Raw genomic sequence first — 43,006 nt, forward strand, 5'->3', positions numbered from 1 at the left:
GGGCTTCGGGGCGCCGGGCGCCACCGGGCGGACGGGGGCGGTGGTGCCGCGCACGCCGACCTCGATGCGGCCGACCTCCTCGACCTCGGCCTTAAAGGTGTTCAGCACCCGGTCGAGGTAGTGCGACTCGATCCAGCTCTTCAGGAACCGGGTCGGCACGGTGAGGCGGGCGGTGCCGCCGACGACGCAATCCAGCTCCAGGCGGGCGAACCAGCTCGCGAACACGTCCTCGCCGAGCTCGGCCCGCAGGCGGCGCTTCACCCGTCCCCAGGCTGCGGCGGCCTCCGTGGACCCGTTTCCTCCGCCGCTTCCGCCGCCGCCCGACACGCTCTCGTCGACATGCATCACTGACACTCTCCTCGCACCGAGGACGGGAGACCCGCCGACGGGGCGTACGCACGCACACTGGAACACCCCGTGAACACGGGCGGGGCGCAAAAATCGGAGGGAGTCAACCCGTCCGACGACGCTACTGGTCGATTTGAAGAGCCTATCAACAATTGCCTACGGTAGTTTTAACAGTGGGACTTGCGGGGAAAGCCTTGACCGCCACTTCGGCGAGTCGAGCGGAGTCGAAGCGACGCACGATACGGCTTTGATTCGACGCATGATTCGGCTTGGTGGCGGAGATGCTGTGGGTTTGCTGGGGCGTGGTGAGGTTTTGTTAAGCTACACCCGCCCCGAAGACTCCGCAACGAAATGGATTTTTGAAAATGGGTTAACGCTTCGTCACGCGCCAAGCGCGGACAAGGCGCGAACATCGACCGCGCCCTCAGGCGCTCCCGGAGCGCGTCTCGACGGCGGTGTCGCGGGCAACGATCGGTCCGCATCGCCCAGGCTGGCGCCCGGATCTCCGCGTTGCTCGACCCCGCGACGGCGACTGAACGACGGCGTCGTGCCGGCGCGGCGCCGGTGCCCTCTCCCGTTCGGCAGGGGGACAGGGTCAAGGGGGCAGGGTGAGGGGACAGGGTGAGGGGACAGGTCCTTCCGGGCAGGTCTCACCCCGACCCCGACCCTCTCCCGGACGGGGGAGGGGGCCGTGCGGGCCTTCGAAGGCTCACCGGCTGCCATCATGCGCAAGATGCAGCAGCCCGCCTCAGGGGAGGGCGATCGCGGAGGGTACGCGCCTCGCGTCGAGCGCGCTCGCCGTCCCGAAGAATGAGGACATGGCCGCGATGGCTCGGGCACACGAAAAAGCCCGGCGCGAAGGCCGGGCTTTTTCGTATCGGGACCTGATGGCGCGTGGGCGGTGCCGACGGCGGCCGCGCTCAGGCGGCGGCGGCCAGGGCCTTCACGCGGGCGGCGAGGCGCGAAACCTTGCGAGAGGCATTGTTCTTATGAACGATGCCGCTCTGGGCGGCCCGCATGATCTCCGGCTCGGCGGCGCGGAGCGCGCTGAGGGCGTCGGACTGCACCCCCGCGGCGATGGCCTCCTCGACCTTGCGGACGAAGGTACGCATCCGGGAGCGGCGCGAGCGGTTGATCGCCGTGCGCTTGGCGATCTTGCGGGTCATTTTCTTGGCCGACACGGTGTTGGCCATGGGCATCCTCGTATCAAAGGGCGGGGACCTTCGAGCTCGGGGAGCCTCGGATCGGTCTGCGCTGGGTGTGGCGAATGGCGAAGCCGACGACGCGTGCAACCGCACGGGCCCTCGGCAGAGCCGGCTCTATAGCCACGGGACGCCGCGTCGTCAACGCGGATCGGCGCATCCGGCTTGATCGCGCCGGGCCGGCCCGGGATGATACCGGTCGATCCGGGGAGGGACCAGCGTGGTGCACAGGGTGAGCGAGGCGGATGCGGCTCGCATCGCGGCGTTCCGTCCGGCCTCCGGCATGGAGACGCCGCGCTTTGCCGGCGTGGCGAGCTTCATGCGGCTGCCCTGCCGCGATCCGCGAGGCGCCGAGGGCGTCGAGATTGGCCTCGTCGGCATCCCGTTCGACGGGGCGACCACGAACCGGCCGGGCACCCGCCTCGGCCCGCGCGGCGTGCGCGAGGCCTCGACCGGCACGCGGGCGATCAACCATGCCAGCGGGCTCGCGCCCTACGCGCTGGCGGCCTGCGCCGACCTCGGCGACGTGCCGGTGAACCCGATCGACGCCGGCGAGACCTGCCGGCGGATCGAGGCGTTCATGGGCGGACTCAGAGCGGCCGGCATCGTGCCGCTCGGCGTCGGCGGCGACCACCTGATCAGCTATCCGATCCTCCGGGCGCTCGGGCGCGACCGGCCGCTCGGCCTCGTGCACATCGACGCCCACAGCGACACCGACGACGCGCAGTACGGCGGCACCCGGCTCACCCACGGAACCCCGTTCCGCCGCGCGGTGGAGGACGGCGTGCTCGATCCGCGGCGCTGCGTGCAGATCGGCATCCGCGGCAGCATGGATGCGGCGGACGAGCGCGACTGGGCCTGCGCCCGGGGCATCCGCGTCATCACCATGGAGGAGGCCGCCGGCCGCGGCATGCCGGAGGTCGCGGCCGAGGCCCGCGCCATCGCCGGCCGCGGCCCGACCTATCTCAGCTTCGACATTGACAGCCTCGACCCGGCCTATGCGCCCGGCACCGGCACGCCGGAGATCGGCGGGCTGACCACCCGCGAGGCACTGGCCCTGCTGCGCAGCCTGCGCGGCCTCGATCTCGTCGGCGCCGACCTCGTGGAGGTGGCGCCGCCCCTCGACCCGTCGGGGCTCACCGCGCTCACCGGCGGCCAGCTCGCCTTCGAGATCCTGTGCCTGCTCGCCGACGCGGTCGCCGCACGCCGGGCGGCGCGGGCGGACGCCGATCAGGCGAGCGAGAGCCGGTAGGTCGTCGCCGACGCGAAAGGCTCGCCGGGCCGCAGCACCGCCGGCGGGAAGCCGGGGTGGTTCGGGGCGTCGGGGAAGGCCTGCGTCTCGAAGCAGACCGCGTCGCCCGAGCGGTAGATCCGGCCGCTCGGGCCGATCAGCGTCCCGTCGAGGTTGTTGCCGGTGTAGAGCTGCAGGCCCGGCAGCGTCGTCGCCACGTCGAGGCGGCGCCCGCTCCCCGGCTCGATGCAGGTCGCCGCCGGCCGCAGCCGTCCGTCCGCATCGCGAAGGACGAAGCAGTGGTCGTAGCCCTTGGCGAACGCGAGCTGCGGATTGCCGTCGCGGATGCGCCGGCCGAGCGCCATGCCGGTGCGGAAGTCGAACGCCGTGCCGGCCACCGGCCGCAGCGTGCCGGTGGGCACCTGCGTCGCGTCGGTCTCCAGCACCGCGTCGGCCGGGATCGTGACGACGTGACCCATGACGTCGCCGGCGCCTTCGCCCGCCAGGTTGAAGTAGCCGTGGTTCGTCAGGTTGAGCACGGTCGGGCGATCGGTATGCGCGCGGTAGTCGATCCGCAGCGTCCCGTCCTCGGGCAGGCCGTAGGTCACCGCGACGTCGAGGTTGCCCGGAAATCCCTCCTCGCCGTCGGGCGAGCGGCGCGCGAGCGTCAGGTGCGCGTCATCGACCGACTCGACGCGCCACATCCGCCGGTCGAAGCCGCGCGGCCCGCCATGCATCGCGTTCGGCGGCTCGTTGATCGGCAGGGCGTAGGCGTGGCCGTCGACCGTGAAGCGCCCCTTGGCGATGCGGTTGGCGAAGCGCCCGATCAGGCCGCCGAAATGCGGGCTTTTGGTCTCGTAGCCCGCCACCGTATCGAGGCCGAGCACGACGCTGCCGACGCGCCCCCCGCGATCCGGCGTCTCGATCGCGGTGACGATCCCGCCGTAATCGAGCACCTGCACGCGCAGCGGCCCGCGCACCAGGGTGAAGCGCGTCACCGTCTCCCCGTCCGCCGTCCGTCCGAAGGTCTCGCCCGTCATCGCCCGTTCCCGTCCCGTGACGCGGGGATTACGCGCGAGACCCGATTCGGCTCACGACACCGGCGCCGGTGCCGGGTCGTCCGAAAGCTGCATCCGGTGCAGGCGGGCATAGGCGCCGCCCTGGGCGATCAGGGCTTCGTGCCGCCCGGTCTCGACGACGCGGCCGGCCTCCATCACCACGATCAGGTCGGCCTCGCGCACGGTCGAGAGCCGGTGGGCGATGACCAGGGTGGTGCGGCCCTTCATCAGCCGGGTCAGCGCGTCCTGCACCAGGCGCTCGGATTCCGAGTCGAGGGCCGAGGTCGCCTCGTCGAGGAGCAGGATCGGCGCGTCCTTGAGGAAGGCGCGGGCGAGCGAGATGCGCTGGCGCTCGCCGCCCGAGAGCCGCCCGCCGGCGGGCCCGACGCGGAAGTCGTAGCCCTCGGGCAGCCGCGCGACGAAGCCGTGGGCGGCGGCGGCCTCCGCGGCGGCGACGATTTCGGGCATCGTGGCGCCGGGCCGGCCGAAGCCGATATTGGCGGCGATGGTGTCGTCGAACAGCACCACCTCCTGCGACACCACCGCGACGGCCGCGCGCAGCGACGCCAGCGTCACCCCGCGCACGTCCTGCCCGTCGATGGCCACCGTTCCGGCGGTGGCGTCGTAGAGGCGGGGCACGAGGTTCAGCAGCGAGGACTTGCCCGAGCCCGAGCGGCCGACCAGCGCCGTGGTCGAGCCGGCCGGCACGACGAGGTCGATGCCCTCCAGCGCCGGCGCGTCCGGCCGGTAGCGGAAGTGCAGGTTCCGGTAGGCGATCTCGCCCGGTCCCCGCCTCAGCGCGACGGCGGCGGGCGCCTCCCGGATCGTCGGCGCCTCGTCCATCAGCGCGAAGTAGCGGGTCAGCGCGGCGGCCGCCTCCTGCAGGATCGCGTTGAGGGTGCCGAGCGCGCGGGCCGGCTGGGCGGCGAGCAGGAGCGCGGCGACGTAGCCGGTGAAGTCGCCCACCGTGCGCTCGCCCGCCATCACCCGCTGGCCGACCAGCATCAGCACCGCCGCCACGGCGAACCCGCCGCCGACCTCGAGCAGCGGGTCGAGGCGCCCGCGGGCGTTGGCGGCCTTCATCTTCAGGCGCCGGACCGAGTCGAGCGCGTCGGCCGCGCGGCCCTTGAGGTAGCCCTCCATCGCGTAGGTTTTTGCGATGCGCACCCCCTGGAGGCTCTCGGAAATCAGGCTGGCGGTGGCACCCATCTGCTCCTGGGTGGTGGTGGAGACGCGCCTGAGCTTCTTGCCGATCCGCCCGATCGGCCCGGCGACGAAGGGCACGGTGACCGCGGCCACCAGCGTCAGCACCGGATCCATCCAGATCAGCGCCGCGACGAGGCCGACGAGCATGGCGACGTCGCGCAGCAGCACGGTCGAGATCCGGGTCAGCGCCTCCTTGATGAAGGCGAAGTCGGTGGTGAAGCGCTGTGTGAAGGCGGCCGGGCTCTCGCGCCCGAGCTGCGCCAGGTCGGCGTCGATCAGGTGCCCGTAGAGCGCGGCCTGCATGTCGGCCTCGACCCGGGTCACGACACGGTTGGTCAGCACCGTCTGGCCGAACAGCGCGAAACCGCGCACCGAGGTGACGACGATGACGATCAGCGGGCCGTAGGCCAGCGCGCCGGCATCCTTGCGGTCGAAGGCGTCGAAAGCGCCCTTGATCAGCGCCGGGTACAGGCCGGTCGAGGCGCCGACCAGGGCGATGAGCACCAGCACCACGGCCAGCGTGCCCCGGTGCGGCGACAGCCACTCGCGCCAGAGCCGGCGGAGCAGGGGGATCGTGTCGCCCTTCAGGCGCGCCATCGCGGGTTCCGAGATCGTCCGGGCGAAGGGCGCCGGCCCACCGTCGCCCGAGGCGGCGGTGGCGCGGGTGTGCCGCCCCGGCCGCCGCGGATCAAGCGCCGCCTGCGTCAGCGCCCGTCGCGGGGGCCTTGCTCGTCCTCGCCACGGCCGCCGTGGCGGTGCCGATGCCCGCCCATCGGCCCGGCCAGGATCATCGCCCGGCGCTTCTGGTCGGGGTCGAGGGTGGCGTAGAGCGGCCCCGAGGCGTCGGCGAGCTTGCCCAAAGCCGCGCCGCGGGCGGTGGCGGCATCCGCCATGGCGCGCAACGCCGCCGGCGCGTCCTCGTCCATGCGCTTGCGATCGCGCATCGCGGCCATGCGCTCGCGGCGCTGGCGGGCGAGGTCGCGCATCGCCGTCTCGACCGGCGGCCACAGCTTCTCCTGGTCGGCGTTGAGGCGCAGGCCCGCATGGAGCGCCGCGATGCGGGCGTCGGCGAAGGCCGCGCGATCCTCGGGGGAGAGCCGGCTCCAATGGCCGCCCCAGCGGCGGGGCGGGCCGTCCTCGCCGTCGCGCGCCGCGACCGCGCCGGCCAGGGCAAGGCCGGCGAGGCCGGCGACGAGGGCACCCTTGATCACACGTCCGACCATCTCGGTCTCCCTTCCTTCCGCGGCGAGCCCGGATCGGGTGCCGCCGGATCCGCAGCGCGGCCGAGCCGACCGGTTGGCCCGCTGCCGCACCGATCACACCGCATCCGTGTTTCGGCGGTATGTCGCCGCGCGCGGCTTGGCGATGTAACACTATTACACTATCAGCACGCCGGACGGCTGCGAGGAGTGCTCGACGATGGCGACCCGGACCACGACGCGACTCGGCCTCCTCCGAGCGACGGCCCTGGCGCTGTGCCTGCACGCCGCATCGCTTCCGGCCTTCGCGGCGGACCGCGTGCGGGCGGTGGCGACCTTCTCGATCCTCGGCGACCTCGTGCGGCAGGTCGGCGGCGACGCCGTCGCGGTGACCACCCTCGTCGGGCCCGATGCGGATGCCCACGGCTACAGCCCGGCGCCCGGCGATTCGCGGACGCTGGCCGCCGCCGACATCGTGTTCGTCAACGGCCTGGGCTTCGAGGGCTGGCTCGACCGGCTGATCCGCGCCTCCGGCTCGAATGCGCCCGTCGTCGTCGCCTCGGCCGGGGTCGCGACGATTCCCGGCCGGCACGACCATCACCAGGGCGGCGCGGGCGGCCACGACCCGGCGTCGAGCCCCGACCCGCATGCCTGGCAGAGCATCCCGAACGCCAAGGTCTACGTCGCCAACATCCGCGATGGCCTCGCGAGGGTCGATCCAGGCCATGCCGCCGACTACGCCCGCAACGCCGAGGCGTATCTGGCCCGGCTCGACGCGGTCGACGCCGAGATCCGCGCGACGCTCGCCAGGATTCCCCCCGAGCACCGCAAGGTCATCACCACGCACGACGCCTTCGGCTACTTCAGCGCCGCCTACGGCCTGACCTTCCTGGCGCCGCAGGGGGTCTCGACCGACAGCGAGGCGAGCCCGCAGGACGTCGCCCGGATCATCCGGCAGGTCCGCCAGGACAAGGTGCCGGCGGTGTTCATCGAGACCATCGCCGACCCGCGCCTGATGCAGCAGGTCTCGCGCGAGAGCGGCGCGCGGATCGGCGACAAGGTCTATTCCGACGCGCTGTCCGGGGCGGCCGGCCCGGCATCGACCTATCTCGACATGATGCGGAGCAACCTGCGCGCGTTCGGCGCGGCGCTGGGGCCGTCGTGACGCTCAGAGCAGGCCGAGCTGACCGCCGCCGTCACCGGAGTTGCGGCGCTTCGGGCCGCGCCCGACCAGCACGCCGGCGCCCGACACCATCGCCTTGAAGGCGGCGACGTCGGCATAGGCCTGGACCTGGGTCCGGAACCGGACGGGCGAGCACACCACCGGTCCGTTGCGGTCGTCGACCAGCGTCCACAGCCAAAGGCCGCTCGGATCCTCGGTGATATCGAACCGCATCGACGCTGCCCCCCGGCAGGTGCTGGATGCTTCTTCGATACATCGGAAAAAAGCTCGGCGGGTAAACGGCTTAGGGCGTTCAAGGCTTTGCCGGCAACGAACCGTCGAATCGGCCCGATCGTCCCCGCTTTCATCGGTTTCCACAGGAACGGCGGCCGGCGCCAAGCCGCGTCGTCCCGCGACCCGTCTCGTCGTGCAGTCTAGTCGTGCGCTCGCCGCGTCAGCCAAAACGCCCAGAGGCCGAGCATCAATCCGCAAATCGGAAAGGCGAACATCAACAGAACGTGCGGATCGCTCATCGGAGGGTCCTGAGAATTCTGCGTCCGAGCCAATGTAGGGCCGCACTCGTCATCGCGCAAAGAAGAAGGTTGGCGCCCAGGAGCGCAGCTCCGAAGTCGATGCCGGCGAGCCGCCCGGAGAAGACAGGGGCAAGGCCGCCCACGGCCAGGATCGCGATGGCGACGCCGTTCACGTAGGTCGCGGTGAGCTTGGCGCTCTCGTTGGCGACGAGCTTGGCACGATCGCCCGCGTCTTGCGGAGCCTTGGATTCAGAGACCATCAGGCAGCATGCCGGGCGACCCGGCACGGGGAAACGGTCGGCCGACGCCGCGGCACCCGTCACCTCCAGCAATGACAGATCGTAAACCGATGGTTAAGACGCCCGCTCTAGCTTGATCGTGAGAGTGACCGGCGCCGATCTCCGCGCACCGGCCTTCAGGGGAACCGCGTGCGTTGGGGGGCTGATCGCTGGCGCTTGTATCGGCTGGTCGGACGCGAGGTCGCCCGGACCGCACGCGCCGCCTCGGCCCGCTTCACCGCGCCGCCGGACATCCTCGCCCGCGTCCGCGTCACCGGCCTCGTGATCGCGCCGCACGACCTGCGCACCTCCGACGCCACCTTCGCCGACGACATCTATGCCGGGCTCTTCGTCTTCGCCGGGCGCTCGCTCGCGGTGAGCGGCAGCTCGCCGTTCGACTACACGCCGCCCTCGCCGGAATGGGCCGACGTGCTCTACGGCTTCGGCTGGCTCAGGCACCTGCGCGCCGCCGACACCGCGCTCGCCCGCGCCAACGCCCGCGCCTTCGTGGCCGATTTCGTGGCCGGGCGCGGCGACCCGACGCTGGCGCGCCAGACGCCGGTGGCCGCCCGCCGTCTGATCTCGTTCCTGAGCCAGTCGCCGCTGGTGCTGGAAGGGGCCGACCACAACTTCTACCAGACCTTCCTCAGGGCGCTGGCCCGCGGGGCGCAGCAGCTCGAGCGCGACCTGCGGCGCGGGGTGCCGCCGCAATGGCGGCTGAACGCGGCCGTCGCGCTCTGCTTCGCCGGGCTGTGCTGCGAGGGCATCCAGCCGATCCTGCGGCGCGCCACCCGCGTGCTGTCGCGCGAGCTCGACCGCCAGATCATGCCGGACGGCGGCCACCGCTCGCGCGATCCGCGCTTCGCGATGGAGCTGCTCCTCGACCTGCTGCCCCTGCGCCAGAGCTATCTCAGCCGCAGCGTCGAGCCGCCCGAGGCCCTGCTGCGCGCCATCGACCGGATGCTGCCGCTGCTGCGCCTGCTGCGCCACGCCGACGCCTCGCTGAGCCATTTCAACGGCATGGGCGCGACGGCCGCCGACCACCTCGCGACGCTGCTGATCTACGACGGCGCCCTGGCGCAGCCGATGATGCACGCGCCGAATTCCGGCTACGAGCGGCTGGAAGGCGGCCGCATCGTCGTCATCGCCGATGTCGGCGCCCCGCCGCCGCTGCCGTACTCGCTTAATGCCGGGGCCGGCTGCCTGTCGTTCGAGATGTCGAGCGGGCCGCAGCGGATCGTGATCAATTGCGGCCTGCCCGCAAGCGGCCCGGAGCTGCGCCGGCTCGCCCGCACCACGGCCGCCCACTCCACCGCTTGCGTCGCCGACGCATCGTCCTGCCGCTTCCTCGGGTCCGGCGGGTGGTGGGGCGAGCGCGTCGCGGCGCGGTGGCTCGAACGCCGCGTCGGCCCCGTGGTTTTGCGCGGGCCGGCGGCGGTGAAGGCCGAGCGCAGCGACGAGGGCGCCTCCACCGTGCTCGCCGCCCGGCACGACGGCTACGCCCGCGACCACGGCATCGTCCACGAGCGACGCTGGCAGCTCGCCGGCGCCGAGGGGCGGCTCGACGGGCAGGACGCGTTCCTGCGCTCGTCCGCTACGAAGGGCCGGCCGCGGACGCAGGACGTGGCGATCCGCTTCCACCTGCACCCGGCGATCGCGGTGCGTCTTCAGGAGGACGGGCTCGAGCTGTCCTCGCCGCTCGGCGAGGTCTGGACCTTCCACGCCACCGGCGCCGAGATCCGGCTGGAGGAGAGCGTCTACTTCGCCGGCCTCACCGGCGCGCGCCGCACCGACCAGATCGTGCTGCACGTGGCCGTCCACGACGACGTGCGCGTCGACTGGACGTTCCAGCGCCTCGCCTCGGCCCCCGGACGCACGCCGAGCGCGGCGGCCTGACCGGCCTTCTGGCCCGGCGGCGGCCATTCGTGCTACCGCGCCCGGAACACCCTCGAAACGACAAGACCCACGATGTCGCATGATCAGGTGCGGGTTGCCCGCGCGCTCCTTTCCGTCTCCGACAAGGCGGGGCTCGTCGACTTCGCCCGCGCCCTGAGCGCGCGCGGCATCGCCCTGGTCTCCACCGGCGGAACCCACAAGGCGCTGACCGAGGCCGGAATGCCGGTCACCGAGGTCGCCGAGCTCACCGGCTTCCCCGAGATGATGGACGGCCGGGTGAAGACGCTTCATCCGGCGGTGCATGGCGGGTTGCTCGCCATCCGCGACAACCCCGAGCACCAGGCCGCGCTCGCCGCCCACGGCATCGGCGCGATCGACCTGCTGGTGGTCAACCTCTACCCGTTCGAGGCGACGATCGCGGCCGGACGCGACTACGACGACTGCGTCGAGAACATCGACATCGGCGGGCCGGCGATGATCCGCGCGGCGGCCAAGAACCATGCCGACGTCGCGGTGGTGACGGACGTCTCCGACTACGGCGCGGTTCTGGAGGCGCTGGCGCAGGGCGGCGGCACGCTCACCCGGCCCTTCTGCCGGCAGCTCGCCCAGAAGGCCTATGCCCGCACCGCGGCCTACGATGCGGCGATCGCCAACTGGATGTCCGCCCACGTGGAGGCCGCCGGCACGGCACCGTTCCGCAGCTTCGGCGGCCAGCTCGCGCAGGGCCTGCGCTACGGCGAGAACCCGCACCAGGCGGCCGCCTTCTACCGCGCGCCGGGGATCGCGCGGGCCGGGATCGCCACTGCACGGCAGGTGCAGGGCAAGGACCTGTCCTACAACAACCTCAACGACACCGACGCGGCCTACGAGTGCGTCGCCGAGTTCGATCCGGCCCGCGCGGCGGCGGTGGCGATCATCAAGCACGCCAATCCCTGCGGCGTCGCCGAGGGCGCGAGCCTGACCAAGGCCTATGCCCGTGCGCTCGCCTGCGACCCGACCTCGGCCTTCGGCGGCATCGTCGCCCTCAACAGGCCCCTCGACGCGGATGCCGCCCGCGAGATCGTCAAGATCTTCACCGAGGTCATCATCGCTCCCGAGGCGTCGGAGGAGGCGATCGCGATCGTCGCCGCCAAGAAGAACCTGCGCCTGCTGCTCGCCGGCGGCCTGCCCGACCCGCGGGCCGCGGGCGAGACCGTGCGCACGCTCGCCGGAGGCCTGCTGGTGCAGGGCCGCGACGCCATGGTCGTCGACGACATGGCGCTGAATGTGGTCACGCGGCGGGCGCCGACGGAAGCCGAGCTCGCCGACCTGCGCTTCGCCTACCGGGTCGCCAAGCACGTGAAGTCGAACGCCATCGTCTACGCCAAGGCCGGGGCCACCGTCGGCATCGGCGCCGGGCAGATGTCGCGGGTCGATTCTTCACGGATCGCCGCCTGGAAGGCCGCCGAGGGTGCCCAGCGCCTCGGCCTCCCGGACAGCCTCGCGGTCGGCGCGGTGGTGGCCTCCGACGCGTTCTTCCCCTTCGCCGACGGTCTGATGGCGGCGGCCGAGGCCGGCGCCACCGCCGTGATCCAGCCCGGCGGCTCGATGCGGGACGACGACGTGATCCGCGCCGCCGACGCGGCCGGGCTGGCGATGGTGTTCACGGGGGTGCGCCACTTCCGGCACTGAGCGGCGTCGCAGCCCCCCCGAAAAAGAGAAGGCCCCGCCGACCGGCGGGGCCTTCTCGTTGTCGTGCCGATCCGTGCGTGGTGACGATCTCGTCGCTCAGCGGCGCGGGGCCGGGGCGTCCGCGTCGGCGTCGGCGTAGATGTCGCGGTCCTTGGTCTCGGGCACCAGGAACAGGCCGATGATCACCGTCGCGACGGCGATGACGATCGGATACCAGAGGCCGTAATAGATATCGCCGGTCTGGGCGACCATCGCGAAGGCGGTGGCCGGGAGCAGGCCGCCGAACCAGCCGTTGCCGATGTGGTAGGGCAGGGACATCGAGGTGTAGCGGATCCGGGTCGGGAACAGCTCGACCAGCATCGCCGCGATCGGCCCGTAGACCATCGTCACGAACAGGACGAGGACGAACAGCAGCCCGATCACGCTCGCCACCTGCGGCCGGAAGATGTCGAACGGATTCGACATCTTCACGATGCCGGCGTCGTTCGCCTTCGGGTAGCCCGCCGCCTGCAGGGCCGCGGTGGCGGCCTTGTTGAAGTCCGCGGCCGGGCTGCCGGCGGGGAACGGCACGGCGGTGTCGTTGACCTTGACCACGGTCGGCTGGCCGGCGGGGCCGGCTTCGGTGGCGTACTTCACCGACGACTTCGAGAGGAAGTCGCGGGCGAGGTCGCACGGCGCCGAGAACACGCGGGTGCCCACCGGGTTGAACAGGTTCCCACACTCCTTTGGGTCGGCCACCACCGTGACCTTCACCTGGTCAATCGCCCGCTCGAGCGCCGGGTTCGCCACCGAGGTGAGCCCGTGGAACAGCGGAAAGAAGCTCGCGGCGGCGATCGCGCAGCCGGCCAGGATGATTGGCTTGCGGCCGATCTTGTCCGAGAGCCATCCGAAGAACACGAAGAAGCCGGTCCCGAGCAGGAGCGACCAGGCGATCAGCAGGTTCGCGGTGTAGCCGTCCACCTTCAGGATCGATTGCAGGAAGAACAGCGCGTAGAACTGGCCCGTGTACCAGACCACGCCCTGGCCCGCGACGAGGCCGAACAGGGCGATGAGCGCGATTCTGGCGTTCTTCCACTGGCCGAAGGCCTCCGTCAGCGGCGCCTTGGAGGTGGTGCCTTCCTCCTTCATCTTCTTGAAGGCCGGCGACTCGGAGAGCTGCAGGCGGATCCAGACCGAGATGCCGAGCAGCAGCACCGAGACCAGGAACGGGATGCGCCAGCCCCAAGCCTTGAACGCCTCCTCGCCGGTGAACGAGCGGGTCGCCAGGATCACCAGCAGCGACAGGAACAGGCCGAGCGTCGCGGTGGTCTGGATCCAGCTCGTGTAGAAGCCGCGCCGTCCGTTCGGGGCGTGTTCGGCGACGTAGGTCGCGGCACCGCCGTACTCGCCGCCGAGCGCGAGGCCCTGCGCGAGGCGCAGCACGATCAGGATGATCGGCGCCGCGATGCCGATGGTCTCGGCGTTGGGCAGGATGCCGACGATGAAGGTCGACAGGCCCATGATCAGGATGGTGACGAGGAAGGTGTACTTGCGGCCGACGAGGTCGCCGACGCGGCCGAACACCAGGGCGCCGAACGGGCGGACGATGAAGCCGGCGGCGAAGGCGAGCAACGCGAAGATGTCGCGCGTGGCCGGCGGGTAGGCCGAGAAGAACTGCGCCCCGATGATCGCGGCGAGCGAGCCGTAGAGGTAGAAGTCGTACCACTCGAACACGGTGCCGAGGGACGACGCGAAGATCACGCGCTTCTCGGCCGAGGTCATCGGCCGTGCCGCGTCTCCCGGCCGTGGGACTGCGGTTGCAGCAACCATCTTGAAATTCCTCCCGATCCGTCGTGTCCCGGTGCTCCTTTCGCGGAACCGGGCTTGGGACGACGCGCTCGCGTCGTCCGGCCGTTCGGCAAGAACCGAACACGCGATTGTTACCCGAGGCCTCGATTCTGCCAACAGGTCGGACGGGCGGAACGGAAGGAATGCAGACGTTGTAACAGGTTTGCTTCGGCTCGTGCGCGAAGCAGGCCTGTCGCGGAGCCGTGCCGCGACGAAGAAGGGGCGCGGCGGATGCCGCGCCCCCTCGAAAGGCGTCGCCGGTGTGGCGGGCGTCAGTGCGCGTGGGCGCCCTCCGCACCGATGCCGGTCTCCGAGCGCACGAACTGCGCTTCGAAGGCGGCGCGCTCGCGCTCGGCCCGCCGCGACTTGTCGAGCGTCGAGACGATCCAGATCGTCGCGAACGCCAGCGGCATCGAGAACAGCGCCGGGTTGTCGTAGGGGAAGATCGCCGCCGCGTGGCCGAGCGTCGCGACCCACACGGCCTTCGAGAGCACCACCATCGTCACCGCCGAGATCAGCCCGACGAGGCCACCGAGCAACGCGCCCCAGGTCGTGGTGCCGCGCCACAGGATCGACATGGCCAGGACCGGGAAGTTGCAGCTCGCCGCGACCGAGAAGGCGAGGCCGACCATGAACGCCACGTTCTGGTTCTCGAACACGTAGCCGAGGTAGATCGCCACGATGCCGATCACCACCGCCGCGATCTTCGAGAGGTTGACCTCGTGCTTCTCGGTGGTGCGCCCGCGTGCGATCACCTGGGCGTAGAGGTCGTGGCTGACGGCGGACGCACCGGCCAGCGTCAACCCGGCGACGACCGCGAGGATGGTCGCGAACGCCACCGCCGAGATGAAGCCGAGGAAGTACGGCCCGCCGACCGCGTTGGCGAGGTTGACGGCGACCATGTTGGTCCCGCCGAGCATGTCCTTCAGCTTGTCGAACGCGCCGGCCGGCCCGAGCTTGAAGTAGGACGGATCCGACATCAGCAGGGCGATGCCGCCGAAGCCGATGATGAAGGTGAGGATGTAGAAGTAGCCGATCAGGCCGGTGGCGTAGAACACCGACTTGCGGGCGGCCTGGGCGTCCGAGACGGTGAAGAAGCGCATCAGGATGTGCGGCAGGCCGGCGGTGCCGAACATCAGGCCGACGCCGAGCGAGATCGCCTCGACCGGGTTCGACACGAGGCCGCCGGGCGCCATGATCGCGTCGCCCTTCGGATGCGTGGCGACGGCCGAGGCGAACAGCGCCTCCGGGTTGAAGCCGTACTTGAGCAGCACGGCCCCGGCCATGAAGGTGGCGCCGCCGAGCAGCAGGCAGGCCTTGATCACCTGCACCCAGGTGGTGGCCTTCATGCCGCCGAAGGCGACGTAGACGATCATCAGCACGCCGACGATCACCACCGCGTAGAGGTAGGGCAGGCCGAACAGCAGCTGGATCAGCTTCCCCGCGCCGACCATCTGGGCGATCAGGTAAAACGCCACCACGACCAGCGTTCCGGTCGCCGAGATGATGCGGATCGAGGTCTGGTCGAGGCGGAAGCTCGCCACGTCGGCGAAGGTGAACTTGCCGAGGTTGCGCAGGCGCTCGGCGATCAGGAACAGCACGATCGGCCAGCCGACGAGGAAGCCGGTGGAGTAGATCAGCCCATCGAAGCCCGAGGTGTAGACGAGGCCGGAGATCCCGAGGAACGAGGCCGCCGACATGTAGTCGCCGGCGATCGCCAGCGAGTTCGTGCCGGCCGAGATGCCGCCGCCGGCGGCGTAGAAGTCGGCCGCGGACTTGGTGCCCTTGGCCGCCTTGTAGGTGATGCCCAGCGTGAACAGCACGAAGAACAGGAACATGCCGATGGCCGGCCAGTTCGTCGCCTGCTGCTGCACGGCGCCCATGTCGGGGCCGGCCGCGAGCGCGGGGCCGGCCAGCAGGGCGGCTCCCAGGAATGACAGGGTGCGGATCATCGTCCGAGGCTCCGCTTGAGTTCGGCGGCCAGGGCGTCGTAGCGGGTGTTGGCGCGCATGACGTAGAGGCCGGTGAGGAGGAAGGCGAAGAGGATCACGACGACCCCCATGAGAAGGCCGACCGACGCGGTGCCGCTGCCGAGCTTCACCGCGAGCAGGCTCTTGTCGAAGGCGATCAGGCCGATGAAGCCGAAATAGACGAGCAGCATCAGGCCGGTGAGGATCCAGCCGAAGCTCGTGCGCTCCTGGACGAGCTGGCGGAAGATCGGGCTCTTCGCGACTTCGTCGTAGGCGGGTCCGGACGCGGTGCTGCCGGGCCGCGGCACCGCTGGGGCGGGGCGGCCGTCGAGGCCGCTTGTGGTGATGGACATGTGTGCTCCCTCCGATGAAGGGGTACCCGCGATCGGGCCCGCCTTCCGGTCGACGTGACTGCATTTTTTGCATGTTGGAGGCGGACGCCCTGGGGCATCCGCCTCGGTGAGCGGGTCGAGGCCCGCCCGTCGTCGCAGACCGGCCCTAGACGGCGCGGTTCTGTCGATTCTCGATCAGGTCGTCGACCACCGCGGGCTCGGCGAGCGTCGAGGTGTCGCCGAGCGATGAGAAGTCGTCCTCCGCGATCTTGCGCAGGATGCGGCGCATGATCTTGCCCGAGCGGGTCTTGGGCAGGCCGGGAGCGAACTGGATCAGGTCCGGCGAGGCGATCGGCCCGATGTCCTTGCGGACCCAGGTGACGAGCTCCTTGCGCAGCGCGTCGTCGCCCTCCTCGCCCTCGTTGAGGGTGACGTAGGCGTAGATGCCCTGGCCCTTGAGGTTGTGCGGGTAGCCGACGACCGCCGCCTCGGCGACCTTCGCATGGGCGACCAGCGAGGACTCGACCTCGGCGGTGCCCATGCGGTGACCCGAGACGTTGATCACGTCGTCGACCCGGCCGGTGATCCAGTAATAGCCGTCCGCGTCGCGGCGGGCGCCGTCGCCGGTGAAGTACTTGCCCGGATAGGTCGAGAAGTAGGTCTGCTCGAAGCGCTCGTGGTCGCCGTAGACGGTGCGCATCTGGCCGGGCCAGGATTCGGTGATGCAGAGGTTGCCCTCGCACGGCCCGTCCAAAACCTTGCCCTCGGCATCGACCATCGCCGGCTGCACGCCGAAGAACGGGCGCGTGGCCGAGCCGGGCTTCAGCCGGGTCGCGCCGGGCAGCGGGGTGATCAGGATGCCGCCGGTCTCGGTCTGCCACCAGGTGTCGACGATGGCGCAGCGCGAGTCGCCGACGACCTTGTAGTACCAGTCCCAGGCCTCCGGGTTGATCGGCTCGCCGACCGACCCGAGCACGCGCAGGCTGGCCCGCGAGGTCTTCTTCACCGGCCCTTCGCCGCCGCCCATCAGCGAGCGGATCGCGGTCGGGGCGGTGTAGAAGATGTTGACCTTGTGCTTGTCGACCACGTCCCAGAACCGGGAATTCGACGGGTAGGTCGGAATGCCCTCGAACATCAGCGTCGTCGCGCCGTTGGCGAGCGGCCCGTAGACGATGTAGCTGTGGCCGGTGACCCAGCCGACGTCGGCGGTGCACCAGTACACCTCGCCCTCGCGGTAATCGAAGACGTACTGGTGCGTCATCGACGCGTAGACGAGGTAGCCGCCGGTGGTGTGGACCACGCCCTTGGGCTGGCCGGTCGAGCCCGAGGTATAGAGGATGAAGAGCGGGTGCTCGGCCTCCACGGCCTCGGCCGGGCACTCGTCGGTCACCTGCTCGGCGGCCTCGTGGTAGTACACGTCGCGGCCCGGCTCCATCGCCACGTCGCTGCCGGTGCGGCGCACCACGACGACGTGGTCGACGACGTCCTTGCCGAGGCGCGCGATCGCCGCGTCGACGTTCGCCTTCAGCGGCACCTTGCGCCCGCCGCGCAGGCCCTCGTCCGCGGTGATCACGATCTTCGAGGCGCAGCCCTCGATGCGCGAGGCCAGCGAATCGGGCGAGAAGCCGCCGAAGACGATGGAGTGCACGGCGCCGAGGCGCGCGCAGGCCAGCATGGCGTAGGCGGCCTCGGGGATCATCGGCATGTAGATCGTGACGCGATCACCCTTCTCGACCCCGCGGTTGCGCAGCACGTTCGCCATCCGGCAGACCTGCGCATGCAGCTCGCGGTAGGTGATGTGCTTCGACTCGTTCGGGTCGTCGCCTTCCCAGATGATCGCGGTCTGGTCGCCGCGGGTCTCGAGGTGCCGATCGACGCAATTGTAGGCGACGTTGGTCTTGCCGCCCTCGAACCACTTGATCGAGACCTGGCCCGGCTCAAAGCTGGCGTTCTTGACCTTGGAGAACGGCGTCATCCAGTCGATGCGCTTGCCGTGCTCGCCCCAGAACGCGTTCGGGTCGGCAACCGAGGCGGCGTACATCTCGCGATACTTGGCGTCGTCCACATGGGCGCCCTCGCGCCATGTGTCCCGAACCTCGACGACCTTCCCGTCCATCTCGCGTCTCCCTGATTGGTGCCCGATCGTATCGCAGTTGTCCGCGCAGCCGGGGCTTCCAAAGATTATCGTCGTCGTCGTCGTAACACCAATCGCCGCCCCCCGCCCGACCCGCATCCGGCCGGAGGCGACACAATTCCTGCTAGGGGCGCCCGGAGAGCGCTGTCAAGCCGGTTTTCCTGCCCCAAGGTCGGGGCCCGTTCGAGCCCGACCCTAAGCCCCGCCGTCGTCCCTCGGTGGGATGGTCTGCACGGCCCCGCTTGAAGAGTCTAACGGTGACGACGAATTTCGAACCGGTCCTCTGACAAAGGCCGGGGATTGTCTCGGCGTGCCACTCACCCCGTCCGAAATTCCGTTCCTGGGAGAAGAATCTCCACCAGGGTGCCGTCGTTGCCCCGGGTCGAGATGCGCAGCGAACCTTGATTGGCCTCGACCAGGGCCTTGGTCAGCGGCAATCCGAGCCCGCCGACGTGCGACTCGCTGCCGCTGCGGGGGTCGTGGCCGTCCTCGGGCTCGGCGGAGCGTGCGCCCGGGCCGGTGCCGCGCACCTTCAGCGCGATGCCGCCGCGCTCGCCCGGCGTCGTCGAGACGATCACCTGGCCGCCGGCCGCGGTCGCGCGGATCGCCTCGCCGATCACCGTCAGCGCAGCCTGCCGCAGGGAAGGCTCGTCCGCCTCCAGGGGCGCGAGATCCGGCGAGAAGCTGGTGCGCAGGACGATGCGCCCGCGCGCCGCCTCGGGCTGCAGTAGCTCGACGCAGCCGGAGACCAGCTCGTTCAGGGGCAGCGGCCGGACGGACAGCGCGAGGCCGCCGGATTCGATGGTGGCGATGTCGATCAGGTCGGAGACGAGGCCGCGCACGTGGTCGCCCGCCGCTCGGATCGCGCGCAGCGTCGTGCGGTAGCGTTCGTCAACCGGCCCGTGCGGCTCCGCGAGGATGCCGTCGGCGAGGCCGACGATCCCCTCGACCGGCGTGCGGATCTCGCGATCGAGGCGATCAAGGAAGGCCGCGCGATCGAAGTCCGGCCGCGCCCGCGCGGCATCGTCGGGCGCAGGCCGCAGCAGGGCGACGCGGGCCCCGTCCCGGCCGGACACGCGCAGCGTCAGCGGACGGCCACCGGCGGCGGCGATGCGCGTCTCGGTGCCGAGCCCCGCGATGCCGGCACGCACCGCGTCGCGCTGCGCGGCCTCGAACAGGGTGTCGAAGCCGGTGCCGACCACCTCGCGGGGATCGCATCCGAACAGGCCGGCGGCGGCCCGGTTCATCGCGACGATGCGGGAGGCCGGGTCGAGGGTGACGACGCCGTCGTCGAGGGCGTCGAGGGTCGCACGCGCGTCCGCGGCGTGGCCGTCGCGAAACGACTGGGCGAGGCGTTCGGCCGCCCGCTCGCGGGCCGGATCGGCCTCGTCGACCACGCGCAGGATCATGCAGGTCGCCGGCTCTCCTCTCCAGGTCGTCGGCCCGCGCTCGATGGCGACCGGACGGCTGCCGCCCTGCGCGGTCTCGACGATGCGCGGGCCGGCGGAGGCGCCGGCACCGGCGGCGCGGTCGGCCGGGGCAAGCCCGGGGAACAGGCGATGGAGGCCCGCGGCCTGAAGGCTCGCGAGGTCGGCGTATCCGGTGAGATCGAGGAGGCGGCGGTTGGCCGCCAGCACCGCGTCGCCGCGGTGGATCAGCATCGAAAGGGGGAGGTCGTCCAGGGGCGGAGCGACGCCGTCCGGCTGCACCGGCGTCTCGGGCTCCACGGCCCTGAGCGTCGGGAACGGCATCACCGCTCCGCTCGCGCCGCGCGCGTCCGCGGCGTCGGCCGGGTCCCGGATCTCGTCGTCGCCGGCGTAGCGGGCGCCGAGCGCGCGGGCGATCTCGCGGAAGGCCGCGTGCTCGGTCACCGACAGGGCGGCGTCGGCGCCCTCCTGCACCGCGACCGGGCTTTCGCTGGGCGGGCTCTGCTCGACGGGCGCCGGCTCGGGGTCCGGCAGGACCGCGATCGGCGCAGGGGCGGCGTCGATATCTGGCACCGGCGCCGGGCCGCGGGCACCGGACCAGGGATCGCGCGCAAATGGATCGCCGGCCCAAGGGCTGCCGAAGCGGGCGGCGGTGATCGTCGCCGGCGGCCACGCGGCCTTGCGGATGTCGGGCAGCGTGCGATCGGCTCCCTCGGAGCCCGGGCCGCCCGCCTCCGCGTCGGGCGGGGAGACGGTGTCGGGCAGCTGGGGATCGGGAACGGGGACGACCGGATCCGGACCGGCTTGCGCCGCATCGGTCGGGGGTTCCAAAGCTGCCGACGGTGCAATCACCGCGCGCACCACGCCGTACCCGCCCAATCCCGAGAACGTGTCGCCGCTGCGGCCGAGGCAGGCGCCGGACAGGTCGAGGGCGAGCGCACCGATCGGGCCGGCGTCCAGCACGGCCGGCAGCGCCCGAAACGTGCGCCGGGATCCGACCGCGGCGAGGAACGCGTCTGCATCGCGCAAGCGGCCGGCCCCGGCGAGGTCGGCCCAGCTGTGCCCGACGAGGCGCGGCGCGAGCGGCCCGAACGATGCCCCGGAGATCGTCGCGAGGCGGTCTGCTGCATCGCTCCGCCAGACGAAGCGATCGCCGGCCATGGGCACGACCGCGTCGCCCGGATCGAGCGCGATCGGCGCCGCGGCCGCGACCGGAGCGGCCGGCATGACGTGATCGTCCGGCCGATCCGTGGTCGCGGGCGGAACCGGGCGCGGGCGGAAGGCGGGGAGGGGTCCGACCGCGATCAGGAGCAGGGCGGGGGCGCCGTCGATCGTGCCGCCGGCGATCAGGCAGGCGGTCGGCGGCGCGATCCGCCGCGGATCGAGGCGCAGGCGCACCAGCCGCGGCCGCGCGGTGCCGCCGACGGCACGGATCTGGCCGGCGAGGGCCGGGTTCAGCGTCCCGGCTTCGTCCGAGACCGCGTCGCGGAACGGGCCGGCTGCGGCGGAGGCGTGCAGGATCGCCGTCGCGGCCCCGTCGAGGACGAGGTAGGCCCGCGCCGAATCAGCCAGCGTCGCGGCGAGGATGGGATCGCCCGCCCAGGCCTCCAGAGCGGCCGTGAGACCTGCACGCGTGCTGTCGCCAACGTTCAACGAAGTGTCCCCATCGGCCGCGTCCCGGCCCGTTCGGTTACGGAAATATGATTGTACCGTGCTTATTGTAGGCGGAGCGCCGAAGGGTGCTGGACCTTTCTCGCGCCCGTCACACGTTTACCTCGCATCAACGTTAATGCTGCCTCGCCGGGTGGCGTACGATGATACCTGTGTTATTGTGCAGCGCACAATGATGCATCAACCGGCAACGTGAGAGGAGACGAGCGATGAGCACCCCCCCGACCTACGAAGTCCCGACCGAGATGCGCGATTTCGCCGAAAAGAGCGTCGACCAGGCCCGCAAGGCCTTCGACAGCTTCATCGGCGCCGCACGCCGCACCGCGGAGACCGTGACCGGATCCACCGAGGCGACCCGGACCAGCGTGAAGGACGTGTCCGCCCGCGGCTTCGAGTATGCCGAGCAGAACGTCAACGCCGCCTTCGACCTCGCCCAGAAGCTCGTCCGCTCGAAGGACGTGCAGGAGGCGATGCAGCATCAGGCCGAGTTCGTGCGCAGCCAGTTCGCCGCGATCCAGGCGCAGGCCAAGGATTTCGGCGGTCTCGCCCAGAGCGCGATGCAGCAGGGTGCCGAGCGCGCGAAGTCCGTGATGCAGGAAGGTGCCGACAACGCCCGCAAGGCGATGGAGCAGGGCACGGATGCCGCCAAGCAGGCGGCGCACGATGCACAGGACGCCGCCAACAAGGCGACGCACTGAGCCCTTCAAACCATGCCCGCCCCTCCGGGGGGCGGGCCGCCGGCAATCGCTCACCGGCCCGCCTCCGATCGTCGGGGGCGGGCCGTCTCGTTTTCGCCGGGTTTCCGCGAGCATGCCTGCATCGGCCCGAACAGGGTTCCGACGTTCCGCCGATAGGGATGCCATGCGACAGATCACACGCCTCGGCCTCGCCGCCCTGCTCACGACCTTGGCCGTGCAGGCCGCCGACGCACAGTATTACGACGTGCCGCCCCGCGGGTACGACGAGCGCCCGGCCTACGACGAGCGCCCGGTCTACCCGCGGCGGCGCGAGCGGCCGGTCCCGGCCCGCCCGGTCGGCCTGAACTGCGATGCGGTCCAGCAGGGCTTGACCGGCCCGCAGCCCTATTCCTGCCCGCTTCCGGGCCCGCGGCCGCTGGGCGCGCGCTGCTTCTGCGACATGCCGATCGCCTCGTTCAGCCAGCCGCAGACGGCGGTCGGCCGCGTCGTGCCCTGACGCGCGACCGCCTTCGCACCGCGAGGCGGAGGTCTCGAATGCGCGCCCGACGCCTCCTGCGTCTCCGTATCGGCGGCTGCGCCGGATCGCCGGCGCAAGGCCCGGCCCCGTTGAGCCGAGCGAAGCGGCGCCGAGATGTTCAGACGAGAAGGGGCCGCGCCACCCTCTCGGATGACGCGGCCCTCATGTTTTCGCAGACAGGTGCGCTGTCGGATCAGTTCAGGACCACGACCTTGGCGCCGACCTTCACGCGCTCGTAGAGGTCGGTGACGTCGTCGTTGGTCATCCGGATGCAACCCGAGGACACGGCCTGGCCGATCGTGTCCGGCTCGTTCGAGCCGTGGATGCGGTATTCGGTGTTGCCGATGTACATGGCGCGGGCGCCGAGCGGGTTCTCGATGCCGCCGGCCATGTAGCGCGGCAGGTCGGGGCGGCGGGCGATCATCGCGGCCGGGGGCGTCCACGACGGCCACTCCTTCTTGGCGGTCACGGTCTTGGTGCCCGACCAGGTGAAGCCGGGACGGCCGACGCCGACGCCGTAGCGGATCGCCTCGCCGTTGGGCATCACGAAGTACAGGCGACGCTCGGCGGTCGAGACGACGACCGTGCCCGGAGCATAGTTGCCGTTGAACGCCACGATCTCGCGCTGGATCGGCTGGACCTGCGCCTGCGGCGCGGCCTGCGCGCCCTGGCCGTAGCCCGGCTCGTAGACGGGACGCTGGCCGTAATAGTCACGGCTCTGCGTACCCTGGTAACCGTAGGACTGATCTTCCTCGTATCCGGCATCGGTGCCGAAGGGATCGTAGGTCGAGGCGGCCATGGCCGGCACGCTGGCAACAATCGAGAGTCCGAGGAGGGCGGCGAGAGCGGTGGCTGAGGTCTTCATGATGTGGCCTACCTGTGCAGTAACCTTTGCTATTACAAGCGTGAGCATAGGCAGAGGGTTCCACGGGCCGGCGAAGATTTCAGGAGCGTGGGAATACGTAAGCCGCGAAGACGTCGTCGCGCCGATCGAGGGCGCGCGATCACGCCACCTCGTCGGTGTGCACGTCGAAGCGGGCGAGGGGCGCGTAGCCGAAGTTGGTGGTGATCGCGACGTCGGTGGCGTCGCGCCCGCGCGCCATCACGATCCGCCCGATGCGCGGCGTGTTGTGGCGGGCGTCGAAGGTGTACCAGCACCCGCCCTGCGGCCCTTCGAGGTAGACCTCGAACCAGGCGGAGAAGTCCATCGGCGCCGGATCCTTCGGAACGCCGATGTCGCCGAGATAGCCGGTGCAGTAACGCGCCGGGATGTTCATGCAGCGGCAGAAGGTGACGGCCAGGTGCGCGAAGTCGCGGCACACGCCCTCGCGCTGCATGAAGCCGTCATGAGCGCTGCGGGTGGCGTCGGCGCGCATGTAGTCGAAGCGGATGCGCTCGTGGGTGTAGTCGACGATCGCCTGGACGCGCGCCCAACCTTCCGGCGTGCTGCCGAACAACGACCACGCGGTCTGCGAGAGCTTGTCGGTGTCGCAGTAGCGCGAGCCCAGCAGGTAGACGAGGACCTCGTCGGGCAGGTCCTGCACCGGGATCTGCCGCGCATCCGGCACGAACGCGTCGGGCTGCCCGGAATCCTGCACCGTGAAGTCGGCCGAGATCGTCAGCAGCCCGGGCGGCGCGACGATGCGATGGCAGATGTTGCCGAAGCCGTCCTCGTACTGGTGGCAGGGGATCGGCGGATCGAAGGCGATCGCCTGCGGCGACAGCAGGTCCGGCAGCCGCGACGGGTGGACGCTGAGCATCAGGATCATCGGCATCGGCTGCGCCGAATCGAAGGCGATATCGAAACCGGTCCTGATCTTCATCGCGCCACCTGCCAACCTTCCTCAACGAAGCATACGTTCATGATGCCCGCACCGGCGTGTCGGTACCCCTATTGCGCGGGGGCGAGCTCCAGCGCCGGCTTCTCGGTCACGGCGACGTCGACGCGCATGCCGAGGTCGTCGCTCGCCAGACCGAAATACGACCCGTGCAACGGCACCGCCTGCCGCGGGTCGCGGGCGATGGCGACGCGGATCAGGTCGCGATTGCCGACGATGCCGTTGGTCGGGTCGAACTCGATCCAGCCGGCCCCCGGAAGATAGACGCCGACCCAGGCATGGGTCGAGCCGCCGCCGACGTGGCGGTCGCGGTCGTTGCGCGGATTGTAGAGGTAGCCGGAGACGAAGCGCGCCGCCATGCCGAGGGAGCGGACGCCCTCCATCATCAGCACCGCGAAGTCGCGGCACGATCCGCGCTTCAGGCGGAGCGTCGTCACCGGGTCCTGCACGCCCTTCTCGCTGCGGGCGAGGTAGGTGAAGTTGCGGCGGATGCCGCGGGTCATGTCGGCGAGCAGGTCCTGCGTCGGGATGCGGCCGTCGGCCGGGATGAAGCTGCGCGCCCAGGCGTCGACCACGTGGTGCGTGTCGGGCCATTGCCGCTCGATCGAGCGCGACAGGTCGGGCATGTCCTCGACGCCGTAGCCGAACGGGTAGTGGGTCGCGTGCGGCGCCAGCGGGAAGACCGGGGCGTGCTCGGGCGTATGGTCGAGGGTGATGCCGCAGGTGAAGCGCAGGGTGTCGCTGCGCGTGTCGAAGCTCGCGATCGCGACGCAGTTGCCGAACACGTCGAACATCCAGCGCACGCTGGCCGGCAGCGGGTCGATGTCGAGGGTCGCCTCGATCAGGCGCTGATCGTAGCTGTCCCGCGGGCGGAACATGATCCGGTGCTCGCCGAAGGAGACCGGGCGGCGGTAGCGGTACACGGTGAGGTGCCGGACGGATAGGATCGGCAAGGACGTAACACTCCGCGGATGCGCCGGTGCGACGTCCGTGCTGCAAATTTCACGCCCACATGCCCGTTTCGGTCCGGGACGGCGATCGAAGCGGCCGATGCCGCGTTCCATGCAGAGCCAGACGATGCCGTCGACGCGAAGGGTAGCGCGCAGGGCCGGCGTCAGAGGATCGGCGGTGCCGGCTCGCCGACGGCCCGTTCCGCCTCCACCAGCACGTCGAAGGCGCGCCACGGCTTCTGAATGAACACCGCCTCAGGCGGGATCTCGGGGCGGCCGACGCAGTGGCCCGACGTGATGACGAGCCGCGCCCGCGGCCACAGCGTCGCGACCGCATGGGCAAGCTGGAGGCCGTCCATCTCGCCGGCCAGACGCACGTCGGCGAAGACCAGGGCGACGTCGCCGCCCCGTGCCTGCAGCACCGCGAGCGCCGCTTCGGCGCTGTCGCAGCCGACGACCGAAAGCTCGGTCTCCTCGAGCAGCGCCTCCGCGAGGCCGCGAACCTGGGGATTGTCCTCGACGACGAGGGCGATCCGCTCGGCCCGCGGGGCAGGGGGCGCCGCAGGCTTCGCAACGTCGCCGTCAGATTCAGATTGCCGGACCTTGCGCACGAGCGCAGCCAGATGCTCCGGCACGCCCTCGGCGACGAGGCTGTCGTAGAACGACGCCAGCGTCTCCCCGATCCGGTCGAGGGGTATGTCGGGGCTCAGCGTGTCGATGGGCCGGTGTCGGAGCGGTTTGGTCAAGAACTTCCCCCGAAGTCTTCGCGTCGCGGGCCGCGGATGCGGAGTCGCTTGAAGAAAGAAGTCGGGAAAGCGCAGTCAGTTGCGCCGGCTTCACAATTCAGGCGGCCGTTTGATCCTTGCGGACGGCCGATCCCCGAGGCGCCCGATACCTGGAGCGCCTGAGATACCTGGGGCGGCCGATCCTAGCGGGCGGCCGCGTCGGCGTCGGCGTAGGCCATCACGCCCGACACGGCGCGGACGTCGCGGTAGCGCGCGCCGCGGGCGCTCATCATCGCCTCGAACTTCTCGTGCACCTGCGCGACCGACAGGCTCGCGGCCTTGCGGCGGCGGTTGCGCTCGGAAGCGAAGAAGATCGAGCGGTTGGCCCGCGCCGGGCCCGGAAGCAGCTTGGCCGCGGCGGCGCCGGGCTTATCGACGACCTGGGCGAGGAACGATTCGGCATCGTCCGGCCCGAGGAAGTGGGCGAGGTAAACCTCGCCCAGAGACAGCTCGCGCCCGATCCGCAGGGCGATGCGGGCGGCATCGCGCTTCAGCATCTCGCCCGCCAGAAGCGCCGAGAGGTAGGGATCGCGGCGCAGCTCGAGGATCCGGGTGCGCTCGGCGGCGTCCGTCACCGTCGGCCGGTCGTTGGAATCGGCGACGATCAGCGCCGCCTCCTTCTCCATCCCGTACTTGGCGCCGAAGTCGCGCACGCAGCCGAGCCAGGTCCGCTCAATGAACTGGTAAAGGCCGGTGGCCGAGGAGGTCTTGGCCTGCACGGCGGTGATGAAGCTCGACTCCTTGTCGGCCACCGCCATCAGCAGCACCGGGTCGGTCTGCACGGCCTGGGCGGCGCGGACGATGGTCTGGACGATGTGGCGGCGGATCTTCATCGGCCCGAACTCGAGCACGTCGTTCGGGTCGCCGCCGGCGCTCTCCGAGAGCAGGAAGTCGTAGGAGACCCGGTCGACCGCGTTGGACCCGAGCTCGGTGTCGAGATCGTGGACCGCGGCGAAGGCCGAGGAGGCGCGCAGCACCACCGGCGGCTCGGCGACGACGGGCGGCAGCGCGCTCACCTGGATGCGGGGGCGGGGCATCGGGATCTCGGTGGCGGCCTGGGCCGAGGACACCGCATTCTCCAGGCCGATCTTGCCGAGCTCGACGCCCGAGCCGATCAGCAGCGCGCTCAGCGCGCCGGCGAACAGCGACATCGACAGGACGGAGCGGGCGAGCGCCGGACGGCTGCCGTGGCCGCGGCCGACCGGGGCGGAAAGGGTGATGCAGTCGGTGGCGCCCGCCCCGAAGCGGCCCGTGGACGCCGATTTGGACGCGCCCTTGCCGGCGGCGGCGGAGCCGGACGCGATGGCCTTGCGAGACGTTCCGACGGTGCGGCCCTGCATGTGCGTCCCAAAATCCCGGTTTCGCGCCGATTGCGGCGCCACCCCCCGATCTGGCTTGACAGATGTGGCGACAACACGGCCGAGGCTGGACCATTCCGGTCGTGCCGGCGGTTTCCGGGGGCCGGCCGGCCATCACCCGTTCCTCCGGCGATGGTGGGGCGCGATGTGAGCCCGTGACTTGGCGCCCGTCCCTCCGTATGAGGGCGCATCCGCGACGAACGGCCCGGGACGGCCGGGCGTCGCCGCGCGAAAAAGCCCGGCCCAGCACAGAGTTATCCGATGAGCGGCGTCAACGAGATCCGGTCGGCCTTCCTCGACTACTTCGCGGGTGCGGGGCACACGATCGTGCCGTCGTCCTCGCTGGTGCCGAAGAACGACCCGACGTTGATGTTCACCAACGCCGGCATGGTGCAGTTCAAGAACGTCTTCACCGGCGTCGAGAAGCGGCCCTACGTGCGGGCGACGACGGCGCAGAAATGCGTCCGCGCCGGCGGCAAGCACAACGACCTCGACAACGTCGGCTACACCGCGCGCCACCACACCTTCTTCGAGATGCTCGGCAACTTCTCCTTCGGCGACTACTTCAAGCCGCAGGCGATCGAGCTGGCCTGGACCCTGATCACCAAGGAGTTCGGCCTCAAGCCGGACCGGCTCCTCGTCACGGTCTATGCCGACGACGACGAGGCGGCGACGCTCTGGAAGAAGATCGCCGGCTTTTCCGACGACAAGATCATCCGCATCGGCACCTCGGACAACTTCTGGCAGATGGGCGACACCGGCCCCTGCGGGCCGTGCTCGGAGATCTTCATCGACCAGGGCCCGGGGCTCGCCGGCGGCCCGCCCGGCTCGCCCGACGAGGACGGCGACCGCTTCCTCGAGTTCTGGAACCTCGTGTTCATGCAGTACGAGCAGGTCGAGCCGGGCAACCGGCTGGTCCTGCCGCGGCCGTCGATCGACACCGGCATGGGCCTGGAGCGCATGGCCGCGATCCTCCAGGGCGTGACCTCGAACTACGAGACCGACCTGTTCCGGTCGCTGATCGATGCCGTGTCGCACGCGGTCGGCCGCCCGCCCGAGCCTGCGAACGTCGCCTCTTACCGGGTGATCGCCGACCACCTGCGCGCCGGTTCCTTCCTGATCGCCGACGGCGTGCTGCCGGGCAACGAGGGCCGCGGCTACGTGCTGCGCCGCATCCTGCGCCGCGCCATGCGCCACCTCGAGCTGCTCGGCTCGCGCGAGCCGGCGATGTTCCGCCTCGTGCCGACGCTGGTGCGGGAGATGGGCCAGGCCTACCCCGAGCTGGTGCGGGCCGAGAGCCTGATCTCCGAGACCCTGCGCCTCGAGGAGACACGCTTCCGCCGCACCCTGGAGCGCGGCCTCGCGATCCTCGACGCCGAGACCCGCGACCTCGCCGCCGGCCAGAACCTCGCCGGGGAGACCGCCTTCACCCTCTACGACACCTACGGTTTCCCCCTCGACCTGACGCAGGACGCCCTGAAGGCCCGGGGCATCGGCGTCGACACGGAGGCGTTCGGCCTCGCGATGCAACGCCAGAAGCAGGCGGCGCGCGCGGCGTGGTCGGGCTCGGGCGAGGCCGCCACCGAGACGGTGTGGTTCTCGGTGCGCGACCGGACCGGCGCCACCGAGTTCCTGGGCTACGAGGCCGAGAGCGCCGAGGGCGTCGTGACGGCGCTGCTGCGCGACGGCGCCGAGGTCCAGGCCCTGCAGGCCGGTGAGAGCGGGCTGCTCATCGCCAACCAGACGCCGTTCTACGCCGAATCCGGCGGGCAGGTCGGCGACACCGGCGCGCTCGCCGCGCCGGGGCTGAAGGCTCGCGTGACCAACACCGAGAAGAAGCTCGGCGACCTGTTCGTCCACCACGTCACCGTGGAGGCGGGCACCCTGAGCCTCGGCCAGGCCGTCGAGCTGAAGGTCGACCACGCCCGCCGGGCCGCGATTCGCGCCAACCATTCCGCCACCCATCTGCTGCACGAGGCCCTGCGGCAGGTGCTCGGCGACCACGTCGCGCAGAAGGGCTCGCTGGTCTCCCCCGAGCGCCTGCGCTTCGACATCAGCCACCCGAAGCCGATCGAGGCGGCCGAGCTCGCCCGCGTCGAGGACCTCGCCAACGCGGTGCTGCTGCAGAACGTGCCGGTGGTGACCAAGCTGATGGCGGTGGACGAGGCGATCGAGTCCGGGGCGCGCGCGCTGTTCGGCGAGAAGTACGGCGACGAGGTCCGCGTCGTCTCCATGGGCCGGCCGGTGGACGATGCCGGCACGGAGATCGAGGGCGGCCGCCTGCCGAACTTCTCGATCGAGCTCTGCGGCGGCACGCACGCCGCGCGCACCGGCGACATCGGCACCATCACGATCCTCGCCGAGAGCGCGGTCGGCGCCGGGGTGCGCCGCATCGAGGCGATGACCGCCGACGCCGCCCGCCGCCACCGCGGCGAGGAGAGCCGCACCCTCGGGGCGCTGGCCTCCCAGCTCAAGGCGCCGGTGGCGGAGGTGTCCGACCGGCTCTCCGGGCTGCTGGAGGATCGCCGCCGGCTGGAGCGCGAGGTCTCGGACCTGCGCAAGAAGCTGGCGATGGGCGGCAGCGCCGGAGGCGGCGACGAGGCGACCGAGGTGGCCGGCGTCAAGCTGATGGCGCGGGCGATCGAGGGCGTCGAGATGCGCGACCTTAAGAGCCTGGCCGATGCCGGCAAGCAGAAGCTCGGCTCCGGCATCGTCGCCATCGTCGGCGTCGGCGCCGACGGCAAGGCCGGCCTCGTGGTCGGCGTCACCCCGGACCTCACCGAGCGCTACGACGCCGTCGCCCTGGTGCGGGCCGGCGCAGGCCATCTCGGCGGCAAGGGCGGCGGCGGCCGCCGCGACATGGCCCAGGCCGGCGGCCCGGAGGGCGCCGGCGCGAAGGCCGCCCTCGACGCGATCACCGCGGCGGTGGCGGCGGGCTGACGGCTCAGCCCACCCGCTTCCAGGTCTGGCGCTTGCAGAAGACGCTCATCACGCAGCCCGAGACCTCGATCGCGTTCGGGCCGGTCATCTTGAGCGAGCCGGAATAGGTCTTCCCGTCCTTCGGGTTGTAGAGGGTGCCGGAATAGCCGTCGCCCGACGGGCTCGTGGCGTTGACGATCTGGACGCCGACGACGCTGCGGGTGCGCAGGGCCGGGTCCGGGTTGTTGGCGTCGAGGCCTTTGCCCGCGGTGCTGACGATGGTGCCGCAGAAGCCGGCGCCGCACCGCGTCAGCCGCACCTTCGAGTCGCCGGTCTCGGTCAGCCAGATCCCGGCCGGGTCGGCGGCCTTCTGCGCCTGCGCGCCGCTGCCGACGAGGCAGGACGCGACGAGGCAGGCGGCGAAGAGGGTGGGAGCGAACACAGTTGCCGGTCTCATGCGGATCCTCCGAGCGTGCCGCCCGTCCGGGCGATCGGCCCGGCAATAGCCGTGCGCACCGAAGTCCCGCAAGACGCAGCGGCGGCTGCTAAGGTCCGCGCCCGAGCACGGCCCCGAGATAGGTTTCGGCGACCTCGCAGAACGGCAGGCCGGCCCCGGTCGCGAGCACCGCGTCGACCTCGAACAGCGGGTCGTCCGGACCCGGGGCGGGGGCGCCGGGATCGCGGAGCGGGCGGAGCGCGACGTTGCGGCGGGTCGGCGCGAGCGGGCGCACCACCCGGCCGAACGGCGCGTCGGTCTCGTCCAGGGCCGCGTTCATGGCGGGCGTCAGCCGGCCCGGCACGTACCAGTTGTCGGCCTCGGACAGGACGTAGACGCCGCAGGCGAGCCGGACGCGCCGGTAGCGGACCGGCTCGTCCGGCGCGAGGCCGAGACGCTTGCGTTGCGCCGCGTCGAGGGGCTTCTCGGCCCCCGGGACCCGGCGGGCGACGAGGTGCGGCTCGGCCGACAGGCCGCGCTCGGCGCACCACGCCTCCAGCACCGCGGTCGCGCTGTGGCCGGACAGGATGCGGGCCTGGAGGGCCTCGATCAGTCCCGTCGTCGCCTCGGGCGGCGGAACCGGTTCGGCCGAGACGGGACGCATCGAACCGAACATCGCCATCGCAAGCAGGAGGAGCGCCCGGACCGACGGAGGCGGGCTCGCGCTACGCCATAGGCATCGGCGGCCGAACCGTCCATGCGCCGCGTGCGCGCTGCCCGCCCGGTCCACCGCCCCGTCCCGCATCAGCGCACCGCTTCGGCTTGGCCGATCAACGTCGCGACGCGGCGCAGCGCCAGGCCGTAGCCCTCGGTGCCGAGGCCGGCGATGACGCCGTCGGCGCGCAGCGAGACGTAGGAGTGGTGCCGGAAGGCCTCGCGCTTGTGCACGTTCGAGATGTGAACCTCGATCACCGGGCCGTCGAAGGCGTTGAGCGCGTCGAGCAGCGCCACCGAGGTATGGGTGAAGGCGGCCGGGTTGATGACGATGCCGGCGGCCTCGTCCCGCGCCGCGTGGATCCAGTCGATCAGCGCGCCCTCGTGATTCGACTGCCGGAACTGCAGCGCGAGCCCGAGCTCGCCGGCGAGCGCCCGGCAGGCGGCCTCGACGTCGGCCAGGGTCTCGTGGCCGTAGATCTCCGGCTGGCGCCGGCCGAGGAGGTTCAGGTTCGGGCCGTTCAGCACGGTGACGAGACGGCTCATGACATCCTCCTTCGCGCGGCCCGCGCACGGACGCTCGACCCATGAACCGCCGCGGCCGCGGCATCAAGCGGGCCGACAGAGCGGCGGCGCTGTCTCCGCCCCGGGCTTTGCGCGCGGGCGCGGCGGTCTACATCCCGCGAGAATCGCGTGAGGACGCGGCCGAGCCACGGAGGGGCCATGAGCCAGATCGAGACCAGCGCGCCCGTGGTGATCGCCGTGGCGATCACCGGCTCGGTGCCGCGCAAGGCGGACAACCCGGCGCTTCCCGTGACGGTGGCCGAGCAGATCGAGTCGACGCACCAGGCCTTCGAGGCGGGGGCGACGCTGGCCCACATCCACGTGCGCAACGACGACGAGACCCCGTCCTCCGATCCCGACCGCTTCGCCGCCGTGCAGGAGGGCCTACGCAAGCATTGCCCCGGCCTCGTGGTGCAGTTCTCCACCGGCGGGCGCGGGCGCGACCCGGCGAGCCGGGGTCTCTCGCTGCAGCACCGGCCGGACATGGCCTCGCTCTCGACCGGTTCGGTCAACTTCCCGACCATCGTCTACGAGAATCCGGCCGCCCTCGTCACCGACCTCGCCACGCAGATGACGCGCTTCGGCGTGCGGCCGGAGATCGAGATCTTCGACCTGTCGCACCTCCACGGCGCCCGCCGCCTCGTCGAGGCCGGCCTGATCGACGCGCGGCCGCACGTGCAGTTCGTGATGGGCGTCCAGAACGCGATGCCGGCCGACGAGCACCTGCTCGACATCCTGCTGGCCGAGACCCGGCGCATCCTGCCCGGGGCGACCTGGACGGCAGCCGGGATCGGCCGCAACCAGGCGGTGGTGATGGAGTGGGCGCTGGCGCGCGGCGCCGATGCGGTGCGCACCGGGCTCGAGGACAACATCCGCATCGCCAAGGACCGGCTCGCCGCGAGCAACGCCGAGCTCGTCGGGCTCGCCGCCGAGGCGGTGCGCCGCCACGGCCGCCGGCCGGCGACACCGGCCGAGGCCCGCGCCGCCCTCGGGCTGGCGGCTTGAAATGGCTCACCAGCCTCTGAACCACATCCTCACCGGCCCGGAGGACGCACCGGTGGTGGCGTTCTCCAACTCGCTCGGGACGACGCTCGCCATGTGGGACGCGGTGGTGCCGCACCTAGCCGACCGTTACCGCATCCTGCGCTACGACACCCGCGGCCATGGCGGCTCGGCGACGCGGGACGCGCCGGCCGAGATCGACGATCTCGCCGGCGACCTGCTCGCGCTGCTCGATGGGCTCGGCATCGTCCGCATCCACGCCGTCGGCCTGTCGCTCGGCGGCATGACGATGCAGGCGCTGGCGAGCGCCGCGCCCGACCGCGTGGCGAGCCTGACCCTGATGGCGACGGCCGCCCACATGCCGAGCGAAGCGAGCTGGAACGCGCGCGCCGCGACGGTGCGCGAGGCGGGACCGCAGGCGATCGTCGCGGCGACCCTCGGCCGCTGGTTCACGCCGGGCTTCTCCGAACGGCATCCGGAGGTGATCGCGCCGATCCGCACGGCGTTCACGGCCTGCGATGCGGCCGGCTACGCGGTCTGCTGCGGCGCGATCGGGCGCATGGACCTGCGCCCGCGTCTGCCGGCCATCACCGCCCCGACGCTGGTCGTCGCCGGCCGCGAGGACACCGCGACGCCGCCCGCGATGGCCGAGGAGATCTGCCGGGGCATCCCCCAGGCGGAACTGGTGACGCTGCCGCACGCCGCCCACCTCCTCGCCGTCGAGCGGCCGGACGCGGCCGGCGCCTACCTCGCGCAGTTCCTCGACCGGCACCGGTAGGCGCCAGCCGAAAGCGGCGTCGCGGTGCGAGCTGCGGCGTCAGCGGACGATGGTGACGGGCCGCGCCATCGCAGGTCTCCGGCCGATCCGGTTCGGCGGGCGCCGATCGCGCGCCGCGGCGAGGCCGAGCGCGGCCGCCATGCCCGCGGTGCTCCCGCCGAGGGGGATCGCCAGCAGCGCCATGAGGAGGCCGAACTTGGCCAGGAGCAGGATCGACAGTCCCGCGCCGAAGACCGCCGCCACCACGATCGCAACCATCACAGCCTCACACAACCAGTGATTGAAGATGTAAGGTCGCGATCGGCGGTTCGGTTCCGGCCTCCCTCGCGCGACGACCGTCGACGCGAGCCGTGAGGGTCGATGCGATCGGTCGACAATGGGCACGCGACGTCATCCGCGCGTGATGCAGTCACCAGCGTCGGCGAACCCGACGGCAGCCCGTAACGGCAGATTCTTCTGAAAACCGCGCCGTTCGACGGCAGATAGAAACCGTTCCTGGTCTCGGTCGCAGACGTGGCGGCGGCCTGCCTATCGTACGGGATGTCGGTACAAGATCGTATGAGGCAGCGATGGAACATCGTCCATGCCGAACCCCTCTCGGACAACCGCATCCGCGTCTGAGAGGGAGAGTGGTGGAGCCTAACGGGATCGAACCGATGACCTCTTCCATGCCATGGAAGCGCTCTCCCAGCTGAGCTAAGGCCCCACTCTCGTCCACCGCGGCTCTGGAGGTCCGCGCTGGTGTCTCGCTGGCCCGGCGATGCCGTCCGGCGAGGGCGGTTCTATAGGCGGGCCTCGGATCGGACTCAACCCCCTTTTTGCGGAAAAGCGATCGGCGATCGTTCGCCGGCGACATTCGATGCGTCCAGGGCGGCGGCGGACCGTCGGATCGGCGCCGCAGCTCGGATGACGGATCGCGGCGCGCGTGATAACCGACCGCCCCATGTTCCCGCGCGGCGCCACGCGTCGCACCGGCTTTTCGGCGCCTCAGCGCCTCCTCCGGCGATCCCGCGGCCCCGGCCCGGATCCCTCGCGAAGTTGACCGCCCGTGTCGCACGATTCCGAGCCGACCCCGCTTTCCGCCGCGCCCGGCGCACCCCTGCGCGGACGGCTGCGGCCGCCGGGCGACAAGTCGATCTCGCACCGCGCGATGATCCTCGGCCTGCTCTCCATCGGCGAGACGCGGGTGGAGGGCCTGCTGGAGGGCGACGACGTGCTGCGCACCGCGGCCGCGGCCCGCGCGCTCGGCGCCTCCATGGAGCGCCTGGGGGAGGGACGCTGGGTGGTGCGCGGCGTCGGCATCGGCGGCCTGTCCGATCCGGCCGAGACCCTCGACTTCGGCAATGCCGGCACCGGCTCGCGGCTGATGATGGGCGTCGTCGGCGGCCAGCCGGTCACGGCGACCTTCGACGGCGACGCTTCCCTGCGCAGCCGGCCGATGCGCCGCATCCTCGATCCGCTCCGGCTGATGGGCACCCAGGTGCTCGCGGAGGCCGAGGGCGGCCGCGTGCCGCTGACGCTGCGCGGCCCGCGCGAGGCGATCCCGATCCGCTACGAGACGCCGGCCGCCTCGGCGCAGATCAAGTCCGCGGTGCTCCTCGCCGGCCTCAACGCCCCGGGCACCACCACGGTGATCGAGGCCGCGGCCACCCGCGACCACACCGAGCGGATGCTGCGCCTGTTCGGCGCCGAGGTCTCCGTCACCCCGCACGGGCCGGACGGCCACGGCCGCGCGGTCGCGCTCACCGGCCAGCCGACGCTGCGCGGCACCGAGGTGGTGGTGCCGGCCGACCCGTCGTCGGCCGCCTTCCCGCTGGTGGCGGCGCTGATCGTGCCGGGCTCCGAGATCACGATCGAGGGCGTGATGATGAATCCGCTGCGCACCGGGCTGATCACGACGCTCATCGAGATGGGCGCCGACATCGAGCGCCTGCGCGAGCGCGAGGAGGGCGGCGAGACCGTCGCCGATCTGCGCGTGCGCGCGAGCCGCCTCAAGGGCGTCGACGTGCCGGCCGAGCGGGCGCCGGCGATGATCGACGAGTACCCGGTGCTTGCGGTCGCCGCCGCCTTCGCCCAGGGCACCACGCGGATGAACGGCCTGCACGAGTTGCGGGTCAAGGAATCGGATCGCCTCGCCGCGGTCGCCGCCGGGCTCAAGGCCAACGGCGTCGCCCACCTGATCGAGGGCGACGACCTCCTCGTCCACGGCGACGGCGCCGCGCCGCCCGGGGGCGGCACGGTCGCGACCCATCTCGACCACCGCATCGCCATGGCGTTCCTCGTGATGGGGCTGGCCACCGCCGAGCCGGTCACCATCGACGACGGCGCGATGATCGCCACGAGCTTCCCGAGCTTCCTGCCGACGATGCAGGCGCTCGGCGCCGGGATCGGGGAATAGGCCCGATGCCCGACAACCCGACAGCCATGGTCATCGCCATCGACGGCCCGGCCGCCTCCGGCAAGGGCACGCTCGCCCAGCGCCTCGCCCGGCACTACGGCCTGCCCCACCTCGACACCGGCCTGCTCTATCGCGGCGTCGCGCTGACCCTGCTCGACGCCGGCGCTTCCCTCGACGACGAGGCCGCCGCGGCGCGGGCGGCCGAGGGCCTGATCGCCGACCGCCTCGCCGACCCGCGCCTGCGCGACCGGGCGATGGGGGAGGCGGCCTCGCGCATCTCGGCGGTGCCGGCGGTGCGCGCGGCCCTGCTCGCGTGGCAGCAGCGCTTCGCCGGCACCAGCGCCGGCGCGGTGCTCGACGGGCGCGACATCGGCACGGTGGTGTGCCCGGACGCGCGCGTGAAGCTGTTCATCACCGCCGACGCCGCCGAACGCGCCCGCCGCCGCCACCGCGAGCTCGAGAGCCGCGGCGAGACGACGACGCTGGCCGCCATCCTCGCCGACATCGAGGCGCGGGACGCCCGGGACGCGGCGCGGAGCACGGCGCCGCTCAGGGCGGCCGACGACGCGGTACGGCTCGACACCACCCATCTCGACGCCGACGAGGCCTTCGCCGCCGCCCGCGCGGTGGTCGACCGCGCCCGCGCGCAGTGACGATGACCGGGGCGGTGGTGGCGCTCGCCCTGCGTAGGTCCTAGCCGCCGGTCATCGGTGGGAAGAACGCGATCTCCCGCGCGCCCGCGATCGGTGCGTCGGGCTTGGCGTGGACCTTGTCGATCGCGGCGCGGACCACGCCGTCCTTCTCGAAGGCGTGGGCGTATTCCTCGCCCCGCCCCTTGAGCCAGCCGATCAAGTCGCCCACCGTCGCGACCTCCGCCGGCGGCGTCACGGTCTCCTCGGGGCGTCCGACGCGCTCGCGCACCCAGGCGAAATAGACGAGCTTCATGGTTCGGTTTCCTCGGGTCGCACCCGATGCACGAGGTCGCTTCTCCCTCTGCCGCAGCGGGCGAGGCAGCCTGGCGGGATCACCCTATCGCGGATCGTCGATCACGTGCTTGATGCCGGCGCGCATGTAGTCCCAGCCGGTCCACAGCGTCAGGGCGGCGGCGAGCCAGAGCAGGACGAGGCCGATCCGCTCGGTGCCGTGCAGGATCGTCTCGCCGGCCGGCCCCGCGACGAGGAAGCCCAGCGCCACGAGCTGCACCGTGGTCTTCCACTTTGCGACCTTGCTCACGGGCACGCCGACCTTCAGCTCGGCGAGGTACTCGCGCAGGCCCGAGACCAGCACCTCGCGGCACAGGATCACGATCGCCGCCCAGACGGAGGCGCCGACGATGGTGCGGTCGGCCACCAGCATCAGCAGGCAGGCGGCGACCAGCAGCTTGTCGGCGATCGGATCGAGCATCCGGCCGAGCGCCGAGCTCTGTGCGTAGGTGCGGGCGACGTAGCCGTCGAGGTAGTCGGTGATCGCGGCGAGCACGAACACCGCCAGCGCCGTGAAGCGCATGGTGATCGCGTCGGGCCAGAACAGCAGCGCGACCATCACCGGGACGGCGACGAGGCGGCCGTAGGTCAGGCAGTTCGCGAGCGTCCAGGCCTGCGACCGGCGTCGGGGGAGGACGGCGTTCATCGGGCCGGTGAAATCATGCGCCTGCCTGAGCGTCAACCGTTCCGATGCGTCGCCGATGCCGTCGCTCATGCGTCAGCCGCCCGCATGGAAGAAGTCGTAGACGGCGCGCGCGGTGGCGGCGTTCACGCCGGGCGTCTTGGCGAGGTCCTCGTAGGCCGCCCGCTCGATCGCCTTCACGGTGCCGAACTGGTGCAGGAGCGCGCGCTTGCGGCTCGGGCCGATGCCGGCGATCTCGTCGAGCGGGTTGCGCACCAGCTCGCGCTTGCGCTTGGCCCGGTGGGTGCCGATGGCGAAGCGGTGCGCCTCGTCGCGCAGGCGCTGCACGAAGTAGAGCGTGGGATCGCGCGGCGGCAGCTTGAACGCCGGCCGGCCGGGGATGAAGAAGGTCTCGCGGCCGGCATCCCGGTCGCGCCCCTTGGCGATGCCGACCAGTGCCACGTCGGCGACGCCGATCTCCTCCAGCGCCTTGCGCGCGGCGTCGAGCTGGCCCTTGCCGCCGTCGATGAGCACGAGGTCGGGCCAGGCGGGGAACGCGTCGGCATCCTCGGGCGCCTCGGCCACCGGCTCCGCCGGACCGCCCTCGGTCGCGGCGAAGGCGGCTTCGGCGACGGTGCGCGGCGCCTCCTTCACCAGGCGCTTGAAGCGGCGCTGCAGCACCTCGCGCATCATCCCGTAATCGTCGCCGGGCGTCAGTTCCTCCGACTTGATGTTGAAGGTGCGGTAGTGCGTCTTCATGAAGCCGGACGGGCCGGCGACGACCATGCCGCCGACCGCGTTGGTGCCCATGATGTGGGAGTTGTCATAGACCTCGATCCGCCGCGGCGTCTTCTCGAGGGCGAAGGCCTGGCCCAGCGCCACCAGCAGCTTGCCCTGCGACGCGGTGTCGGCGAGCCGGCGGCCGAGCGCCTCCTTGGCGTTGCGCTGGGCGTAGTCGACGAGCGCCTTGCGCTCGCCGCGCTGGGGCTGGTGCAGCTCGACCCGGTAGGCGACCTGGCTGGAGAGCGCGGCGGCGACCAGCTCCGCATCCTCGACCGCGTGGCTCGTCAGCACCAGCCGGGGCGCCGGCATCGTGTCGTAGAACTGGCCGATGAACGAGCCCAGCACCTCGTCCGGGGTCATCGAGCGGTCGGCCTTGGGGAAGTAGGCGCGGTTGCCCCAGTTCTGGAAGTTGCGGAAGAAGAACACCTCGATGCAGAACTGCCCGGCCTGCTCGTCGAGGGCGAACACGTCGGCCTCCTCGACCCCTTGCGTGTTGACGCCCTGCACGCCCTGGATCGCCGAGAGCGCGCTGATCCGATCGCGGAAGCGGGCCGCACGCTCGAACTCCATCGCGTCGGAGGCCGCCTGCATCTCGGTGCGCATCCGGTCCTTCACCGCGTTGGACTTCCCGGCGAGGAAGTTCTTGGCCGAGTCGGCCATGCCGGCATAATCCTCCAGCGCGATCTCGCCGGTGCAGGGGCCGGAGCAGCGCTTGATCTGGAACAGCAGGCAGGGCCGGGTGCGGTTCTCGTAGTAGCTGTCGGTGCAGGTGCGCAGCAGGAAGGCCCGCTGCAGGGCGTTCACGGTGCGGTTCACCGCCCAGACGCTGGCGAAGGGGCCGTAATAGCTGCCCTTGCGGCGGCGGGCGCCACGATGCTTGACGATCTGCGGTGCCGGGCCGTCGGCGGTGACGAGGATGTAGGGGAACGACTTGTCGTCCCGCATCAGCACGTTGAAGCGCGGCTTCAGCTGCTTGATCAGGTTCGCCTCGAGCAGCAGCGCCTCGGTCTCGGTGGCGGTGGTGACGAACTCCATCGCCGCCGTCTGCGAGATCATCCGCGCGATGCGGTTGGAATGCGCCTGCCCGCGGGCGTAGGAGCCGACCCGGGCCTTCAGGTTCTTCGCCTTGCCGACGTAGAGCACGTCGCCCTTGGCATCGAACATCCGGTAGACGCCGGGCCCGGAGGGCAGCGTCGTCCAGAACCGGCGGATCACCTCCGTGCCGGCCTCGACGGCGCCGGGCTCGAAATCGAAGTCGATCTCGGGCGCCTCGTCGGCCTGCGCCGGCTCGGCCTCGTCCCGCTCCTCGTCGAAAGCCTCGTCGTCGAAGGCCTCCTGGGGCAGATCCTCGGTGGCGCGACCTGACGGGACTCTCCGGCTCATCGCCGTGATCTAAGCCCGCGAAACTGGCGAGGGAAGGGGCGCGATGCGCAAAGGCGTGCCGGCGGACCTCGGCCCTCAGCCGAACAGCGCGTCGATGTCGGACTGGTCGACGTGGCCCGGATCCTCGTCGAGCTTCGGGCCGTTCAGGAGCGAGCGCTCGTCGTCCGGATCGACGACGGCGGCGGGGCCGGCGGAGAACACGTCGCGGAACCCGTCGAGGCCGTTCCAGGCGGCGATCATGCGGTCGAGGTGGGATTCGACGAAGCTCAGGACGTTGACGATCTTGCTGATGCGCTGGCCGGTCAGGTCCTGGAAATTGCAGGCCTCGTAGGCAACGATGACGCGGTCGAGGATGACGTCGACCTTGTCCTGGCCGCCCTTGCCGAGATTGCCGGCCCGCAGGATGTTGGCGCTCGCCTCGATCTCCTCCAGCGCGGTGAGCAGCGTCGACGTCGCGCGCTCGGTCGACCCGACCACGGCGCCCAGCTCGTCGGCGGCGCGGCGCATGCCCTTGCCGTTGGACTCGGAGTGATACAGAGCCGCGATCTCGTCGCGGGTGTTGGTGATCGCCGCCTTCATCACGTCGAGCTCGGAGCGCATCGCCAAGGCTTCGGACAGCTCGCGGCGGCACGCCTCGATGGTCTCGCCGGCGCTCGACTGGGTGATGCGGCGCAGGTCCTGGATCGCCGAGAGGATCTCGTCGAGGCGCGCCCCGCCCTCCACGGGCCCGGCACTGGACATCGTCGTCCCCGCCGCGGGCGCGAGGCCGAGGCTGTCCTCGATGCGGTAGCGCTTGTGAGTCATAGGTTCGAACCGGCCGTCTTGGAAACCCGGATCCGATCTAGGACCGGGAACGGTTGCAGTTTGCTGAAGATCGAAAGCATTCGGTCGGATTTACAGTCGATTCACGTTGCTTCGTGACGACCGGGGCAGCGAAGCCCGTCCGCGACCGATTCACCACGTTCCTTCATCGAATGTCGCGCGTCCCGGTCCGACCCTCTCAACCATGACGGCCGGCATCGAGCCCGGCCGTGGTGCGGGAGTGCGGCGATGCGGACGAGTTGGTGCGTGGGGGCGGCGCTTGCCGCATCCGTCTGGTCGGGGGCGGTCCAGGCGCAGGCGCGCTATGCCGAGCCCGACGGATACGGCGGCGGCCTGATCGAATACCTTGTCACCGGCGGCGTCGCCCCGCGCGGCGGTGCCCGCCCCGTTGCGGTGGCCCGGCCGGGTTACGCAGGCGCGTCGGCACAATCCGGCGATCCGATCGAACCCTATGGCGTCGCATCGCGAGCCTACGCAGCGCTGCCTCAGGGCCTGCCCGCCCAGGCCGACCCACCTGCGGAGAGCGACCGCATCGCCCGCGCGCCGGATCCGCGCTACGCCCGGCAGGAGGTCGCGTTCTCCGGTCCCCAGCGCCCGGGCACGATCGTGATCGATACGCCGTCGAAGTATCTCTACCTCGTCCAACCCGGCGGCCGGGCGATGCGCTACGGCATCGGCGTCGGGCGGCCGGGCTTCGCCTGGTCGGGTCTCAAGACCGTCAGCCGCAAGGCGGAGTGGCCGGGCTGGACGCCGCCGCCGGAGATGCTGGCGCGCCGGCCGGACCTGCCGCGCCACATGGAAGGCGGCCCCGGCAATCCGCTCGGCGCGCGGGCGCTCTATCTCGGCTCGTCGCTCTATCGCATCCACGGCACCAACGAGCCGCACACGATCGGCCAGAACGTGTCGTCCGGCTGCATCCGAATGATGAACGACGACGTGGTCGACCTCTACGAACGCGTGCCGGTGGGGACGCGCGTCGAGGTGATGTGACCGCGGGATCGAACGCAGGAAGGCTCGGATCGCCGAGAGGAGCGACCCGAGCCTTCGACGTCGTCGGACGCATGTCATCCGGCCCGATCCGAGCGGGCCGCGCCCGGATCGGGCCGCGCGATCAGGCCCAGTCGCTGTCGTCGCCGCCACCCAGATCGCCGGCGAAGTCGTCGTTGCCGCCGTCGAAGGCGGTGTCGCTCCCGCCGCCGAGGGGCGCACCGAAATCCTGGGTGCCGCCGGCGTCCGAGCCGAAGTAGTTGTTCTCGACCGTCGTGCCGCCGCCGAGGCCGGCCGCCGCCGCGCTGCCGAGGCTCGAATGGCCGCCGGCGAAGGCGTTCGAGAGGGCGCTGCCGAGCAGCATGCCGCCGGCCGCGCCGGCCGCCATCGGCAAGGCCGTGGCCATGAAGCCGCCGCCGCGAGCCGGCGCCTGCTGCTGGCCGCCCCACGGGCCGCCCTGCTGCGGACCGCCCTGCGGATACCCCTGTTGCGGGTAGCCCTGCTGCGGATACCCTTGCTGCGGGTAGCCCTGCGGCGCGCCGCCCTGGTTGCCCCAGGCGCCGCCCGCCCGCTGCTGCGGCTGCGGATCCTGGCGCTGCGAACCGCCGCCGAAGATGCTCGACAGGAACCCGCCGCCACCCGAGGATTGCGGCTGCGCCTGTTGCTGGCGGGCCTGCTCGAGCTGCTGGTTGAGGCTCTTGATCGCCTCTTCCTGCACGTAGATCAGCTGCGCCATCGCGTAGGGCGCATAGGGCTGGGCCCTGAGCTTGTCGGCAATGAAGCGCTCGGCATCCGCGTCGCGGGGCTGGCTGGACGCCTGCTCGAGCCGCTGGAAGATGCCGGAGATGACGTCGCGTTCTTCGCTGTTCATGGAGTCGTCCTCCTCGAATCGAACCCGCGGCATCGTGCGCCGCATGGACCGGTTCCAAGATGGGGAGCACGCCCGAGGTTTGTCAGGGGCGGCGAAGAAATCTTCACCGTTGGACGATGCGATCCGACGACGAAAAAAGCCCGGCCTTTCGGCCGGGCTTCTCGGGTCGGGTCGAACCGCGGCTCTGGGCGAGCTGCGGCGGATCCGGCAGGTCCTAGTACGAGCCGAACTTGTAGTTCAGGCCGGCGCGCACGACGGCGAACTCGGTGCTGTTGTTGCGGTTCAGGCCGCTCTGCACGACGGTCACGCCCGGCGAGGTCAGGGTCACGGTGCCGGTCGAGTTGGAGGCGAAGGCGCCGTTGTTGCGGCCGCCCTGGTCGAGGTTCACGTACAGGCCTTCCACCTTCAGCGTCACGGCCGAGGAGCGGAAGAAGTTCAGGAACGAGTCGGTCG

The 43,006-nt window shown here is 71.3% G+C and carries 38 protein-coding genes, 1 tRNA gene and 1 pseudogene; 12 read left to right on the forward strand and 28 right to left on the reverse strand.

Annotation, left to right across the window (positions count from 1 at the left end; all coding sequences use genetic code 11):
• Both FV227_RS15675 and rpsT read right to left on the reverse strand, forming a co-directional pair.
• Positions 1-345 (reverse strand): DnaA N-terminal domain-containing protein (locus FV227_RS15675; RefSeq protein ID WP_281407457.1); only part of this gene is annotated, 345 nt, incomplete at its 3' end.
• 923 nt (positions 346-1,268) lie between these two features.
• Complete coding sequence (rpsT, locus tag FV227_RS15680; RefSeq protein WP_147728871.1) at positions 1,269-1,541, reverse strand: 30S ribosomal protein S20; 273 nt, start codon at positions 1,539-1,541, stop codon at positions 1,269-1,271.
• 292 nt (positions 1,542-1,833) lie between these two features.
• Here rpsT and speB point away from each other — a divergent pair, with 292 nt between their 5' ends.
• A complete protein-coding gene (gene speB / locus FV227_RS15685; RefSeq protein WP_147728874.1) occupies positions 1,834-2,802 on the forward strand; it encodes an agmatinase in 969 nt (322 codons plus the stop codon).
• Here the strand turns inward: speB and FV227_RS15690 are convergent.
• The 3 genes from FV227_RS15690 to FV227_RS15700 form a co-directional block, all read right to left on the reverse strand.
• The gene (locus tag FV227_RS15690) at positions 2,781-3,821 is read right to left on the reverse strand and encodes an aldose epimerase family protein (protein WP_147859413.1); all 1,041 of its coding nucleotides are present in this window, start codon (positions 3,819-3,821) and stop codon (positions 2,781-2,783) included. The genes speB and FV227_RS15690 overlap by 22 nt on opposite strands.
• A 51-nt stretch (positions 3,822-3,872) precedes the next feature.
• Positions 3,873-5,642, reverse strand: coding sequence for an ABC transporter transmembrane domain-containing protein (locus FV227_RS15695; RefSeq protein WP_147859414.1), 1,770 nt, complete (start codon positions 5,640-5,642; stop codon positions 3,873-3,875).
• A 107-nt stretch (positions 5,643-5,749) separates the two neighbouring features.
• Positions 5,750-6,268: a Spy/CpxP family protein refolding chaperone gene (locus tag FV227_RS15700; protein WP_147859415.1), complete on the reverse strand. Its 519-nt coding sequence runs from the start codon at positions 6,266-6,268 to the stop codon at positions 5,750-5,752.
• A gap of 196 nt (positions 6,269-6,464) precedes the next feature.
• On the opposite strand from FV227_RS15700, the gene FV227_RS15705 reads away from it, so the two are divergent.
• Positions 6,465-7,409 carry a metal ABC transporter substrate-binding protein gene (locus FV227_RS15705; RefSeq protein WP_147726401.1) on the forward strand — a complete coding sequence of 315 codons (945 nt, stop codon included), beginning with the start codon at positions 6,465-6,467 and terminating at the stop codon, positions 7,407-7,409.
• A gap of 3 nt (positions 7,410-7,412) precedes the next feature.
• Here the strand turns inward: FV227_RS15705 and FV227_RS15710 are convergent, their stop codons facing one another.
• Both FV227_RS15710 and FV227_RS15715 read right to left on the reverse strand, forming a co-directional pair.
• Positions 7,413-7,640, reverse strand: coding sequence for a hypothetical protein (locus tag FV227_RS15710; RefSeq protein ID WP_147726402.1), 228 nt, complete (start codon positions 7,638-7,640; stop codon positions 7,413-7,415).
• A 295-nt stretch (positions 7,641-7,935) separates the two neighbouring features.
• Positions 7,936-8,199 carry an amino acid transporter protein gene (locus FV227_RS15715; protein WP_147726410.1) on the reverse strand — a complete coding sequence of 88 codons (264 nt, stop codon included), beginning with the start codon at positions 8,197-8,199 and terminating at the stop codon, positions 7,936-7,938.
• A gap of 168 nt (positions 8,200-8,367) precedes the next feature.
• On the opposite strand from FV227_RS15715, the gene FV227_RS15720 reads away from it, so the two are divergent.
• Together FV227_RS15720 and purH are read left to right on the forward strand one after the other, a co-directional pair.
• Positions 8,368-10,113 (forward strand): heparinase II/III family protein, encoded by a 1,746-nt coding sequence (locus FV227_RS15720; RefSeq protein ID WP_147859416.1) that lies wholly within the window; start codon positions 8,368-8,370, stop codon positions 10,111-10,113.
• A gap of 72 nt (positions 10,114-10,185) precedes the next feature.
• Positions 10,186-11,784 carry a bifunctional phosphoribosylaminoimidazolecarboxamide formyltransferase/IMP cyclohydrolase gene (gene purH / locus FV227_RS15725; protein WP_147726404.1) on the forward strand — a complete coding sequence of 533 codons (1,599 nt, stop codon included), beginning with the start codon at positions 10,186-10,188 and terminating at the stop codon, positions 11,782-11,784.
• Between the two features lie 96 nt (positions 11,785-11,880).
• Here purH and FV227_RS15730 read toward each other — a convergent pair whose 3' ends face one another.
• The 5 genes from FV227_RS15730 to FV227_RS15750 form a co-directional block, all read right to left on the reverse strand.
• On the reverse strand, positions 11,881-13,545 hold the full coding sequence (locus FV227_RS15730; protein ID WP_246686498.1) for an MFS transporter: 1,665 nt from the start codon (positions 13,543-13,545) through the stop codon (positions 11,881-11,883).
• Positions 13,546-13,883: 338 nt separating this feature from the next.
• On the reverse strand, positions 13,884-15,563 hold the full coding sequence (locus FV227_RS15735) for a cation acetate symporter (RefSeq protein ID WP_147726406.1): 1,680 nt from the start codon (positions 15,561-15,563) through the stop codon (positions 13,884-13,886).
• Positions 15,560-15,934 (reverse strand): DUF485 domain-containing protein, encoded by a 375-nt coding sequence (locus FV227_RS15740; RefSeq protein WP_147726407.1) that lies wholly within the window; start codon positions 15,932-15,934, stop codon positions 15,560-15,562. Before FV227_RS15740 ends, FV227_RS15735 begins: the two co-directional genes overlap by 4 nt.
• 145 nt (positions 15,935-16,079) lie before the next feature.
• Entirely contained in the window at positions 16,080-18,029 is a 1,950-nt protein-coding gene (acs, locus tag FV227_RS15745) for an acetate--CoA ligase (protein ID WP_147859417.1), read from the reverse strand.
• Between the two features lie 335 nt (positions 18,030-18,364).
• Positions 18,365-21,127, reverse strand: a complete 2,763-nt coding sequence (locus FV227_RS15750) for a PAS domain-containing sensor histidine kinase (protein ID WP_147859418.1) — start codon at positions 21,125-21,127, stop codon at positions 18,365-18,367.
• Between the two features lie 227 nt (positions 21,128-21,354).
• Here FV227_RS15750 and FV227_RS15755 point away from each other — a divergent pair, with 227 nt between their 5' ends.
• Together FV227_RS15755 and FV227_RS15760 are read left to right on the forward strand one after the other, a co-directional pair.
• Positions 21,355-21,843 (forward strand): phasin, encoded by a 489-nt coding sequence (locus tag FV227_RS15755; protein WP_147726829.1) that lies wholly within the window; start codon positions 21,355-21,357, stop codon positions 21,841-21,843.
• Positions 21,844-22,006: 163 nt separating this feature from the next.
• Positions 22,007-22,339, forward strand: a complete 333-nt coding sequence (locus FV227_RS15760) for a hypothetical protein (RefSeq protein WP_147726831.1) — start codon at positions 22,007-22,009, stop codon at positions 22,337-22,339.
• A 214-nt stretch (positions 22,340-22,553) separates the two neighbouring features.
• Here the strand turns inward: FV227_RS15760 and FV227_RS15765 are convergent, their stop codons facing one another.
• The 5 genes from FV227_RS15765 to FV227_RS15785 all read right to left on the reverse strand — a co-directional run bounded on the left by FV227_RS15765 (position 22,554) and on the right by FV227_RS15785 (position 27,273).
• Positions 22,554-23,225, reverse strand: a complete 672-nt coding sequence (locus FV227_RS15765) for a L,D-transpeptidase (protein WP_147726833.1) — start codon at positions 23,223-23,225, stop codon at positions 22,554-22,556.
• Between the two features lie 139 nt (positions 23,226-23,364).
• On the reverse strand, positions 23,365-24,183 hold the full coding sequence (locus FV227_RS15770; protein ID WP_147726835.1) for a transglutaminase family protein: 819 nt from the start codon (positions 24,181-24,183) through the stop codon (positions 23,365-23,367).
• 68 nt (positions 24,184-24,251) lie between these two features.
• On the reverse strand, positions 24,252-25,151 hold the full coding sequence (locus FV227_RS15775; protein ID WP_147726837.1) for a transglutaminase family protein: 900 nt from the start codon (positions 25,149-25,151) through the stop codon (positions 24,252-24,254).
• A 161-nt stretch (positions 25,152-25,312) separates the two neighbouring features.
• Positions 25,313-25,846 carry a response regulator gene (locus FV227_RS15780; RefSeq protein ID WP_147726851.1) on the reverse strand — a complete coding sequence of 178 codons (534 nt, stop codon included), beginning with the start codon at positions 25,844-25,846 and terminating at the stop codon, positions 25,313-25,315.
• Between the two features lie 230 nt (positions 25,847-26,076).
• Positions 26,077-27,273, reverse strand: coding sequence for a transglycosylase SLT domain-containing protein (locus tag FV227_RS15785; protein WP_147726839.1), 1,197 nt, complete (start codon positions 27,271-27,273; stop codon positions 26,077-26,079).
• Positions 27,274-27,552: 279 nt separating this feature from the next.
• On the opposite strand from FV227_RS15785, the gene alaS reads away from it, so the two are divergent.
• Complete coding sequence (gene alaS / locus FV227_RS15790) at positions 27,553-30,231, forward strand: alanine--tRNA ligase (protein ID WP_147726841.1); 2,679 nt, start codon at positions 27,553-27,555, stop codon at positions 30,229-30,231.
• 4 nt (positions 30,232-30,235) lie between these two features.
• Here alaS and FV227_RS15795 read toward each other — a convergent pair whose 3' ends face one another.
• The 3 genes from FV227_RS15795 to aroQ all read right to left on the reverse strand — a co-directional run bounded on the left by FV227_RS15795 (position 30,236) and on the right by aroQ (position 31,906).
• Complete coding sequence (locus tag FV227_RS15795; RefSeq protein ID WP_147726843.1) at positions 30,236-30,667, reverse strand: DUF2147 domain-containing protein; 432 nt, start codon at positions 30,665-30,667, stop codon at positions 30,236-30,238.
• An 88-nt stretch (positions 30,668-30,755) separates the two neighbouring features.
• Positions 30,756-31,310 (reverse strand): hypothetical protein, encoded by a 555-nt coding sequence (locus tag FV227_RS15800; protein WP_147726845.1) that lies wholly within the window; start codon positions 31,308-31,310, stop codon positions 30,756-30,758.
• A 140-nt stretch (positions 31,311-31,450) separates the two neighbouring features.
• Entirely contained in the window at positions 31,451-31,906 is a 456-nt protein-coding gene (gene aroQ, locus FV227_RS15805) for a type II 3-dehydroquinate dehydratase (RefSeq protein WP_147726847.1), read from the reverse strand.
• A gap of 177 nt (positions 31,907-32,083) precedes the next feature.
• Here aroQ and FV227_RS15810 point away from each other — a divergent pair, with 177 nt between their 5' ends.
• Both FV227_RS15810 and pcaD read left to right on the forward strand, forming a co-directional pair.
• Positions 32,084-32,929 (forward strand): 3-keto-5-aminohexanoate cleavage protein, encoded by an 846-nt coding sequence (locus tag FV227_RS15810; protein WP_147859419.1) that lies wholly within the window; start codon positions 32,084-32,086, stop codon positions 32,927-32,929.
• Between the two features lies 1 nt (position 32,930).
• Positions 32,931-33,704, forward strand: coding sequence for a 3-oxoadipate enol-lactonase (pcaD, locus tag FV227_RS15815; RefSeq protein ID WP_147859420.1), 774 nt, complete (start codon positions 32,931-32,933; stop codon positions 33,702-33,704).
• Between the two features lie 39 nt (positions 33,705-33,743).
• Here pcaD and FV227_RS15820 read toward each other — a convergent pair whose 3' ends face one another.
• Entirely contained in the window at positions 33,744-33,962 is a 219-nt protein-coding gene (locus FV227_RS15820) for a hypothetical protein (RefSeq protein WP_147729226.1), read from the reverse strand.
• A gap of 372 nt (positions 33,963-34,334) precedes the next feature.
• Positions 34,335-34,410, reverse strand: a tRNA-Ala gene (locus tag FV227_RS15825).
• A gap of 342 nt (positions 34,411-34,752) precedes the next feature.
• On the opposite strand from FV227_RS15825, the gene aroA reads away from it, so the two are divergent.
• Together aroA and cmk are read left to right on the forward strand one after the other, a co-directional pair.
• Positions 34,753-36,102 (forward strand): 3-phosphoshikimate 1-carboxyvinyltransferase, encoded by a 1,350-nt coding sequence (gene aroA, locus FV227_RS15830; RefSeq protein WP_147859421.1) that lies wholly within the window; start codon positions 34,753-34,755, stop codon positions 36,100-36,102.
• 5 nt (positions 36,103-36,107) lie between these two features.
• Positions 36,108-36,755 carry a (d)CMP kinase gene (cmk, locus tag FV227_RS15835; RefSeq protein WP_147859422.1) on the forward strand — a complete coding sequence of 216 codons (648 nt, stop codon included), beginning with the start codon at positions 36,108-36,110 and terminating at the stop codon, positions 36,753-36,755.
• Between the two features lie 40 nt (positions 36,756-36,795).
• Here cmk and moaD read toward each other — a convergent pair whose 3' ends face one another.
• The 4 genes from moaD to FV227_RS15855 all read right to left on the reverse strand — a co-directional run bounded on the left by moaD (position 36,796) and on the right by FV227_RS15855 (position 40,677).
• Complete coding sequence (moaD, locus tag FV227_RS15840; RefSeq protein ID WP_147728238.1) at positions 36,796-37,047, reverse strand: molybdopterin converting factor subunit 1; 252 nt, start codon at positions 37,045-37,047, stop codon at positions 36,796-36,798.
• Between the two features lie 84 nt (positions 37,048-37,131).
• Complete coding sequence (gene pgsA, locus FV227_RS15845) at positions 37,132-37,731, reverse strand: CDP-diacylglycerol--glycerol-3-phosphate 3-phosphatidyltransferase (protein ID WP_147728243.1); 600 nt, start codon at positions 37,729-37,731, stop codon at positions 37,132-37,134.
• A gap of 72 nt (positions 37,732-37,803) precedes the next feature.
• Entirely contained in the window at positions 37,804-39,873 is a 2,070-nt protein-coding gene (gene uvrC, locus FV227_RS15850; protein ID WP_147728239.1) for an excinuclease ABC subunit UvrC, read from the reverse strand.
• Positions 39,874-39,948: 75 nt separating this feature from the next.
• Positions 39,949-40,677 (reverse strand): chemotaxis protein, encoded by a 729-nt coding sequence (locus tag FV227_RS15855; protein ID WP_147728240.1) that lies wholly within the window; start codon positions 40,675-40,677, stop codon positions 39,949-39,951.
• Positions 40,678-40,923: 246 nt separating this feature from the next.
• Between FV227_RS15855 and FV227_RS15860 the strand changes: the two genes are divergently transcribed.
• A complete protein-coding gene (locus tag FV227_RS15860) occupies positions 40,924-41,685 on the forward strand; it encodes a L,D-transpeptidase (protein ID WP_147728241.1) in 762 nt (253 codons plus the stop codon).
• Between the two features lie 121 nt (positions 41,686-41,806).
• Here the strand turns inward: FV227_RS15860 and FV227_RS15865 are convergent, their stop codons facing one another.
• Positions 41,807-42,553 (reverse strand): DUF2076 domain-containing protein, encoded by a 747-nt coding sequence (locus FV227_RS15865; protein WP_147728242.1) that lies wholly within the window; start codon positions 42,551-42,553, stop codon positions 41,807-41,809.
• 214 nt (positions 42,554-42,767) lie between these two features.
• A pseudogene (locus tag FV227_RS15870) lies at positions 42,768-43,006 on the reverse strand (porin family protein); the annotation flags it as partial.

The sequence above is a fragment of the Methylobacterium sp. WL119 genome (assembly GCF_008039875.1).
Taxonomy (GTDB): Bacteria; Pseudomonadota; Alphaproteobacteria; order Rhizobiales; family Beijerinckiaceae; genus Methylobacterium.

Coding starts and splice junctions, on each gene's coding strand:
- rpsT (WP_147728871.1), bottom strand. CDS start 1,541: ATGGCCAACACCGTGTCGGCCAAGAAAATGACCCGCAAGATCGCCAAG.
- speB (WP_147728874.1), top strand. CDS start 1,834: ATGGAGACGCCGCGCTTTGCCGGCGTGGCGAGCTTCATGCGGCTGCCC.
- FV227_RS15690 (WP_147859413.1), bottom strand. CDS start 3,821: ATGACGGGCGAGACCTTCGGACGGACGGCGGACGGGGAGACGGTGACG.
- FV227_RS15695 (WP_147859414.1), bottom strand. CDS start 5,642: ATGGCGCGCCTGAAGGGCGACACGATCCCCCTGCTCCGCCGGCTCTGG.
- FV227_RS15700 (WP_147859415.1), bottom strand. CDS start 6,268: ATGGTCGGACGTGTGATCAAGGGTGCCCTCGTCGCCGGCCTCGCCGGC.
- FV227_RS15705 (WP_147726401.1), top strand. CDS start 6,465: ATGGCGACCCGGACCACGACGCGACTCGGCCTCCTCCGAGCGACGGCC.
- FV227_RS15710 (WP_147726402.1), bottom strand. CDS start 7,640: ATGCGGTTCGATATCACCGAGGATCCGAGCGGCCTTTGGCTGTGGACG.
- FV227_RS15715 (WP_147726410.1), bottom strand. CDS start 8,199: ATGGTCTCTGAATCCAAGGCTCCGCAAGACGCGGGCGATCGTGCCAAG.
- purH (WP_147726404.1), top strand. CDS start 10,186: ATGTCGCATGATCAGGTGCGGGTTGCCCGCGCGCTCCTTTCCGTCTCC.
- FV227_RS15730 (WP_246686498.1), bottom strand. CDS start 13,545: ATGACCTCGGCCGAGAAGCGCGTGATCTTCGCGTCGTCCCTCGGCACC.
- FV227_RS15735 (WP_147726406.1), bottom strand. CDS start 15,563: ATGATCCGCACCCTGTCATTCCTGGGAGCCGCCCTGCTGGCCGGCCCC.
- FV227_RS15740 (WP_147726407.1), bottom strand. CDS start 15,934: ATGTCCATCACCACAAGCGGCCTCGACGGCCGCCCCGCCCCAGCGGTG.
- acs (WP_147859417.1), bottom strand. CDS start 18,029: ATGGACGGGAAGGTCGTCGAGGTTCGGGACACATGGCGCGAGGGCGCC.
- FV227_RS15755 (WP_147726829.1), top strand. CDS start 21,355: ATGAGCACCCCCCCGACCTACGAAGTCCCGACCGAGATGCGCGATTTC.
- FV227_RS15760 (WP_147726831.1), top strand. CDS start 22,007: ATGCGACAGATCACACGCCTCGGCCTCGCCGCCCTGCTCACGACCTTG.
- FV227_RS15765 (WP_147726833.1), bottom strand. CDS start 23,225: ATGAAGACCTCAGCCACCGCTCTCGCCGCCCTCCTCGGACTCTCGATT.
- FV227_RS15770 (WP_147726835.1), bottom strand. CDS start 24,183: ATGAAGATCAGGACCGGTTTCGATATCGCCTTCGATTCGGCGCAGCCG.
- FV227_RS15785 (WP_147726839.1), bottom strand. CDS start 27,273: ATGCAGGGCCGCACCGTCGGAACGTCTCGCAAGGCCATCGCGTCCGGC.
- alaS (WP_147726841.1), top strand. CDS start 27,553: ATGAGCGGCGTCAACGAGATCCGGTCGGCCTTCCTCGACTACTTCGCG.
- FV227_RS15795 (WP_147726843.1), bottom strand. CDS start 30,667: ATGAGACCGGCAACTGTGTTCGCTCCCACCCTCTTCGCCGCCTGCCTC.
- FV227_RS15800 (WP_147726845.1), bottom strand. CDS start 31,310: ATGCGTCCCGTCTCGGCCGAACCGGTTCCGCCGCCCGAGGCGACGACG.
- aroQ (WP_147726847.1), bottom strand. CDS start 31,906: ATGAGCCGTCTCGTCACCGTGCTGAACGGCCCGAACCTGAACCTCCTC.
- FV227_RS15810 (WP_147859419.1), top strand. CDS start 32,084: ATGAGCCAGATCGAGACCAGCGCGCCCGTGGTGATCGCCGTGGCGATC.
- pcaD (WP_147859420.1), top strand. CDS start 32,931: ATGGCTCACCAGCCTCTGAACCACATCCTCACCGGCCCGGAGGACGCA.
- FV227_RS15820 (WP_147729226.1), bottom strand. CDS start 33,962: ATGGTTGCGATCGTGGTGGCGGCGGTCTTCGGCGCGGGACTGTCGATC.
- cmk (WP_147859422.1), top strand. CDS start 36,108: ATGCCCGACAACCCGACAGCCATGGTCATCGCCATCGACGGCCCGGCC.
- moaD (WP_147728238.1), bottom strand. CDS start 37,047: ATGAAGCTCGTCTATTTCGCCTGGGTGCGCGAGCGCGTCGGACGCCCC.
- pgsA (WP_147728243.1), bottom strand. CDS start 37,731: ATGAACGCCGTCCTCCCCCGACGCCGGTCGCAGGCCTGGACGCTCGCG.
- uvrC (WP_147728239.1), bottom strand. CDS start 39,873: ATGAGCCGGAGAGTCCCGTCAGGTCGCGCCACCGAGGATCTGCCCCAG.
- FV227_RS15855 (WP_147728240.1), bottom strand. CDS start 40,677: ATGACTCACAAGCGCTACCGCATCGAGGACAGCCTCGGCCTCGCGCCC.
- FV227_RS15860 (WP_147728241.1), top strand. CDS start 40,924: ATGCGGACGAGTTGGTGCGTGGGGGCGGCGCTTGCCGCATCCGTCTGG.
- FV227_RS15865 (WP_147728242.1), bottom strand. CDS start 42,553: ATGAACAGCGAAGAACGCGACGTCATCTCCGGCATCTTCCAGCGGCTC.